Origin of the sequence: Thermopolyspora flexuosa (assembly GCF_006716785.1) — a bacterium.
Lineage (GTDB): Bacteria > Actinomycetota > Actinomycetes > Streptosporangiales > Streptosporangiaceae > Thermopolyspora > Thermopolyspora flexuosa.
The window spans coordinates 626,590-684,260 of record NZ_VFPQ01000001.1; the positions used below are offsets into that span (position 1 = coordinate 626,590).

50 protein-coding genes (1 of these 50 running past the window's edge) are annotated in these 57,671 nt (G+C 71.0%); 24 read left to right on the plus strand and 26 right to left on the minus strand.

What is annotated here, in order from left to right; translation table 11 throughout:
• Positions 1-26 precede the first annotated feature (26 nt).
• The 4 genes from FHX40_RS02790 to FHX40_RS02805 all read right to left on the minus strand — a co-directional run bounded on the left by FHX40_RS02790 (position 27) and on the right by FHX40_RS02805 (position 3,096).
• Entirely contained in the window at positions 27-554 is a 528-nt protein-coding gene (locus FHX40_RS02790) for a CGNR zinc finger domain-containing protein (RefSeq protein WP_142258151.1), read from the minus strand.
• A gap of 117 nt (positions 555-671) precedes the next feature.
• The gene (locus tag FHX40_RS02795) at positions 672-1,451 is read right to left on the minus strand and encodes an amino acid ABC transporter ATP-binding protein (protein WP_142258152.1); all 780 of its coding nucleotides are present in this window, start codon (positions 1,449-1,451) and stop codon (positions 672-674) included.
• Positions 1,448-2,248 (minus strand): amino acid ABC transporter permease, encoded by an 801-nt coding sequence (locus FHX40_RS02800; protein WP_142258153.1) that lies wholly within the window; start codon positions 2,246-2,248, stop codon positions 1,448-1,450. Before FHX40_RS02800 ends, FHX40_RS02795 begins: the two co-directional genes overlap by 4 nt.
• On the minus strand, positions 2,245-3,096 hold the full coding sequence (locus FHX40_RS02805) for an ABC transporter substrate-binding protein (protein ID WP_142258154.1): 852 nt from the start codon (positions 3,094-3,096) through the stop codon (positions 2,245-2,247). Before FHX40_RS02805 ends, FHX40_RS02800 begins: the two co-directional genes overlap by 4 nt.
• Before the next feature lie 282 nt (positions 3,097-3,378).
• Between FHX40_RS02805 and FHX40_RS02810 the strand changes: the two genes are divergently transcribed.
• On the plus strand, positions 3,379-4,536 hold the full coding sequence (locus FHX40_RS02810; RefSeq protein ID WP_142258155.1) for an NAD(P)-dependent malic enzyme: 1,158 nt from the start codon (positions 3,379-3,381) through the stop codon (positions 4,534-4,536).
• A gap of 243 nt (positions 4,537-4,779) precedes the next feature.
• Here the strand turns inward: FHX40_RS02810 and FHX40_RS02815 are convergent, their stop codons facing one another.
• The 4 genes from FHX40_RS02815 to FHX40_RS02830 all read right to left on the minus strand — a co-directional run bounded on the left by FHX40_RS02815 (position 4,780) and on the right by FHX40_RS02830 (position 12,388).
• Positions 4,780-6,336, minus strand: coding sequence for a trypsin-like serine peptidase (locus FHX40_RS02815; protein ID WP_229789194.1), 1,557 nt, complete (start codon positions 6,334-6,336; stop codon positions 4,780-4,782).
• A 605-nt stretch (positions 6,337-6,941) separates the two neighbouring features.
• A complete protein-coding gene (locus FHX40_RS02820; protein ID WP_142258156.1) occupies positions 6,942-8,081 on the minus strand; it encodes a trypsin-like serine peptidase in 1,140 nt (379 codons plus the stop codon).
• Between the two features lie 317 nt (positions 8,082-8,398).
• Entirely contained in the window at positions 8,399-9,955 is a 1,557-nt protein-coding gene (locus tag FHX40_RS02825) for a trypsin-like serine peptidase (RefSeq protein ID WP_229789194.1), read from the minus strand.
• 939 nt (positions 9,956-10,894) lie between these two features.
• Complete coding sequence (locus FHX40_RS02830; RefSeq protein WP_229789148.1) at positions 10,895-12,388, minus strand: trypsin-like serine peptidase; 1,494 nt, start codon at positions 12,386-12,388, stop codon at positions 10,895-10,897.
• 456 nt (positions 12,389-12,844) lie between these two features.
• On the opposite strand from FHX40_RS02830, the gene FHX40_RS02835 reads away from it, so the two are divergent.
• Positions 12,845-13,759, plus strand: a complete 915-nt coding sequence (locus FHX40_RS02835; protein ID WP_142258158.1) for a hypothetical protein — start codon at positions 12,845-12,847, stop codon at positions 13,757-13,759.
• A 9-nt stretch (positions 13,760-13,768) separates the two neighbouring features.
• Positions 13,769-14,734 (plus strand): zinc-binding dehydrogenase, encoded by a 966-nt coding sequence (locus FHX40_RS02840; protein ID WP_142258159.1) that lies wholly within the window; start codon positions 13,769-13,771, stop codon positions 14,732-14,734.
• 39 nt (positions 14,735-14,773) lie between these two features.
• Here the strand turns inward: FHX40_RS02840 and FHX40_RS02845 are convergent, their stop codons facing one another.
• From FHX40_RS02845 to FHX40_RS02860, 4 genes are all read right to left on the minus strand, one after another.
• Positions 14,774-15,550 carry a PadR family transcriptional regulator gene (locus FHX40_RS02845; RefSeq protein WP_142258160.1) on the minus strand — a complete coding sequence of 259 codons (777 nt, stop codon included), beginning with the start codon at positions 15,548-15,550 and terminating at the stop codon, positions 14,774-14,776.
• Positions 15,547-16,359, minus strand: coding sequence for a DUF4097 family beta strand repeat-containing protein (locus FHX40_RS02850; protein WP_142258161.1), 813 nt, complete (start codon positions 16,357-16,359; stop codon positions 15,547-15,549). The genes FHX40_RS02845 and FHX40_RS02850 overlap by 4 nt, the downstream gene beginning before the upstream one ends.
• 74 nt (positions 16,360-16,433) lie before the next feature.
• Entirely contained in the window at positions 16,434-16,628 is a 195-nt protein-coding gene (locus FHX40_RS02855) for a DUF6104 family protein (protein WP_142258162.1), read from the minus strand.
• Between the two features lie 120 nt (positions 16,629-16,748).
• The gene (locus tag FHX40_RS02860; protein WP_142258163.1) at positions 16,749-20,423 is read right to left on the minus strand and encodes a multifunctional oxoglutarate decarboxylase/oxoglutarate dehydrogenase thiamine pyrophosphate-binding subunit/dihydrolipoyllysine-residue succinyltransferase subunit; all 3,675 of its coding nucleotides are present in this window, start codon (positions 20,421-20,423) and stop codon (positions 16,749-16,751) included.
• Between the two features lie 586 nt (positions 20,424-21,009).
• On the opposite strand from FHX40_RS02860, the gene FHX40_RS02865 reads away from it, so the two are divergent.
• The 8 genes from FHX40_RS02865 to FHX40_RS02900 all read left to right on the plus strand — a co-directional run bounded on the left by FHX40_RS02865 (position 21,010) and on the right by FHX40_RS02900 (position 30,686).
• A complete protein-coding gene (locus FHX40_RS02865) occupies positions 21,010-22,194 on the plus strand; it encodes an MBL fold metallo-hydrolase (protein WP_142258164.1) in 1,185 nt (394 codons plus the stop codon).
• Positions 22,195-22,350: 156 nt separating this feature from the next.
• Positions 22,351-23,244, plus strand: a complete 894-nt coding sequence (locus FHX40_RS02870; protein WP_142258165.1) for an SDR family oxidoreductase — start codon at positions 22,351-22,353, stop codon at positions 23,242-23,244.
• 291 nt (positions 23,245-23,535) lie between these two features.
• Positions 23,536-24,759 (plus strand): ROK family transcriptional regulator, encoded by a 1,224-nt coding sequence (locus tag FHX40_RS02875; RefSeq protein WP_142258166.1) that lies wholly within the window; start codon positions 23,536-23,538, stop codon positions 24,757-24,759.
• A gap of 20 nt (positions 24,760-24,779) precedes the next feature.
• Entirely contained in the window at positions 24,780-26,333 is a 1,554-nt protein-coding gene (locus tag FHX40_RS02880) for a sugar ABC transporter ATP-binding protein (RefSeq protein ID WP_142258167.1), read from the plus strand.
• Entirely contained in the window at positions 26,326-27,333 is a 1,008-nt protein-coding gene (locus FHX40_RS02885; RefSeq protein WP_142258168.1) for an ABC transporter permease, read from the plus strand. The genes FHX40_RS02880 and FHX40_RS02885 overlap by 8 nt, the downstream gene beginning before the upstream one ends.
• Positions 27,334-27,366: 33 nt before the next feature.
• Positions 27,367-28,437 carry an ABC transporter substrate-binding protein gene (locus FHX40_RS02890; protein ID WP_142258169.1) on the plus strand — a complete coding sequence of 357 codons (1,071 nt, stop codon included), beginning with the start codon at positions 27,367-27,369 and terminating at the stop codon, positions 28,435-28,437.
• Between the two features lie 18 nt (positions 28,438-28,455).
• Positions 28,456-29,679 (plus strand): Gfo/Idh/MocA family protein, encoded by a 1,224-nt coding sequence (locus FHX40_RS02895; protein ID WP_229789149.1) that lies wholly within the window; start codon positions 28,456-28,458, stop codon positions 29,677-29,679.
• The gene (locus FHX40_RS02900) at positions 29,676-30,686 is read left to right on the plus strand and encodes a sugar phosphate isomerase/epimerase family protein (protein ID WP_142258170.1); all 1,011 of its coding nucleotides are present in this window, start codon (positions 29,676-29,678) and stop codon (positions 30,684-30,686) included. Before FHX40_RS02895 ends, FHX40_RS02900 begins: the two co-directional genes overlap by 4 nt.
• Before the next feature lie 298 nt (positions 30,687-30,984).
• On the opposite strand, the gene FHX40_RS25390 is transcribed toward FHX40_RS02900, so the two are convergent.
• The 5 genes from FHX40_RS25390 to FHX40_RS02915 form a co-directional block, all read right to left on the minus strand.
• Entirely contained in the window at positions 30,985-31,461 is a 477-nt protein-coding gene (locus FHX40_RS25390; RefSeq protein ID WP_189136288.1) for a deaminase, read from the minus strand.
• An 11-nt stretch (positions 31,462-31,472) separates the two neighbouring features.
• On the minus strand, positions 31,473-32,141 hold the full coding sequence (locus FHX40_RS25395) for a RibD family protein (RefSeq protein ID WP_229789150.1): 669 nt from the start codon (positions 32,139-32,141) through the stop codon (positions 31,473-31,475).
• Between the two features lie 51 nt (positions 32,142-32,192).
• Complete coding sequence (locus FHX40_RS24885) at positions 32,193-32,531, minus strand: STAS domain-containing protein (RefSeq protein WP_170198687.1); 339 nt, start codon at positions 32,529-32,531, stop codon at positions 32,193-32,195.
• Between the two features lie 128 nt (positions 32,532-32,659).
• On the minus strand, positions 32,660-32,890 hold the full coding sequence (locus FHX40_RS24890; RefSeq protein ID WP_268241056.1) for a ferredoxin: 231 nt from the start codon (positions 32,888-32,890) through the stop codon (positions 32,660-32,662).
• Positions 32,891-32,897: 7 nt separating this feature from the next.
• Positions 32,898-33,365 carry a pyridoxamine 5'-phosphate oxidase family protein gene (locus FHX40_RS02915; protein WP_142258172.1) on the minus strand — a complete coding sequence of 156 codons (468 nt, stop codon included), beginning with the start codon at positions 33,363-33,365 and terminating at the stop codon, positions 32,898-32,900.
• Between the two features lie 72 nt (positions 33,366-33,437).
• Here FHX40_RS02915 and FHX40_RS02920 point away from each other — a divergent pair, with 72 nt between their 5' ends.
• Positions 33,438-34,100, plus strand: coding sequence for a class I SAM-dependent methyltransferase (locus FHX40_RS02920; protein ID WP_170198689.1), 663 nt, complete (start codon positions 33,438-33,440; stop codon positions 34,098-34,100).
• A 25-nt stretch (positions 34,101-34,125) separates the two neighbouring features.
• Here FHX40_RS02920 and FHX40_RS02925 read toward each other — a convergent pair whose 3' ends face one another.
• The 5 genes from FHX40_RS02925 to FHX40_RS02945 all read right to left on the minus strand — a co-directional run bounded on the left by FHX40_RS02925 (position 34,126) and on the right by FHX40_RS02945 (position 38,679).
• On the minus strand, positions 34,126-34,377 hold the full coding sequence (locus FHX40_RS02925) for a DUF397 domain-containing protein (RefSeq protein WP_142258173.1): 252 nt from the start codon (positions 34,375-34,377) through the stop codon (positions 34,126-34,128).
• Between the two features lie 255 nt (positions 34,378-34,632).
• Complete coding sequence (locus tag FHX40_RS02930; protein ID WP_142258174.1) at positions 34,633-35,211, minus strand: helix-turn-helix domain-containing protein; 579 nt, start codon at positions 35,209-35,211, stop codon at positions 34,633-34,635.
• Between the two features lie 364 nt (positions 35,212-35,575).
• Positions 35,576-36,667, minus strand: a complete 1,092-nt coding sequence (locus FHX40_RS02935; RefSeq protein WP_229789151.1) for a prenyltransferase/squalene oxidase repeat-containing protein — start codon at positions 36,665-36,667, stop codon at positions 35,576-35,578.
• Positions 36,664-37,377 carry a class I SAM-dependent methyltransferase gene (locus tag FHX40_RS02940; protein ID WP_142258175.1) on the minus strand — a complete coding sequence of 238 codons (714 nt, stop codon included), beginning with the start codon at positions 37,375-37,377 and terminating at the stop codon, positions 36,664-36,666. Before FHX40_RS02940 ends, FHX40_RS02935 begins: the two co-directional genes overlap by 4 nt.
• Positions 37,378-38,679, minus strand: coding sequence for a glycosyltransferase family 4 protein (locus tag FHX40_RS02945; protein ID WP_229789152.1), 1,302 nt, complete (start codon positions 38,677-38,679; stop codon positions 37,378-37,380).
• Between the two features lie 273 nt (positions 38,680-38,952).
• Here FHX40_RS02945 and FHX40_RS02950 point away from each other — a divergent pair, with 273 nt between their 5' ends.
• Positions 38,953-39,978: a GDP-mannose 4,6-dehydratase gene (locus FHX40_RS02950; RefSeq protein WP_142258177.1), complete on the plus strand. Its 1,026-nt coding sequence runs from the start codon at positions 38,953-38,955 to the stop codon at positions 39,976-39,978.
• Between the two features lie 9 nt (positions 39,979-39,987).
• Here FHX40_RS02950 and FHX40_RS02955 read toward each other — a convergent pair whose 3' ends face one another.
• Both FHX40_RS02955 and FHX40_RS02960 read right to left on the minus strand, forming a co-directional pair.
• Positions 39,988-40,431 carry a hypothetical protein gene (locus FHX40_RS02955; protein WP_142258178.1) on the minus strand — a complete coding sequence of 148 codons (444 nt, stop codon included), beginning with the start codon at positions 40,429-40,431 and terminating at the stop codon, positions 39,988-39,990.
• 164 nt (positions 40,432-40,595) lie between these two features.
• Entirely contained in the window at positions 40,596-41,828 is a 1,233-nt protein-coding gene (locus tag FHX40_RS02960; protein ID WP_142258179.1) for a cytochrome P450, read from the minus strand.
• A gap of 612 nt (positions 41,829-42,440) precedes the next feature.
• Here FHX40_RS02960 and FHX40_RS02965 point away from each other — a divergent pair.
• Positions 42,441-43,397, plus strand: coding sequence for an SGNH/GDSL hydrolase family protein (locus FHX40_RS02965; protein ID WP_142258180.1), 957 nt, complete (start codon positions 42,441-42,443; stop codon positions 43,395-43,397).
• 69 nt (positions 43,398-43,466) lie between these two features.
• On the opposite strand, the gene FHX40_RS02970 is transcribed toward FHX40_RS02965, so the two are convergent.
• Complete coding sequence (locus tag FHX40_RS02970; protein ID WP_142258181.1) at positions 43,467-44,081, minus strand: TetR family transcriptional regulator; 615 nt, start codon at positions 44,079-44,081, stop codon at positions 43,467-43,469.
• 915 nt (positions 44,082-44,996) lie between these two features.
• Here FHX40_RS02970 and FHX40_RS02975 point away from each other — a divergent pair.
• The 8 genes from FHX40_RS02975 (at position 44,997) to FHX40_RS03010 (ending at position 54,457) form a co-directional block, all read left to right on the plus strand.
• Positions 44,997-45,782: an SDR family NAD(P)-dependent oxidoreductase gene (locus FHX40_RS02975; protein WP_142258182.1), complete on the plus strand. Its 786-nt coding sequence runs from the start codon at positions 44,997-44,999 to the stop codon at positions 45,780-45,782.
• Positions 45,783-45,798: 16 nt separating this feature from the next.
• The gene (locus tag FHX40_RS02980) at positions 45,799-46,986 is read left to right on the plus strand and encodes an MFS transporter (RefSeq protein ID WP_170198690.1); all 1,188 of its coding nucleotides are present in this window, start codon (positions 45,799-45,801) and stop codon (positions 46,984-46,986) included.
• Positions 46,987-47,099: 113 nt separating this feature from the next.
• Positions 47,100-48,770, plus strand: coding sequence for an FAD-binding oxidoreductase (locus FHX40_RS02985; protein WP_170198940.1), 1,671 nt, complete (start codon positions 47,100-47,102; stop codon positions 48,768-48,770).
• 94 nt (positions 48,771-48,864) lie between these two features.
• Positions 48,865-50,046 (plus strand): non-hydrolyzing UDP-N-acetylglucosamine 2-epimerase, encoded by a 1,182-nt coding sequence (gene wecB, locus FHX40_RS02990; RefSeq protein ID WP_142258184.1) that lies wholly within the window; start codon positions 48,865-48,867, stop codon positions 50,044-50,046.
• A 33-nt stretch (positions 50,047-50,079) separates the two neighbouring features.
• Entirely contained in the window at positions 50,080-50,847 is a 768-nt protein-coding gene (locus tag FHX40_RS02995; RefSeq protein WP_142258185.1) for a hypothetical protein, read from the plus strand.
• Positions 50,848-50,865: 18 nt separating this feature from the next.
• Positions 50,866-52,119, plus strand: a complete 1,254-nt coding sequence (locus FHX40_RS03000; RefSeq protein WP_142258186.1) for an FG-GAP repeat domain-containing protein — start codon at positions 50,866-50,868, stop codon at positions 52,117-52,119.
• Positions 52,120-52,257: 138 nt separating this feature from the next.
• The gene (locus tag FHX40_RS03005) at positions 52,258-53,208 is read left to right on the plus strand and encodes a helix-turn-helix domain-containing protein (RefSeq protein ID WP_189136289.1); all 951 of its coding nucleotides are present in this window, start codon (positions 52,258-52,260) and stop codon (positions 53,206-53,208) included.
• 46 nt (positions 53,209-53,254) lie between these two features.
• The gene (locus tag FHX40_RS03010; protein WP_142258188.1) at positions 53,255-54,457 is read left to right on the plus strand and encodes an IS701 family transposase; all 1,203 of its coding nucleotides are present in this window, start codon (positions 53,255-53,257) and stop codon (positions 54,455-54,457) included.
• Between the two features lie 136 nt (positions 54,458-54,593).
• On the opposite strand, the gene FHX40_RS03015 is transcribed toward FHX40_RS03010, so the two are convergent.
• Positions 54,594-56,057 carry an RNA polymerase sigma factor gene (locus tag FHX40_RS03015; RefSeq protein ID WP_142258189.1) on the minus strand — a complete coding sequence of 488 codons (1,464 nt, stop codon included), beginning with the start codon at positions 56,055-56,057 and terminating at the stop codon, positions 54,594-54,596.
• Positions 56,058-56,281: 224 nt separating this feature from the next.
• Here FHX40_RS03015 and FHX40_RS03020 point away from each other — a divergent pair, with 224 nt between their 5' ends.
• Entirely contained in the window at positions 56,282-57,388 is a 1,107-nt protein-coding gene (locus tag FHX40_RS03020; protein WP_142258190.1) for an ABC transporter ATP-binding protein, read from the plus strand.
• Positions 57,385-57,671: the beginning of an ABC transporter permease gene (locus FHX40_RS03025; protein ID WP_306465722.1), read on the plus strand. 391 nt of this gene lie beyond the right edge of the window; the window shows 287 of its 678 coding nt (coding positions 1-287); the start codon lies at positions 57,385-57,387; the stop codon falls past the right edge of the window. The genes FHX40_RS03020 and FHX40_RS03025 overlap by 4 nt, the downstream gene beginning before the upstream one ends.

Consider the following 57,671-nt stretch of genomic DNA (forward strand, 5'->3'; position numbering starts at 1 on the left):
GTGCCGCCGGCGATTGCCCAGGGGCCTCAGGATCCCCCGCGCCGCCGGGCGCGGAACCTGGCCACGTTCGCCCGGCTCGCGCAGCGCTTGGAGCAGTAGCGGCGCGAGCGGTTGGAGGAGACGTCGAGGTACGCGCGGCGGCACGGCGCGGCCTGGCACAGGCCCAGCCGGTCGAGGCCGAGGCGGGTGACCAGCGTGGCGAGGCCCATCACCGCGCACACCGCGTACTGGTCGTAGACCCGCCCGGCCCCGGTGAGGTGCATGTGCCAGCCCTTGTCGTCGTGCCGGACGATCTGCGGGTGCGCCGGGTGCCGGATGAGCAGCAGGTTGAGCCGCTCCACGGCGTCCTCCTCGTCGCCCTTCGCCACGGCCTCGAACACGGCGGTGAGCTCCTCGCGCAGCTCGCGCATGGCGTCGAGATCACCCCTGGTGATGCGAGCGGCCTGCAGGCCGCGCCCGGTCTCGCCGAGCAGAGTGCGCAGCCCGTCGAGGTTGCTGAGGTCCTCGTGGTTGACCAGCTTCACGGCAAGGTCGGCGTATGAGCTCAAGTCCACCTGTGCGATCCGTAGCGTAGGGAGGGGGCGCGTGGCGAACGGCACCCGAGAGATGACCGTTTCTTGAGTATCACACGACCGCGCGCCCTGATCATCCCGCCGGGGCGGATGATCCGATCACCCCTCCGGATGGAGCACCCGGCGCAGGAAGGTGCGGGTCCGCTCCTGCCGGGGCGCCCCGATCACCTGCTCGGGCGGGCCGTCCTCGACGATCACCCCGCCGTCCATGAACACCACCCGGTCGGCCACCTCCCGGGCGAAGCCCATCTCGTGGGTGACCACGAGCATCGTCATGCCGTCCTCGGCGAGCTTGCGCATCACCGTGAGCACGTCGCCGACGAGCTCGGGGTCGAGGGCCGAGGTGGGCTCGTCGAAGAGCATGAGCGCGGGGTCCATGGCCAGCGCCCGGGCGATCGCCACCCGCTGCTGCTGCCCGCCGGAGAGCTGGCTCGGGTAGGAGTTCGCCCGGTCGGCGAGCCCGACCCGTTCCAGGTTCTCGATGGCGATCCGCTCGGCCTCGCGTTTGCCGCGCCGCAGCACCCGCTGCTGCGCGATCGTGACGTTGCGCAGCACGGTGAGGTGCGGGAACAGGTTGAACTGCTGGAACACCATGCCGATGCGGCGCCGGGCCGCGTCGATGTCCACGTCCGGGTCGGTGAGCTCGACGCCGTCCACGAACACCTGGCCCGCGGTGGGCTGCTCCAGCAGGTTGACGCAGCGCAGCAGGGTGGACTTGCCCGACCCGGACGGGCCGATGACGCAGACCACCTGCCCCGGCTCCACGGTGAAGTCGATGCCCTTGAGCACCTCGAGGTCGCCGAACGACTTGTGCAGCCCGCGGATCTCGACGGCGTGCCCGGCGGTGCCGCTCGGTGCCGTGCTCGGTGCGGCGCTCATTGCCCCTTCCCCTGGCGTGCTTCCAGCCGCCGGGCGAGATACCCGAGCGGAATGGTGATCAACAGGTAGGTTGCGCCCGCCATGATGATCGGTGTCGGGTTCGCCGTGGCGGAGGCGAGGTCGTTGCCGAACTTGGCGAGCTCCACCTGGGTCGAGGTCACCCCGAGGATGAACACGAGCGAGGAGTCCTTGAACAGCAGGACGAGCTCGTTGGTGAGCGGCGGGACCACGATCCGCACGGCCTGCGGGATCACGATGGAGACCATCGCCCGGCTGTGGCTCATGCCGAGCGAGCGCGCGGCCTCCATCTGCCCCTTCGGCACCGCCTGCAGCCCGGCCCGGAAGGTCTCGGCCATGTAGGCGGCCGAGACCAGGGCGAGCGCGAGCGCGACGCTGCCGTACACCCCGCCGGGGAGGGCGAACCCGGGGAAGGCGATCGGCAGGCCGGTGCCGATCAGCAGGAAGATCACCAGGGCCGGCAGTCCGCGGAAGACCTCGACGTAGAGCCGGGCGATCCAGCGGTACGGCGCGACCGAGGAGAGCCGCATGAGCGCGAGCGGCAGCCCGAGCGCGAAGCCGAGCGCGTACCCGGTCACCGTGTAGATGACCGTGTTCACCAGCGCCACGGTGAACAGCTCGGGCAGCCCCTGCTCGGCCACCTCGAGGTTGAAGAACGACCGCTGGATCGACGGCCAGTCCGCGATGAGAACGAGTATCACCACGACGGCGATCAGCACGGCGTACTGGACGCCGCGGCTGATCCGCTGTCGCCGCCGCGGACTCAGGCGTGCGGTCATGACGAGGCGGGCTGGGGCTCGGTGCCGAACCACTTCTTGTAGATCTCGTTGTACGTGCCGTCCTGCTTGGCGGCCTCGATCGTCTCGTTGACCACCTGGAGCAGGGCGGTGTTGCCCTTCTTCAGGCCGATGCCGTACTGCTCACCGGTGTCGAGGCTGGCGGCGAGCTCGAACTTCTCGGCGACGTCCGGCTTCTTCAGCCAGGTGAGCACCACCGGCAGGTCCTGCACGATCACGTCGACCTGCCCGGCCTGCAGGGCGAACAGCTCCTTGGGGGAGTCGGGGTACTCCACCGGGTCGAAGCCCTTCGACTTGACGTAGTCGAGGCCGGTGGTGGAGGCCTGGGCGCCGAGCTTGAGGCCCTTGGCCTTGACGTCCTCGAGCGAGGTGATGCCGCTGCCCTTCTTCGCGAGCAGCGCCTGGGTGGCGTCGAAGTACGGCACCGAGAAGTCGATGTTCTGCTTGCGCTCCTCGGTGATCGTCATGCCCGCGGCGGCGACGTCGCACCGGCCGGCGTTGAGCGCGGCGCCGCTCTTGATCGCGGCGAAGTCGATGTCGAGGATCTCCTGGGTGACCCCGAGCTTCTTCGCCACGAGGTCCACGATGTCCACGTCGAAGCCCACGACCTTGCCGTCCTGGTTGAACTGGAACGGCTCGTAGGGGACGTTGGTGCACGTCGTCAGCTTGCCCGGGTTGACGAGGGTTACTCCGCCGGAGGACGACTGCGCGGTCGCGCCGGTGTTGCCGGCGTCGCCCGAGTCCCCGCCGCAGGCGGAGAGGCCGGTGACGGCGGCCAACGCGGTCACGGTGAGCGCGAGTACGCCTCGGCGGGGGAATGGGAAGGGCATCGCGGCCTCCTGAACAGCCGATTAACTCATTAGAACGCGGTTATTGTGATATTCGGTGCATAACGGACGGGCTACGTCGACGCGCCAACCCGGACACCGTCCGAGGTCACGCCGTGTGGCACAATCAAGCGACGGGTGACCCCCGTGCCCCTTGATGAGAGACGACCGTCCTCGGCAGGGGCTCCGGCGGCTACCGAAGCCGGATCTTCCGCCTTCCGCGGCGTCTACCGAGAAAGCTGTCCCGATCAGAGTTGTGGGGTCACTGTGACGCCTTCTTTGCAAATGCTCGACTCCGATCCCGCTTTCGCCCTGCACCGTGGGGGGAAACTCGAGGTGCGGGCAACCGTCGAGGTCCGCGACACCGACGATCTCGCGCTCGCCTACACCCCCGGGGTGGCCCGGGTGTGCAGCGCGATCGCGGATGAGTCGGCGCTGGTCAACGACTATACGTGGGTTTCCGGAGTGGTGGCGGTGGTGTCGGACGGCACCGCCGTGCTCGGGCTCGGTGACATCGGCCCCGCGGCGGCGATGCCCGTGATGGAGGGCAAGGCGCTGCTGTTCAAGCAGTTCGCCGACGTCAACGCGGTGCCGATCTGCCTCGACTGCACCGATGTCGACGAGATCGTGGAGACCGTGGTGCGCCTCGCGCCGAGCTTCGGCGGCATCAACCTCGAGGACATCAGCGCGCCGCGGTGCTTCGAGATCGAGGACCGGCTGCGGGCACGCCTCGACATCCCGGTCTTCCACGACGACCAGCACGGCACCGCGATCGTGGCGCTCGCCGCCCTGCTCAACGCGGCGAAGGTGGTGGGCCGTCCCATCGGCGAGATGCGCGCCGTGGTGGCGGGCGCCGGCGCGTCCGGCGTGGCGGTGAGCCGGTTCCTGCTCACCGCCGGCATCGGGGACATCGCGGTCGCCGACAGCAAGGGCCTGCTGTACGAGGGCCGGGAGGGCATGAACCCGGTCAAGGCCGCGCTCGCCCGCGACACGAACCGGGCGGGCTACAAGGGCTCCATCGAGGAGGCGCTCGCCGGGGCCGACGTGTTCATCGGCCTGTCGGGCTCCACGGTGAGCGAGGAGGCGATCGCGAGCATGGGGCGCGACGCGATCGTGTTCGCCCTGTCCAACCCGACGCCGGAGGTGCACCCGGACGTGGCGCGCAGGTACGCCCGGGTGGTGGCGACCGGCCGGTCGGACTTCCCGAACCAGATCAACAACGTGCTCGCCTTCCCGGGCGTGTTCCGCGGCGCCATCGACGTGCGCGCGTCGGACATCACCGAGAACATGAAGGTGGCCGCCGCGCACGCGCTCGCGGACGTCGTCGGCGATCTCGTGTCCGAGGACTACGTGATCCCGAGCCCGTTCGACCGCCGGGTCGCGCCCGCGGTCGCCGCCGCCGTCGCCGAACAGGCGCGCAAGGACGGCGTCGCCCGCCGATAGGGCCCGCGACCGGCACCGGCCGGCGGGTGGTGAGGCGAAAACATACGCGTTTTTGAACGGATCCGTGCCCCCCGTGCAGGACCTGCACGGGGGGCACACGCGTCTTCGCGGCCGAAAACGCCGTCGTGGATTGAGTGAATCGTCGGTAAACGGCGCAAGGCCCGGCCGGGAAGGCCGGGCCTTGCTGAAGCTGGGGCTGGGTCAGAGGTTTGGACCCCCTGAACCCGGGCGGTTCCTCAGGAACTACTTCTTGAGGAGCTCGCCGTTCTTGCCAACGATGCTGCCGGACCAGGTGTTGGCGGCGGCGTCGTAGATCGCCTTGGTCTCACCGTCGAAGTACGGCGAGGCCACGAAGTCGATCCGGCCGTTGCCGTCGCTGTCGCCGAACCAGCTGATGACACCGTTGACGTAGCCGACGCGCTTGGCGCTGCTGTACTGCCAGATCAGCGGACCACCGTCGGCACCGGCGGTCATCGCGGACTTCAGACCGATGGACTCCTCGGCCTTCAGCTTGGTGTTGATCGCGGTGTAGGTCTTGCCGTACGACCACTTCATGGTCACACCGGTGTACGGCTTGTTGCCGTCCGGGTGCTCGGCGCCCGGGTAACCGAAGGCGAACACCGTGGTGCCGCGCTTCTGGTTCCAGGCGAAGCCCTGGGCACCGACGTTCTTGGCCAGCGGGCCGACGTCCTTGACCTTGCCCACGTAGAAGTGGTCGAGGTAGAACTTGATGCTCTTGGTGGGCTTGATCCACTGGACGACGAAGTACTGGATGTGCCAGTAGTTGCCCCGCTTGTCCTGGATCACCTGGCCCAGGACCTTGCCGGCGGCCTTGTCCTTGAGCAGCTGCTCGTACTGGGCCTTGGTCAGCGGGGTCCACTTCGGCGGGAAGACCTTGGTGCCGTTGGCCGGCTTGACGCCCTTCTTCGGGTCCGGGGCGTTCTTCCACTGCTCCGCGGTGACCTCGACCTCGGACTTGACGGCACCCTTGTACTCGGGGCCGACGACCTCGGAGCCCTCGCTCCGCTCAGCGCGCACCGGGGCGAGCGGGCCGTACTTGTCGAGGATCGACTTGTACTGCTTGAAGTCGATCTCGACGGACTCGACCCACTTGTCACCGGTCCACTTGTCGTACTCCTCCTTGGAGACCTCCTCCTTGGGGAGGATCTGGATGCCGTTGTAGACGGTGACGAAGGCGTAGTCCTTGTCGTAGTCCTCGAAGACCGCGAAGTCGTAGTGGGTCCAGGCCTGCTTACCGACGTAGATGCCCCACGGCGCCTTGCCCTTGTAGTAGCCGGGGACGAAGACCCACTTGTCGAAGACGTTCTTGCCGTCGAAGACGTTGTGGGCGGCGGTCACCACGAGGTTGCCGTACTTGGAGTGGATGGCGCTACCGGACGCCCACCACTTGTTGCCCTTGGAGTCAACCCAGAAGACCTTACCGACGGTCTTCGGCAGGTTGACGTTCTTCACCTTGGTAGCGGTGACCTTGCCGAAGCCGGTCGGGTTGGTCACGCCCGGCTTGCTGTCGGCCGAAGGCCCGCCCTTGACCTGCAGCTTCTCGCCGTTGATCTTGTAGTCGTACTTGTACTCGCGAGCCTGCTTCAGCGCGGCGGCGTTCTCGTCAAGCCAGAACTGCGCCACGGAGTAGGCGTCGGAGGTGGTCTTGGCGAGCATCTCGCTGCTCTTGATCGGAGCAGCGGAGGCGGCGGAGGTGGTGACCAGGGAGGCGCCCAGAACCGCGGACGCGGCAACGGCCCCACCCAGCGGGAGGACCAGACGCTTCACTCGGGTGTTCAAGGAAACTCCTTGGGCTGTCGTGGAACGCATCCTGCGTCCCATGCGTCAGTAAAGGGATGGCATGGAAGATACAGGCGAGATCTTGTGGGTCGGTAGCGGTTTCGGCGACCAAAGTTGATCTCCGTTCGCCGTGACCGTTCCGTGACCTTAGGGGTTGCGGGATCGCCGTCTGGAGCCGGGTCGCATTCCCGCAGATCACTGGCGTAACAGGCGTTCCAGGGCGGGCTGGTGCGGATCGGGCGTGTCCGGTTCCCGATTCCTTTGGTGTGATGTAAATCACACGAGCTGGATGGCACCAAACCACACCCTCCACACGTCAAAAGGGCCACACATACCGGCCGACGCCGGCTACAGCGGCTCTGCGCGCGCCTGTGCGTCCTCCAGGCGCGTCGGAACGGCCTCCAGCGAGTGATCTTCCACGCGGGGCCCGAAGGGCGTTCTGAAGCCCGCTGGGCGCCTCATCCGCATCGCCCTCGCCGTCCGGGCCGCCGCCACCTGTACGCGAACGGCGACGCCTCCGACCCGGTGGCCGGGGGCGTCGCCGTTGGTGGGATGGGCCGATCCGTTCCGGTCGACGTGCCGGCTAGGACCAGGCGCTCGGCGGATCAGCCCGTACGCTGCGTGGTGGCGATCTTGTAGATGACGTAGGTGGACTTGGTGAAGCTCGGCGACGAGATGTGGTCGTAGCGCCGGTCCGCGTTCCGGTCCCAGGTGCGGCTGTTCACGCCGTTGAGGTAGCCGTTGCCGGTGGTGCTGTTGTAGCGGACCAGCCAGGGCCCGCCGCTCGCCCCCGCGGTGAACATGCACGGGAACGCCAGGCCGCGGTTGAGCAGGAGGTTGGGGGCGGTGACCCGGATCCGGGTGCGCGTCACGCACCAGCGCATCGAGGTGCCGTCGAAGGGACGGGTGCCGTCCGGCTGCTCGCCGGCGGGGTAGCCGAACGCGTGGGTGACCACGTTCCGCGGCTGGTCCCACAGGAAACCCTGCCCGCCGACGTTGTCCTCGAGCCGCCCCACGTCCACCCGCCGATAGACGGGGTTGCCCTTCGCGTCCCGCTTCGGGTTGCCCTTGGCGTCCTTCTCCGGCTCCCAGGTGAAGCCGCGGTGCACGGTGACGAAGGCGTAGTCGTAGTCCCAGTCGACCAGGCCGGCGAAGTTGTCGTGCAGGTTGAGGGTGTGGCCGACGTAGATGCCCCACTCGGTCCGGCCGTCCGAGGTGTAACCGGGGATGAAGATCCAGTCCTCGACCGGCTTCATCTGCTGGACGTCGTACGCGCAGTGCGCGGCGGTGGCCACGAGGTTGCGGTTCGGCGAGTGCACGGCCGTGGCCGAGCAGAAGTAGTGCCGATTCCCGATGCGGAAGAAGACCTTGCCGACGCTGGTGGGCAGTCCGTTCTTCACCTGCGCGCGGCCGCGCGTGGGCTGCACCGTGGTCGGCCGCCCGGTGTCCGCAGAGGTCGACGTCGTGGTGCCCGTGGGGCTGGGACTCGTCTGGGGGGCCCTCCGCGCCGGCGTGGCATAGCTGGAGGCCGCCTTGAGCCGGTCCGGGGTCCAGTAGTCCATCACCCGCCGCACGTCCGCGTCCCGCTGCGCCAGCGGCACCGTCATGACCCAGTCGGGCACGGGGGCGCTTCGGGTGCCGGGAACGACGGCCGCGGGGGCCGGCGTGGCGGTGAGCACCGCGGCGACCGTCGCGGCCAGCATGCCGGCAAGCGTGGCGGCGAGCCGCTTCGCTCGGGGGGACATGCGAGGTCCTTCCGGTACGACGGGGACGACGGGACGGGGACGCGGGGGGTAAAGCGAATTTTTCCAGATCAACTAGGTCAGAACCGGACGTTGACCAACATGGGGCTGCCTCGTTATTTGACCATCCCGGCTGTGAGGTCCGGGTAAAGAGACGGGCGAGGCGGGGAACCGCGCCGTCGGCAGGTTCGGTACCGGCGGAGTGTGTCGAAAGGAACGTCCGTAAACGGCGCAAGGCCCGGCCTGGAAGGCCGGGCCTTGCTGAAGCTGGGGCTGGGTCAGAGGTTTGGACCCCCTGAACCCGGGCGGTTCCTCAGGAACTACTTCTTGAGGAGCTCGCCGTTCTTGCCAACGATGCTGCCGGACCAGGTGTTGGCGGCGGCGTCGTAGATCGCCTTGGTCTCACCGTCGAAGTACGGCGAGGCCACGAAGTCGATCCGGCCGTTGCCGTCGCTGTCGCCGAACCAGCTGATGACACCGTTGACGTAGCCGACGCGCTTGGCGCTGCTGTACTGCCAGATCAGCGGACCACCGTCGGCACCGGCGGTCATCGCGGACTTCAGACCGATGGACTCCTCGGCCTTCAGCTTGGTGTTGATCGCGGTGTAGGTCTTGCCGTACGACCACTTCATGGTCACACCGGTGTACGGCTTGTTGCCGTCCGGGTGCTCGGCGCCCGGGTAACCGAAGGCGAACACCGTGGTGCCGCGCTTCTGGTTCCAGGCGAAGCCCTGGGCACCGACGTTCTTGGCCAGCGGGCCGACGTCCTTGACCTTGCCCACGTAGAAGTGGTCGAGGTAGAACTTGATGCTCTTGGTGGGCTTGATCCACTGGACGACGAAGTACTGGATGTGCCAGTAGTTGCCCCGCTTGTCCTGGATCACCTGGCCCAGGACCTTGCCGGCGGCCTTGTCCTTGAGCAGCTGCTCGTACTGGGCCTTGGTCAGCGGGGTCCACTTCGGCGGGAAGACCTTGGTGCCGTTGGCCGGCTTGACGCCCTTCTTCGGGTCCGGGGCGTTCTTCCACTGCTCCGCGGTGACCTCGACCTCGGACTTGACGGCACCCTTGTACTCGGGGCCGACGACCTCGGAGCCCTCGCTCCGCTCAGCGCGCACCGGGGCGAGCGGGCCGTACTTGTCGAGGATCGACTTGTACTGCTTGAAGTCGATCTCGACGGACTCGACCCACTTGTCACCGGTCCACTTGTCGTACTCCTCCTTGGAGACCTCCTCCTTGGGGAGGATCTGGATGCCGTTGTAGACGGTGACGAAGGCGTAGTCCTTGTCGTAGTCCTCGAAGACCGCGAAGTCGTAGTGGGTCCAGGCCTGCTTACCGACGTAGATGCCCCACGGCGCCTTGCCCTTGTAGTAGCCGGGGACGAAGACCCACTTGTCGAAGACGTTCTTGCCGTCGAAGACGTTGTGGGCGGCGGTCACCACGAGGTTGCCGTACTTGGAGTGGATGGCGCTACCGGACGCCCACCACTTGTTGCCCTTGGAGTCAACCCAGAAGACCTTACCGACGGTCTTCGGCAGGTTGACGTTCTTCACCTTGGTAGCGGTGACCTTGCCGAAGCCGGTCGGGTTGGTCACGCCCGGCTTGCTGTCGGCCGAAGGCCCGCCCTTGACCTGCAGCTTCTCGCCGTTGATCTTGTAGTCGTACTTGTACTCGCGAGCCTGCTTCAGCGCGGCGGCGTTCTCGTCAAGCCAGAACTGCGCCACGGAGTAGGCGTCGGAGGTGGTCTTGGCGAGCATCTCGCTGCTCTTGATCGGAGCAGCGGAGGCGGCGGAGGTGGTGACCAGGGAGGCGCCCAGAACCGCGGACGCGGCAACGGCCCCACCCAGCGGGAGGACCAGACGCTTCACTCGGGTGTTCAAGGAAACTCCTTGGGCTGTCGTGGAACGCATCCTGCGTCCCATGCGTCAGTAAAGGGATGGCATGGAAGATACAGGCGAGATCTTGTGGGTCGGTAGCGGTTTCGGCGACCAAAGTTGATCTCCGTTCGCCGTGACCGTTCCGTGACCTTAGGGGTTGCGGGATCGCCGTCTGGAGCCGGGTCGCATTCCCGCAGATCACTGGCGTAACAGGCGTTCCAGGGCGGGCTGGTGCGGATCGGGCGTGTCCGGTTCCCGATTCCTTTGGTGTGATGTAAATCACACGAGCTGGATGGCACCAAACCACACCCTCCACACGTCAAAAGGGCCAACACAAAGCCGTGAGGCATGATCATCCCTCGCGCGGCCGCGTACGCCGCTGTAGGCCCCGCAGACGCCTTCAGGCCGCGTGGCCGGTGATCTTGTCCCGAGACGGGGGTCCGACGCGTCCTGGGGCCTGCTGGAGGCCTCGCGCGCAAAACCGCCCACCGGAACAACCGCCGGCCGCACAACGGAACCCGGCTTCCCACCCCTCTCGGCCGTGAAGCGAACAGAGCCCGGCACGCGGCCGGGCCCGCTGCCGGGGCGGAGGACCGCCGGCGGGTCGACTCCGCGGCGACGGCCTTCCGCCGGGCGGGGCCGGCCCGGGAATGGGGTCGAGGTCGATCGCCTGGACCCTGACCTTGCGACCATGACGCGAGCCGGGGAACGTGCGCCGCGCGGAACCCTTGGCGGACGGCGCAGGGTTGAGGCCCCCTGCGTCGGCGCCGTGCTCCTCGCCTGCTCCCGGCCCGCGCCTTCCGGCGGCGGCCCGGGCCGCCGGCGAACCCCGCGCACACATCCCGCGCCCCTCGGGAACCGGTGCCGCCACGACAAACGAACAGGGCCCGGTCCGGGGGACCGGGCCCTGTTGCGGGCGAGGGTGCTGTACGTCTGCCGTGACTACTTCAGGACTTCGCCGTTCTTGCCGACGATGCTGCCGGACCAGGTCTTGGCCGCGGCGTCGTAGATGGCCTTGGTCTCACCGTCGAAGTACGGCGAGGCGATGAAGTCGATCCGGCCGTTGTTGTCGGCGTCGCCGAACCAGCTGATGACGCCGTTGACGTAGCCGACGCGCTTGGTGCTGCTGTACTGCCAGATCAGCGGACCACCGTCGGCGCCCTTGGTCATGGCCGACTTCAGACCGATCGACTCCTCGGCCTTCAGCTTCGGGTTCACGGCGGTGTAGGTCTTGCCGTACGACCACTTCGGGGTCAGGCCGGTGAAGCCGGTGCTGCCGTTGGGGTGCGGGGCGGCCGGGTAGCCGAAGGCGAACACCGTGGTGCCGCGCTTCTGGTTCCAGGCGAAGCCCTGGGCGCCGACGTTCTTGGCCAGCGGGCCGACGTCCTTGACCTTGCCGATGTAGAAGTGGTCGAGGTAGTACTTGACGTTCTTGGTGGGCTTGACCCACTGGACGACGAAGTACTGGATCAGGAGGTAGTTGCCGCGGCGGTCCCGGGTCAGCTTGCCGAGCACCTTGCCGGCGGCCTTGTCCTTGAGCAGCTGCTCGTACTGGGCCTTGGTGAGGTGCGTGATCTTCGGCGGCAGCACCTTGGAGCCGTTGGGCGCCTTACGGCCGCGCGGGAAGGGAGCGTCCTTCCACTGCTGCTCGGTGACCTCGATCTGGGACTTCTCGGCACCCGGGTAGTTCGGGCCGACGGCCTCCTCGCCCTTGATCCGCTCACGCCACACCGGGGCGAGCGGGCCGTACTTGTCGAGGATCTGCCGGTACTCCTTGCGGGTGATCTCCTTGGACTCGACCCACTTGTCACCGGTCCACTTGTCGTACTCCTCCTTGGAGACCTCCTGCTTCGGGAGGAGCTGGAAGCCGTTGTAGACGGTGACGAAGGCGTAGTCCTTGTCGTAGTCCTCGAAGACCGTGAAGTCGTAGTGGGTGAAGGCCTGCTTGCCGACGTAGATGCCCCACGGCGCCTTGCCCTTGTAGTAGCCGGGGACGAAGACCCACTTGTCGAAGACGTTCTTGCCGTCGAAGACGTTGTGGGCGGCGGTCACCACGAGGTTGCCGTACTTGGAGTGGATGGCGCTACCGGACGCCCACCACTTGTTGCCCTTGGAGTCAACCCAGAAGACCTTACCGACGGTCCGCGGCAGGTTGACGTTCTTCACCTTGGTGGCCGTCACCTTGCCGGCGCCGGTCGGGTTGGTCACGCCGGGCTTGCCGTCGGCCGACGGCCCGCCCTTGACCTGCAGCTTCTCGCTGCTGCCGACGTAGTACTCGTACTTGTACTCCTTGGCCGCCTTCAGGGCCGCGGCGTTCGAGTCGAGCCAGAACTGCGCCACCGAGTACGCCTGGGCCGGAGTCTTGGCCAGGTACTCACTGGACCGCACCGGAGCGGCGGACGCGGTGGAGGTGGTGACCAGAGAGGTGCCCAGCACGGCGGAGGCGGCAATGGCCCCACCCAGCGGAAGAACAAGACGCTTGACTCGAGTGTTCAAGGGAAGCTCCTCGGGACGTCGTGCAGTGCAACGCATCGGGTGTCCCACGCGTCAGTCGAGAGACAGTCAGGAACATACGCGGTGATCTTGGGTTGTCACAGCGTTTCGTCAAGGAAGAGTCGATCGTCGCCGCGTGTGACACTTCTGTGACCTCTGTGGCCGACGGCGTCAGATGTTGATTTGTGCGGACATCGCCGCAGGTCGCCCCCGGGTTTGCGGAAGGTTCGGGACGTGCCGGGTCAGGTTCGCTGTCAGAACCCAGCATGTCATCATGTGAGGTAAATCACATTGGCCACACGGCACCGATTTGGCCCCATCCGCGTCTAAGAGCCTTGCCTCGCGCCGTCCCGTGGGGTTGAACTGAAGGCGACACCCCCGCGCAGGTAGGGGAAGCACGTGACCCGCCTCGACATCGTTGAGCACGGCCAGGGACGACGGCGCCGCCTCTCCGTCGTGGTCGCGGCCGGCCTGCTCGCGCTGTTCCTCTTCGTCCTGCTCTCCGGCCGCGGCGACCCGGCGCTGCCGCCCGCCCCGACGGCCGAGCCCACCGGGCCGCGCGTCGTCATCCTCGACCCGACCCCCGCCGCGACCAACGCGGTGTTCCCCAAGGAGAAGGGGAGCGGGAAGCGGAGGACGATCGACGTGACCTTCCCCGACGGCGCGCGGGCCAGGCTCACCTATCCCGCCGACCTGCGCCTCGCCGAACTCGGCGTACGCCCGCGCATCGGCGCACGGCTGCCGGCCGACGACGGATCCCTGCAGCCCCGGATGCTCGTCGCCCCTTACCGGGGCGAGGCCGAGGTCGCGCGCAACGGGCCGATGATCCGCCGCCTCGCCGACAACGTCACGCTGTGGCCCAAGCCGGAGGGCGCGCCCGCCGCCGGCGAGGTGCTGCTGTTCGCGTTCGGCCCGTGGCGGCTCACGCTCACCGACACGAGCTACGGGCTCACCTTCGAGCAACGCCGTACCTGGGCGCGCAACCTGCGCGGCAGGGTGACCAAGGACGGCTTCCTCGTGCTGTCCGCCCGGCGGCCGCTCACGCTCGCCCGGCCGGGCGAGGTGTACGCCGAGGTCCCGTACGGCCCGCAGCTCTGGCTCGGCGGCGACCGCGACCGGCTGATCGTGCTCATCCCCACGCCGGACTGCCCCAGCCGTGCGGTCGATCCGCCGGCCATCAGGTCGGTCACGAACGCCACGGGCGCCGGCTGCCGCGGCGACGTGTACCTGGCCGTCGTCGGCGACCAGGAGTTCGTGGATCGCGTGCTTAAGGAGGTACGGGTCCGCTACGAGGCGCGATCGGCCACTGGGTAGGGTTCCGGCATGTTCGCCGTAACCGCAAGCGCCACCGACCCGAACGACCCGCTGCGCGGGCTCACGCTCGGGGAGCGGCCCGAGCCGAAGGTCCCCGACGGCTGGACCACCGTGACCGTACGGGCCGCGGCGCTCAACCACCATGACCTGTGGACTCTCCGAGGCGTCGGGATCAGCCAGGACCGGCTGCCCATCATCCTCGGCTGCGACGCCGCGGGCGTCGACGAGGACGGCAACGAGGTGATCGTGCACGCGGTGATCGGCACGCCGGTGCACGGGGACGAGACCCTCGACCCCAAGCGCTCGCTGCTGTCCGAGGTGTACGACGGCACGTTCGCCGAGCGGGTGGCGGTGCCGCGCCGCAACCTCGTGCCCAAGCCCGCCGGACTGAGCTTCGAGCACGCCGCGTGCCTGCCCACGGCCTGGCTCACCGCGTACCGCATGCTGTTCGAGAAGTCCGGTCTGGAGCCGGGCTCCACCGTGCTCGTGCAGGGCGCGGGCGGCGGCGTCGCGACCGCGCTGATCATGCTCGGCCGGGCCGCGGGCTACCGGGTGTGGGCGACGAGCCGGTCGGAGGAGAAGCGCGCCCGGGCGCTCGAGCTCGGCGCCGACCAGGTCTTCGAGCCCGGGGCGCGGCTGCCCGAGCGGGTGGACGCGGTGATGGAGACGGTCGGCCAGGCGACCTGGGCGCACTCGCTCAAGTCGCTGCGGCCCGGCGGCCGCATCGTGGTGTGCGGCGCCACGAGCGGCGCGGTGCCCCCGGCCGACCTCAACCGGGTCTTCTTCCTCCAGCTGTCCGTGGTGGGCAGCACCATGGGCACCCGCGAGCAGCTGGAACGGCTCGCGCGGTTCCTCGAGCAGACCGGCGTGCGGCCGGTGATCGACCGGACGCTGCCGCTCGACCGGGCCCGCGAGGGCTTCGAGGCGATGCAGCGGGGCGACATCTTCGGCAAGATCGTGTTCACGCTGCAGTGACCGGCGTGCGCGGACGCGGACTCCGGGAGGACCCCGCGGTCACCCCCGGAGCGCCTCCCGGATCCGCTCCGCCACGTCGTCGAGGGCCTCGCGGCAGTAGGTGAGCGTGTTCTCGTCCAGCTCCGCCTGGGCGGCCTCGTGCCGGATCCGCGCGACGAAGTCGGCGAGCATGCGGCCCAGCTCGGCGTCGTACTCGGCCCGGCGGTCGTCCCGGGACTCACGGGTCCCGCCCGCGCCGGTGCCGCCGAAGCCGCTCCAGAACTGGTCCCAGATCCGCAGCCACTCCCGGGCCCACTGCTCGCCCTCGTCCAGCAGCTCCTGGGGCGGCCGGCCCCACGCCACCGTGATCGGGAACAGCCGCCGCGGCCCGCGCCGCTCCTCCGCGCGCGGCTCCGACCGGCCGGCCGTACGGCCCGCCGCCTCGCCGCGCCGCATGTCGCGGGCCACCCGGGTGAGCTCGTCGCGCAGCGCCCGCACGGTCTCCCGGACGTCCTCCTTCACCTCGCGGGCGATGTCGCGCACCGAGTCGGCGATCTCCTGCTCCAGCTCGGCGAGCTCGTCGAGCCGGGCGTTCAGCTCCGCCCGCCCCTTGTCGGTGATGGTGAACACCTTCTTGCCGTCCCGCACCTCGTGCGTGACGAGGCCCTCCTCCTCGAGCCGGGCGAGCCGCGGGTAGATCGTGCCGGGGGAGGGGGAGTACACCCCGAGGAACCGGTCCTGCAGCAGCCGGATCACCTCGTACCCGTGCCGCGGGCTCTCCTCCAGCAGCTTGAGCAGGTACAGCCGAAGCCGCCCGTGGCGAAACACCGGACTCATGACTCCTCCCCTCCCGGGCGCGGCTCCCCGCGCAGCAGTGTGACGTCCCCCGACACGGTGGTGACCTCGACCGAGGCCATGCCGCCACCGAGCCGTCCGCTGACCGACCGGGCGCCGGGGTGCCCGTCGCAGCGGAGGTTGCCGAAGCCGGTGGTGATGCTGCCGATGCTGGAGCGCAGCACCACGTCGGTGTCGACGTCGGCGGGCAGCCGTACCACGACCGGGCCGGAGATGCTGGTGACCGTGACGTGCCCGGTGGGCGTGAGCACGAGGTCGGCGGTGATCCGGGCGGAGACCGTGTCCGCCCGCAGCCGCCGCGGGGTTCCGGCGGCGACGGTGAGCTCGCCGGCCACGCTGGTGAACGATAAGTCCCCGGCGAGCGCCCGGCTCTCCACCGTGCCGGACACGGTCTCGGTGCTGATCTCGCCGCTCACGCCGTCGAGCACGATGTCGCCGCTCACGCTCCGCACGCTGGTCCGGTTCTCGAACCCGGCGAGCACCGCGGAGGCGGAGACCACGCCCACCTGGACCGGGCAGTCCCGCGGCGCGGTGAGGGTGAGCGTCGCGCTGCGCCGGTCCGGGCGCAGCCAGCCGAGCACCCCTTTCAGGGTCGGGTCGCCGTGGCCGACGGAGAGCCGTCCGTCGTCGTGGGTCACGGTGAGCGGCGCCGGGCCGATCTCGCTCACCTCGAGCATCGGAGGTCCGTCGCTCGCCAGCACGGCGAGCCGCCCCGCCACGATGCGCACGGTGAGCTCGGTGACGGGGCCGAACGTGAGCCGATCCGGTCGCTCGATCGTCCAGCGTTGCATGACGGGCCCTCCGTCTCGACATTTCCGATAGACACGATATATCGCGTCTACCCGAAGTCAAGACATATCGCGTCTTACGCGTCGTCGTCGAGCCCGTCCTCCTCGTCGTCGAACCGGGCGAGCCAGGTGGCGAACCGGTCGATGGGGGTCTCGAACTCGGGGTTGAGGTCGACGAACTCGCGCAGCCGCTCGGCGAGCCAGGAGATCGCGATCTCCTCGTCGCCGCGCCGCTCCACGAGCTCCTCGATGCCGCGGTCGGTGAAGTACATCGCAGTGTCCTCCTGCGTACACGGAAGTCCCCCACACCGGGCCGCGCGGGCCCGGGTGTGGGGGACCGGATCGTCGTCTTCGGTCCGGACGGCCCCGCGAGGGGACCGCCGGCGGGAGGGTCAGGCGCCGAAGACCTTCTTCAGCAGCTCCTCCTGCTCCTCCTCGTGCTTGGCGTGCGAGCCGGTCGCCGGCGACGGGTTCGGGTCCCGGGAGACCCGGCGGATCGGCCGCCCGCCCAGCAGGTCGGGGATCTCGGCGAGCTTGAGCGTCAGGTACGGCCACGGGCCCATGTTGACCGGCTCCTCCTGCGCCCAGATGAGCTGGACGTCACGGCCGTACCGGTCGAGCTCGGCGGTGAGCTCCTGCCGCGGCCACGGGTAGAGCCGCTCCAGCCGGACGAGCGCCACGTCGTTCCGGCCGAGCTTCTCCCGCCGCGCCAGCAGGTCGTAGTAGATCTTGCCGGAGCACAGCACCACGGTGCGCACGCCCGCCGGGTCGACCTTGGTGTCGCCGAGCACCGGGCGGAACGAGCCGCCGGTGAAGTCGCGGACCGGGGAGGTCGCGCCCTTGTGCCGCAGCAGCGACTTCGGCGTGAACACGATGAGCGGGCGCCGCCGGTTCGACAGCACCTGCCACCGCAGCAGGTGGAAGTACTGCGCCGAGGTCGTCGGCTGGGCGACCGTCATGTTGTCCCGGGCGCACAGCTGCAGGAACCGCTCGATGCGGGCCGAGGAGTGGTCCGGGCCCTGGCCCTCGTAGCCGTGCGGCAGCAGCAGCACCACCGAGGAGCGCTGGCCCCACTTCTCCTCGCCGGAGCAGACGAACTCGTCGATGATCGACTGGGCGCCGTTGGCGAAGTCACCGAACTGCGCCTCCCAGCAGACGAGCGCGTCCGGGCGCACGGTGCTGTAGCCGTACTCGAAGCCCATCGCGGCGAACTCGCTGAGCAGCGAGTCGTACACGTAGAACTTCGTGGTGCCGTGGTTGAACGCCTTGAGCGGGGTGTGCTCCTCGCCGGTGAGCCGGTCGACGAGCACGGCGTGCCGCTGGCCGAAGGTGCCGCGCCGGGAGTCCTGGCCGACGAGCCGCACCGGGTGGCCGTCGATGAGCAGCGAGCCGAAGGCGATCGTCTCGCCCATCGCCCAGTCGATCGCGTCCTCCTCGACCATCTGGGCGCGGCGCTGCAGCAGCGGCACGAGCCGCGGGTGCGGCGTGAAGCCCTCGGGGAGGTTGATCTGGGTGTCGACGACCCGCTTGATCGCCTCCTCGGTGGTGGCGGTCGGGGTGTCCTCGTGCCGCCACGGCACCAGGTCCTCGGCCGGCGGCTTGAGCACCGCGCCGGGCTCCGGCGGGCGCTTGGCCGCCTCGCGGACCTCGGTGAACGCGCGCTCGAGCTTCTCCTGGTAGTCCCGCAGCGCCTGCTCGGCCTCCTCGACCGTGATGTCGCCGCGGCCGATCAGCGCCTCGGTGTAGAGCTTCCGCACCGACCGCTTGGCGTCGATCAGGTCGTACATGAGCGGCTGGGTGAAGCTCGGGTTGTCGGCCTCGTTGTGGCCGCGGCGGCGGTAGCAGACGAGGTCGATGACCACGTCCTTGCGGAACGCCTGGCGGTACTCGAACGCGAGCCGGCCCACCCGGACCACGGCCTCGGGGTCGTCGCCGTTCACGTGGAAGATCGGCGCCTGGATCATCCGGGCCACGTCGGTGGCGTACACCGACGAGCGGGACGAGGCGGGCGAGGTGGTGAAGCCGACCTGGTTGTTGACGACCACGTGCACCGTGCCGCCGGTGCGGTAGCCGCGCAGCTGCGACAGGTGGAGGGTCTCGGCGACCACGCCCTGGCCGGCGAACGCGGCGTCGCCGTGCACCAGGATCGGCAGCACGGTGAAGCCCTCCTCGCCGCGCTCGAGCAGGTCCTGCTTGGCGCGGACCACGCCCTCGAGCACCGGGTCGACGGCCTCCAGGTGCGACGGGTTCGCCACCACCGACGTCTTGATCTTGGAGCCGTCGTACGCGACGAAGTCGCCGGTCGCGCCGAGGTGGTACTTGACGTCACCGGAGCCGTGCGCGCTGCGCGGGTCGAGGTTGCCCTCGAACTCGGCGAAGATCTGCGCGTACGACTTGCCGACGATGTTGGCGAGCACGTTGAGCCGGCCGCGGTGGGCCATGCCGATGACGACCTCGTCGAGGCCCTCCTGCGCGGCCGAGGTGATCACCGAGTCGAGCAGCGGGATGAGCGACTCGCCGCCCTCGAGCGAGAACCGCTTCTGGCCGACGAACTTGGTCTGCAGGAAGGTCTCGAACGCCTCGGCGTTGTTGAGCCGGCGCAGGATGTTGAGCTGCTCCTCCCGGCTCGGCTTCTGGTGCGGCCGCTCGACGCGCTCCTGGATCCAGGCCCGCTCCTCGGGCTCCTGGATGTGCATGTACTCGATGCCGATCGTGCGGACGTAGGAGTCCCGCAGCACGCCGAGGATGTCGCGCAGCTTCATCAGCGGCTTGCCGCCGAAGCCGCCGGTGGGGAACTCGCGCTCCAGGTCCCACAGCGTCAGGCCGTGCGACTGGATGTCGAGGTCGGGGTGCTTGCGCTGGCGGTAGTCGAGCGGGTCGGTGTCCGCCATGAGGTGGCCGCGCACCCGGTAGGCGTGGATGAGCTCGAGCACCCGGGCCGACTTGGTCACCTCGTCGTCGTGGCTGACCGAGATGTCGCGGACCCAGCGCACCGGCTCGTACGGGATGCGCAGCGCCTCGAAGATCTTGTCGTAGAACGCGTCCTCGCCGAGCAGGAGCTGGTGGATCTTGCGGAGGAACTCGCCCGACTGCGCGCCCTGGATGATGCGGTGGTCGTAGGTCGAGGTGAGCGTCATGATCTTGCTCACCGCGAGGCGGGCGAGGGTCTCGTCCGAGGCGCCCTGGTACTCGGCCGGGTACTCCATCGCGCCGACGCCGATGATCGTGCCCTGGCCCTGCATGAGCCGCGGCACCGAGTGCACCGTGCCGATCGTCCCGGGGTTGGTGAGGGTGATCGTGGTGTCGGCGAAGTCCTCGACGGCGAGCTTGCCGGCCCGGGCCTTGCGCACGATCTCCTCGTACGCGGTCCAGAACTCCCGGAAGTTCATCGTCTCGGCCCGCTTGATCGAGGGCACGAGGAGCTGCCGGCTGCCGTCGGGCTTCTTGATGTCGATGGCGAGGCCGAGGTTGACGTGCTGCGGCTTGACGAGCGTGGGCTTGCCGTCGATCTCGGCGTAGGAGTAGTTCATCTCCGGCATCGCCTTGACCGCCTGGACCACGGCGTAGCCGATGATGTGCGTGAACGACACCTTGCCGCCACGCCCGCGGGCCAGGTGGTTGTTGATGACGATCCGGTTGTCGATGAGCAGCTTCGCCGGGATCGCCCGCACGCTCGTGGCGGTCGGTACGGCGAGGCTCGCCTCCATGTTCGCCGCCGTGCGGGCGGCCGCGCCGCGCAGCCGCTCCTCCTCCGCGCCCTGGGGCACGGGGGCGGCCTTCGCCGCCTTCTTGGGGGCGGGCGCCGCCTTGGCCGGGGCGGGGGCCGCCGGTGCGGCCGGAGCGGATTCCGCGGGTGCCGGCGCGGTGGCCGTGGCGCCCTCGGCGCCGTTGCTCGCCTGAGTGGCCGGGGCGCGCTTGGCGCCGCCGTCGTAATCAGCGAAGAAGTTCCACCATGCGCGGTCCACCGACTCGGGATCTTCTAGGTACTTCTGGTACAGCTCATCGACAAGCCACTCGTTCTGCCCAAAGCTGGCCAGCGGGTTTGTCCGCGACGACTCAGACGACACGGCGGAAATCGCCCTCTTCCGCAGATCGGCGTTGGATTGGAAGACCTGTCCAAGGCTACTCGCCCCGCCAGGGGGCGTGTGCCCAACAACTGGATCGCGTGGTCGGCACGTTACGGGTCCGGTGACTCATCCGGTGCGCATCCGGCGGCTCCTTGGGTGCGCGGCGTCCCGGCGGCGGCGCTCCGCCGAGGGGCGAGGTGCTGGGCATGTCCTCGAACCGATCCTCTCAGTGCGCGCGCGGTTGGTCACCACTCGGCGCCCTGACCCGCCGGTTAGGCCCTGGTTTCCGCGCGGCCAGGCCGGTCTCGCCCGGCGGGGACGTCTAGGGCACCGCTTATCCCGAACGTGCCCATATTGAATCATATGTGTTACTAACGGTCGTTCCGTCGCATGGAACGCTCACGGGTCGGCCCGTCCGCCGTCGTGCGGCCTGCGGCGGGCGGCCGGGCCGGCGGGCCGGGTTCCCGATCGCGCCCCGGCCGCGTGCCGTCCGTGTATGCCGGGCCGTACCGGGCTTCCGGCGACCCCCACTAGAACGCAATTCGATTTATGTGCGCACAATCGTGGGGGTCGAAGGGAGTTTGGGATGGTACGGGATTCAGCGGTGAGCGCCGCCGGTTCTGCCGCGGCGGACGCGGCGTCCGGGGGCACGCCGGCCGCCGCGGGTGACGTTTCGGGTGCCCCGGCGCGGACGGTCACGCCGGCCGACGAGCGCCAGCGCGCCGCCTGGCGGAACGGCGAGCTGCCCCGCGTCGAGCGGGTACGGCCCGGCCTCTGGTCGATCCCCGTGCCGATCCCGATCAACTCGCTCCGGTACGTGCTCGTCTACGCGCTCGAGCTGACGAGCGGCGTGGCGATCATCGACGCCGGGTGGGACAGCGACGAGGCCTTCACCGCGCTGCGCGACGGGCTCGGCCAGGCCGGGTTCGACATCTCCGACGTGCGCGCCGTGCTCGTCACCCACGTCCACCCCGACCACTACGGCCTCGCCGGGCGGGTGCGCGAGCACTCGGGGGCGTGGATCGGGGTGCACCCGGCGGACGCGAACCTCGTCCACGACCGCCTGTTCGACCTCGGCGACGACCCCGAGGCGCGGGTCCGGGAGCTGATCCGGCGCGACCGGGAGCTGCTCGAGCGGTGCGGGGCTCCGCAGGAGGTGATCACCGAGGCGGTGAACCTCGCCTCGCTGGCCCGCCGGTTCGCCGCCCCGGCCCGCCCGGACGTGCTCATCGAGGACGGCGACCGGCCGGTGCTGCCGGGCTGGGACCTGCGCGCGGTGTGGACGCCCGGCCACTCGCCCGGCCACCTGTGCTTCGTCTCCGAGCGGCGCCGCATCCTCATCACCGGCGACCACGTGCTGCCGCGGATCACCCCGATCGTGTCGGTGCACCCCCAGTCGTCCCCGAACCCGCTCGCCGACTACCTCGACTCGCTCGCCACGATCCGCGCGGTCGGCGTCGAGGCGGGCGTGACCGAGGTGCTGCCCGCGCACGAGTACCGGTTCCTGGAGCTGACCGCGCGGGTCGACCACCTCATGGCCCACCACGAGGAGCGGCTCGCCGAGATCGAGGCGGCGGTCGCCGCGGCGGGCGGCGCCTCCTGCTGGGAGCTGGCGAGCCGGCTCACCTGGTCCCGGCCCTGGGAATCGATTCCGCAGTTCATGCGCAGGATGGCGAACAACGAGACGCTCGCCCACCTGGTCTGGCTGGAGTCCCGCGGCCGGGTCCGCCGGGTGCCGGGTACACCCGACCTGTGGTACCCGGCCGACTGAGCCCGCGGGCCCGCGGCCGGGCGTGCCGGGCCGTACCCGGGCGGCACGATGAAACGTGTTCTCGGCCCGATGGTTACCGCCGGGTAGCGGCGACCGGTGCGGGCCCGGCTATCGTGTGGACATCAACCGAACCTTGTTCTCCTGAAAGGCGCACACATGTCGGAGCTTCGGTTTGATGGGAAGGTCGCCGTCGTCACCGGCGCCGGAAACGGGCTCGGCCGGTCGCACGCGCTCCTGCTCGCCGAGCGTGGCGCGAAGGTCGTCGTGAACGACCTCGGCGGCGCGCTCGACGGCACCGGCGCCTCCTCCGGCCCCGCTGCCGAGGTCGTAGAGACGATCAAGAAGAACGGCGGCGAGGCCGTCGCGAGCACCGACAACGTCGCCACCCCGGAGGGCGCCCAGGCGATCATCCAGACCGCCCTCGACGCGTTCGGCCGGGTGGACATCCTCGTCAACAACGCCGGCATCCTGCGCGACCGGTCGTTCGGCAAGATGACGGTCGAGGAGTTCGACGCCGTGCTCGCCGTGCACGTGCGCGGCTCGTTCCTCGTCACCCGCGCCGCCTTCCCGCACATGAAGGAGCAGGCGTACGGCCGGATCATCAACACCAGCTCGCCGGCCGGCCTGTTCGGCAACTTCGGCCAGACGAACTACTCCACGGCGAAGATGGGCCTGGTCGGCTTCACCAAGACCCTCGCGATCGAGGGCGCCCGCGCCAACATCAAGGTGAACGCGATCGCCCCGGTCGCGTGGACCCGGATGACCCAGTCGATCCTCCCGGCCGAGTTCGAGCAGAAGTTCTCCGTCGACCGGATCAGCCCGCTGGTGGCCTACCTCGCCCACGAGAGCTGCGAGACCACCGGCGAGGTGTTCTCCGTCGGCGGCGGCCGGGTGGCCCGCGTGTTCGTCGCCGAGGGCCCGGGCTGGCGCACCGACGAGATCAGCCCCGAGGCGATCCGCGACAACTGGGAGGCGATCATGGCCGAGCAGCCGTACCTCACCACCGAGCTCGGCAAGCAGGCCCAGGCGTCCATGGAGAAGATGCTCTGACGCATCCCGTGAGCCCCTGATCCCCAGGTTTCCGTGCGGCACCCGCGGCACTCACCGCGGGTGCCGTTCGCGTCTCCGGGCCCGGCCGTGCCGTAGCGCACCGCCCTCGGGTACGGCGCGGCCGGGCCGATCTTTGTTCGATCATCGGCGTAAGTCGCCGTGTCGCGGGGCATGGCCCGGCGCAAGTCGGTCGAATCGGACCAGGCTGCGCCGCCTCATGAGGGGACTTCGTTCGATGATCGGCAAAAATAGGTATTGATTCCGGCGAAAGTCGGCTTTATGGTCTCGGGCATGGCCACCCCGACGGGCGACGAGCGGGCCGTACCCGGCTCTCCTGCCGACGTGCTCACCCTCATCGGCGCGGGCAGCGCGACCACCCGCGCCGACCTGGCGCGCGTCACCGGGCTCGCCCGCTCCACCATCTCCCAGCGGGTGGACCAGCTCATCGAGAGCAGGCTGGTGAGCGAGACCGAGGACGGCGAGTCCACCGGCGGCCGCCCGCCGCGGCGGCTGCGGCTGCGCACCGCGGACAACGTCGTCGCCGGGGTGGACCTCGGCGCCACCCACTGCCGGATCTCGCTGATGGACATCAGCGGGCGCACCCTCGCCACCCACGAGGACCCGCTGCTCATCGCCGAGGGCCCGGAGACCGTGCTCGCGCACGTGGACCGGCGCATCCGCGGCCTGCTCACCGACGCGCGGCTCACCCCCGAGGCGCTCAAGGCGATCGGCATCGGCGTGCCCGGCCCGGTCGAGTTCGCCACCGGCCGCCCCAACAACCCGCCGATCATGCCCGGGTGGAACGCGTACCCGATCCCCGACTACTTCGCCGAGCGGTACAACGCGCTGGTCAAGGTCGACAACGACGTGAACGTGATGGCGCTCGGCGAGCACCGCTCGGCGTTCCCGGACACCGACTACCTGCTGTTCGTCAAGGTCGGCACCGGCATCGGCTGCGGCATCATCGCCCAGGGCCGGCTGCACCGCGGCGCCCAGGGCAGCGCCGGCGACATCGGCCACATCCGGGTGAGCGGCCACGACGAGGCCGGGTGCCGGTGCGGCAACAGCGCGTGCCTTGAAGCCGTGGCGGGCGGCGGCGCGCTCGCCCGCAGGCTCACCGAGCTCGGCTTCCCCGCCGAGTCGGGCTCGGACGTGGTCGCCCTGGTCCAGGCGGGCAACACCCAGGCGCTGCGCCTCGTCCGCGAGGCCGGACGGCTCATCGGCGAGGTGCTGGCGAGCCTGGTCAACTTCTTCAACCCCGAGGTGATCGTGATCGGCGGCGTGCTCGCCAAGGTGCACGACCACCTGCTCGCGGGCATCCGGGAGACCATCTACCGGCGCTCCCTGCCGCTCGCCACCCACCACCTCGCGATCGTCCCGACCCGGACCGGCGCGGACGCCGCCGCGACCGGCGCCGGAATCCTCGCCATCGAACACTTCCTCGCCCCGGACAACATCAACCGGATCGTCACCGAGACCGAGTCCTCCCGGACGCCCACCTCCACCGGAGGCTGAACACCCCCCTGGAGGCGCCCATGCCTTCACCCGCCCCTCTGCTGCGCATGCGGGGGATCGTCAAGCACTTCCCCGGCGTGCGCGCCCTCGACGGGGTCGACCTCGACGTGCACGCGGGGGAGGTGCACTGCCTGCTCGGCCAGAACGGCGCGGGCAAGTCCACCCTGATCAAGGTCCTCTCCGGCGCCCACCAGCCCGACGCGGGCGAGGTGCTCCTCGACGGCCGCCCGGTACGGCTCGCCAACCCGACGGCCGCGATGCGGGCCGGCATCGCCACCATCTACCAGGAGCTCGACCTGGTGGACGGGCTGAGCGTGGCGGAGAACATCTTCCTCGGCCACGAGCACGCCGCCCTCGGCTTCGTCCGCCGCCGCGAGGCGAACCGGGCCGCGGCCGGCCTGCTCGCCCGGCTCGGCCACCCCGAGATCCACCCGGCCACCGAGGTGGGCCGGCTCTCCCCGGCCCGCAAGCAGGTGGTGAGCATGGCGCGGGCGCTCTCCCACAACGCCCGGCTGATCATCATGGACGAGCCGTCCGCCGCGCTCGCCCACGACGAGGTGGCGAACCTGTTCCGCGTCATCCGCGAGCTCACCGCCCAGAACGTCGCGGTCGTCTACATCTCCCACCGGCTGGAGGAGATCCGCGAGATCGGCGACCGGGTCACCGTGCTCAAGGACGGCCGCACGGTCGCGGTCGGCCTGCCCGCCCGGGAGACCCCGACCGCCGAGATCGTCTCGCTGATGACCGGCCGCGACGTCGAGTACGTCTTCCCGCCCCGGCCCGCCCCGGCCGACCGCCCCGAGGTGCTCCGCGTCGAGGGCCTCACCCTGCCGGGCAGGTTCACCGACATCTCGTTCACCGTCGGCGCGGGCGAGATCGTCGGCCTCGCCGGCCTGGTCGGCTCCGGCCGCTCGGAGATCATCGAGACGATCTACGGCGCCCGCCGCCCGAGCGCGGGCCGCGTGCTCCTCGACGGCAGACCGGTACGGCCCGGCAGCACCCGCCACGCCGTACGGCTCGGCATGGGCCTCGCCCCCGAGGAGCGCAAGGCGCAGGCCCTGCTGCTCGAGGAGCCGGTCGCCCGCAACATCACCCTCGCCGGGCTCTCCCGGTATGCCCGGTTCGGCTGGCTCGACCGGCGCGCCGAGCTCGCCGAGGCGAACCGGCTCGCCGAGGTGCTCGACATCCGGCCCCGGGACGTGCGCCGCCCGGTCAAGACGCTCTCCGGCGGCAACCAGCAGAAGGCGGTGCTCGCCCGCTGGCTCACCGAGCGCGGCGCCGCCGACGGCGCGGGCGGGCTGCGGCTGCTCCTGCTCGACGAGCCCACCCGCGGCGTGGACGTCGGCGCCCGCGCCGAGCTGTACGCGGTGATCCGCGACCTCGCCGACCGCGGCATCGGGGTGCTGCTGGTGTCCAGCGAGGTGCCCGAGGTGCTCGGCCTCGCCGACCGGGTCCTGGTGATCCGCGAGGGCCGCCTCGTGCACGAGGCCCCCGCGGCCGAGCTCGACGAGCACCGCGTCCTCGACCTGGTGATGGTCGCCCCGCACGGCACGAAGGAGGGCTCCGGTGACTGAGACCAAGGCCCGCACCACCGCCCGAGCGCTGCCCGGCACCGCCCGGCTCCGCCTCGGACGGGTCGGCGAGACCCGGCACCTCGGGCTGATCGTCGCGCTCGCGCTGCTCGCCGTGGTGGGGCTGATCACCCGCCCGGAGAACTTCGCCACCTCGGACAACCTGGTGAGCATCCTCGCCCTCGCGTCCACCATCGGCGTGATCACCGTCGGCATGACGTTCGTGATCATCGGTGGCGGCATCGACCTGTCGGTGGGCGCGGTGATGGCGCTCGCCTCGGTGTGGGCGACCACGCTCGCCACCCAGTCGTACGGGCCGTGGGTGATGGCGCTGTGCGCGATCCTCGTCGGCACCGGCGCGGGCCTGGTCAACGGCATCCTCATCGCGTACGGCCGGCTCGTGCCGTTCATCGCCACGCTCGCCATGCTGGTGGCGGCGCGCGGCCTCGCCCAGCGCATCTCCGACCGCAAGACCCAGCTCATCCGGCCGGAGAACGACGCGATCGTGGAGCTGTCCACCACCCGGGTGCTCGGGCTGCCGCTGCTCGTCTACATCTTCGCCCTCGTCGTCGTGGCCGGCTGGATCGTGCTCAACCGCACCACGTTCGGCCGCCGCACCTTCGCGGTCGGCGGCAACCCGGAGGCGGCCCGGCTCGCCGGCATCGACGTGCGGCGGCACACCATGCTGCTGTACGCGATCTCCGGCTTCTGCTGCGGCGTCGCCGCGATCCTCATCATGGCCCGGACCACCACCGGGTCGAGCACCCACGGTGACCTCTACGAGCTCGACGCGATCGCCGCCGTGATCATCGGCGGCACCCTGCTCACCGGCGGCCGCGGCTCGATCGTCGGCTCGATCCTCGGCCTGCTGATCTTCACCGTCATCACCAACCTGTTCATCCTCAACGGCCTCAACACCAGCGACCAGCTCATCGCGAAGGGCCTGATCATCGTCGCCGCCGTGTTGCTCCAGCGGCGCGGCCTGGTCGGGCGACGCACCTAGACGCGATCACCCCCCAACCCAAGGAGAACCACCATGTCTCGACAGGACGCTCGCCTCGCTCGCCGTGGCTTCCTGTTCGGCGGGGCCGTCGTCGGCGCCGGTGCCCTCGTCACCGCGTGCACGAGCAACGAGCCACCGGCCGCGCAGCAGAGCGCGGCCCCCTCCCAGGCCCCGGCCGCCGCCACCGACAACGACCGGCCGGGCCGCGAGGTGAAGATCGGCTTCTCCGCGCCCGCGGCCGACCACGGGTGGATCGCGGCGATCGCGAAGAACGCCGAGGAGGCGGCGAAGCGGTACTCCGACGTCACCTTCGTCCCGGTCGAGCCGACCAACGACATCAACCAGCAGATCTCCGCGGTCGAGTCGCTCATCCAGCAGAAGGTGGACGTGCTCGTGCTGCTGCCGAACGACGGCGAGCAGCTCAACCAGGTCGCCCGCCGGGCGATGGACGCGGGCATCCCGGTGGTGAACCTCGACCGGATCTTCCCCGACAAGCTCTCCTACCGGACCTGGATCGGGGGCGACAACTACGGCATGGGCGTCGCCGCCGGGCACTACATCGGCCGGAAGCTCAAGGAGAAGGGCGTCACCGACCCGGTGATCCTGGAGATCCAGGGCATCGCCACGCTGCCGCTCACCCAGGAACGCTCCAAGGGCTTCGAGGACGCGCTCCGCACGTACGGCTACCGCGTCACCGCCCGCCAGGACGCCCAGTTCACCGTGGAGTCCGGCACCGAGGTGGCGACCAACCTGCTGCAGGCGCACAAGAAGATCGACGCGATCTGGAACCACGACGACGACCAGGGCGTCGGCGTGCTCGCCGCGATCAAGGAGGCGGGCCGCAACGAGTTCTTCATGGTCGGCGGCGCCGGCTCGGCGAACGCGATGCGGGAGATCCAGTCCGGCACCAGCGTGCTGGAGTGCACCGTCACCTACAGCCCGACCATGGCCGGCTCGGCGGTGAAGCTCGCCCGGCTCATCGCGCAGGGCAGGGGTATGAGCGACCTGGTGGAGCAGCAGGTGCCCCAGTCGATCACGCTCGCCTCGGAAACGATCACCAAGGACAACGTCGAGCAGTACCTGCCGCTCGGCTTCGAATCCTAAAGTCAGGGGGCAACGCACGTGACAAGCAACAGCGCCACCGGCGGTGGCCCGGGCGCGATCCCGGCGATCGGGGTCGGCATGGTCGGTTACGCGTTCATGGGCCGGGCGCACTCGCACGCCTGGCGGAACGTGACCGCGTTCTTCGACCCGCCGCTCCGGCCGGTGCTCGCCGCGCTCGCCGGCCGGTCGAAGGAACGCGCCGAGGCCGCCGCCGCGAGCCTGGGCTGGGCCGCCGTGGAGACCGACTGGCGTGACCTGGTCGCCCGCGACGACGTCCAGATCGTCGACATCTGCACGCCCGGCGACTCGCACGCCGAGATCGCCATCGCCGCGCTCGAGGCGGGCAAGCACGTGCTGTGCGAGAAGCCGCTCGCCAACACCGTGGCGGAGGCCGCGGCGATGGCGGAGGCGGCCGAGCGGGCGGCGGCGCGCGGGGTGCGCAGCATGGTCGCCTTCAACTACCGGCGGGTCCCGGCGATCGCGCTCGCCCGCAGGCTCGTCGCCGAGGGCCGCCTCGGCGAGCTGCGGCACGTGCGCGCCCAGTACCTGCAGGACTGGATCGTCGACCCGGAGTTCCCGCTGGTGTGGCGGCTGCAGAAGGACAAGGCGGGCTCCGGCGCGCTCGGCGACATCGGCGCGCACATCATCGACACCGCGCAGTACATCACCGGCCGGCTCATCACCGGCGTCTCCGCGATCACCGAGACGTTCGTGACCGAACGCCCGCTCGCCGAGGAGTCGGCCGGGCTGTCCGCCGCCGCGGGCACCGCCGCCAAGGGCCGGGTGACCGTGGACGACGCCGCGCTGTTCATCGGCCGCATGGAGGGCGGGGTGCTCGCCTCGTTCGAGGCCACCCGGTTCGCCACCGGCCGCAAGAACGGCCTGCGCATCGAGATCAACGGCTCGCTCGGCAGCCTCGCCTTCGACTTCGAGGCGATGAACGAGCTGTGGTTCTACGACAACACCCAACCCGGGGCCGAGGCCGGGTTCCGGCGCATCCTCGTCACCGAGCCCGACCATCCGTACGCGGGGGCCTGGTGGCCGCCGGGACACGGCCTCGGGTACGACCACACCTTCACCCACGAGGTGAAGGACTTCCTGGAGGCGATCGCCGCCGGGACCGACCCCGCGCCGTCGTTCGCCGACGGCCTGCGGGTGCAGAAGGTGCTCGCCGCCGTCGAGCGCAGCGCCGCCGACGGCAGCCGCTGGACCAGCGTCGAGGAGATCGAGGAGGACGCATGAGCACCCGGCCCGTGACCCTGTTCACCGGACAGTGGGCGGACCTGCCGTTCGAGGAGGTGTGCCGGCTCGCCGCCGAGTGGGGCTATGACGGCCTCGAGATCGCCTGCTGGGGCGACCACTTCGAGGTGGACAAGGCCCTGGAGGACGACTCGTACGTCGCCCGCAAGCGCGAGGTCCTGGAGAAGTACAACCTCGGCGTCTGGACGATCTCCAACCACCTCGTCGGTCAGGCGGTCTGCGACCACCCGATCGACGAGCGGCACAAGGGCATCCTGCCCGCCCGGATCTGGGGCGACGGCGACCCGGAGGGGGTACGGCAGCGCGCCGCCGAGGAGATGAAGAACACCGCCCGCGCGGCGGCGAAGCTCGGCGTCAAGACCGTGGTCGGCTTCACCGGCTCGTCGATCTGGCACACCGTGGCGATGTTCCCGCCGGTGCCGCCCGCGATGATCGAGGCCGGGTACCGGGACTTCGCCGACCGGTGGCACCCGATCATCGACGTGTTCGACGAGGTAGGGGTGCGGTTCGCGCTCGAGGTGCACCCGAGCGAGATCGCCTACGACTACCACACCACGGTGCGCACGCTGGAGGCGATCGGCCGCCGCCCGGGGTTCGGGCTCAACTGGGACCCGTCGCACATGGTGTGGCAGCAGGTGGACCCGGTCGGGTTCATCCTCGACTTCGCCGACCGCATCTACCACGTGGACTGCAAGGACGCCAAGGTGCGGGTCGGTGACGGGCGGCGCGGCCGGCTCTCCTCCCACCTGCCGTGGGCGGACCCGCGCCGCGGCTGGGACTTCGTCTCCACCGGGCGCGGCGACGTGCCGTGGGAGGACTGCTTCCGGGCGCTCAACGCGATCGGGTACGACGGCCCGATCTCGATCGAGTGGGAGGACGCGGGCATGGACCGCCTGCAGGGCGCGCCCGAGGCGCTCGAGTACATCCGCCGCCTCAACGCGATCACCCCGCCCGCCGCGTCCTTCGACGCCGCCTTCGCCTCCGAGTGACGCCCCGCCGCCACGGGCGCCGGTCGTCCGCCGCGAGGCGCGGCGCGCGGCCCCACCCGCCACGAACCCACCCGCCACCAGGCCCGTGCTCGCCGCCGACACACCCCCCTCCCCCGCCAACCCGGCACGGCGGCGAGCACCCTCGGCTCCACCGCCTCCGCCGAGGAGGCCACGCTCCTGTGGCGCCCTCCCCGGGAGGCGGTGCCAGGCCGGCCGGCGCAGGTCAGGGGCGGGGACCTGCGCCGGCCACCCCGCCCGCGGCCCGGTATGCGAGCGGGTGGTACGGCCGGCCGCGGGCTCAGCCGTCCGAGGATCGGCCGAGCAGGTGGGCGTTGGGCTCGCGGGCGCGGCCGGCGAGGTCGGCGATCTCGACGAGGGTGATCCCGGCGGCCGCCAGCCGGGCCGCGCCGGTGGCCTCGACGAACACCGACGGCTCCCGCCAGGCGTACACCACGCGGCGGATGCCCGCCGCGATGATCAGCTCGGCGCAGGTGCGCGGCCGGGACCTGCGCCGCCCGCACGGCTCGAGGCTGCTGTAGATCGTGGCCGTGGCGAGCCGCGGGTCGGCCGGGTCGAGCTTGGCGAGCGCGGCCTCCTCGGCGTGCACGTGCGGGTCGGTCTCCCGGGAGTACCCGCGGGCCAGCTCCTCGCCGTCGGCGGACACGATCACCGCGCCGACCGAGAACGCGGTCTGCGAGGGCGGGCAGAGCCGGGCGAGGTCGCAGGCGATCGCCAGCCAGTGGCGGTCCCGGTTCGGCTCGTCGTTGCCGGTCATGGCGGGCCGCCTCACCGGAGCCGGTAGCGCAGCAGCGCCACGTCGCCGATCTTGACCACCTCGGTGAGGTTGAGCCGCCCCTTGGGCAGGTCGCCGCCGGACACGAACCGGGGCGCGGCGGGGTCGCCGACGAACAGCGGGGCGACCACGAGCTGCAGCTCGTCGGCGAGCCGTTCGGACAGGAACCGGGTGTGCAGGCCGCCGCCGCCCTCGACCATGAGCCGCCGGATGCCGCGCCGCCCCAGGTCGTCGAGGACGAGCCGGAGGTCGACCGTGTCCCCGGGCCCGCCGGTGTGGATCACCGTCGCCCGGTCCTTCAGCAGCCCGGCGAGCGGGACGGCGGCCGAGGCGGACGCGTACACGAGCTTCTCGCCGTCCCCGGCGGTGAAGAACGCGCACTCCGGGTCGAGGTCACCGCGCGCGGTGACGGTCACCTTGACCGGGTCGGGCGGCAGCCCGCGCGCCACCCGCCGGTGGCGGCGCTCCGGCGAGCGGATCAGCAGCCGGGGGTTGTCCCGGCGCACCGTGCCCGCCCCCACCATGATCGCGTCACAGGAGGCGCGGACCTCGTCCACCCGGTCGAAGTCCTCGGCGTTCGACAGCAGCAGCCGCTCCGGGCCGTTGTCGTCGATGTGGCCGTCGATGGACATCGCGCAGCTCAGCAGCACGTACGGCCGCACGCACCCTCACTTTCCCTCGGGCGCCCTGCCGGGCACCGGCGTCGGCGGTCCTCAGTCGCCGAGGTCGGCGTCGGCGAACAGCACCTGCTCGACGCTGTCGTGCACCTCGAACTCGTCCTGCACCCCGCTGACCCGGAGCAGCATCGCCATGCGCTCGCTCACGCCGGAGAGCACGAGGCGCCGCCCGCTCATCCGCATGATCTTCAGCGCGAACAGCAGCGCCCGGATTCCCGCCGCGTCGCAGAAGGTGACCCCGGAAAGGTCGATGATCACGAGGGGAGTGGAGCTGCGCGCCCACACGTCGGCGATGCACTCGCGGATGCGCGGGGCCACGAAGGTGTCGATCTCTCCGCTGAGATACAGGACCGTGCAATCGGCCTGCGGCTCCACCTGACCTCCAGTCTTCGGATAACGGACGCGGCATATCGCCGGAGTCGAGCGTTCCAGATCTCGGGTGCCGAATGCCACTCGATTAGCCCGTGGGCGGGCGGCGGCCGCCCGCCCGGCCGGGCCCTCGGTCACTCCTCGATGGTGAGCGCGGCCTTCGGGCAGGACCGCACCGCGTGACGCACCTTGTCGCGCAGCTCGGCGGGCGGCTCGGGCATGAGGATGTGCAGCCGCTCGTCGTCGTCGAGCTCGAACACCTCCGGCGCGAGGCCCACGCACACGCCGTTCGCCTCGCACACCAGTGCGTCGACCGTCAGCTTCATCGTGTACTCCTCGTACGGTACGGCTCGCCGTTGAACCACCTGAACGCTACCCCGCGGACGGCCCGTGCGGCTTGCGATGATCCCAACTGGTCACCCGGGTCGGGTGGACGGCGAAGGCGACCCGTTTGCGGGCGGTGTGCTCGATCGCCTCGCGCGGCGGCGCGGCGCCCCCGGCCCCGGCCATGCGCCCGGCCACGGCGAGCCCGACCGCCAGCACCCGCTCCGGGTCGGTGATCCGCTCGGCCGTGCCGTACAGCATGACCCCGCGCAGCTCGTGGTACGCCTCGCCGGCCTCGACCAGGCAGGTGACGCGCGGGTCGCGCTCGAGGTTGCGGGCCTTCTGCGACTTGGCGTAGGTCCAGAAGCAGATCCGCCCGTCGAGCAGGGCGTAGAACATCGGGACCAGGTGCGGCGTGCCGTCCCGGTTGACCGTGGCGAGCTGGAGCTTGTGCGACTCGGCGAGGAACGCCGCCACCTCGTCCTCGGTCATCGCGATCCGCGCGCGCTGGTGCATGCGACGAGTAGAACATAGTTCTGGTGGGCGGGGCAAGGCCCCACACGAATAGTGTTCTGCCCGGGAGGGACGATGATCGATCACACGGACGCCGCACCGCCGCGGATGCCCGCCGACCTGCTCGCCGCGGCCGAGCAGGCCAAGGGCTTCATGCCCACCGCCGAGGGCCTCGCGCTGTTCGAGACCGCCTGCCGGTACGGCCCGCTCGGCCCGATCTGCGAGATCGGCAGCTACTGCGGCAAGTCCGCCATCTACCTCGGCGCCGCCGCCCGGCTCGTCGGCACGGTGGTGTTCACCGTCGACCACCACCGCGGCTCGGAGGAGATCCAGCCCGGCTGGGAGTACCACGACCCCGAGCTGATGGACCCGCGGTTCGGCCGCATGGACTCCCTGCCGTTCTTCCGGCAGACGATCGCCGCCGCCGGCCTCGAGGACGAGGTGATCGCCATCGTCGGCCGCTCCGAGGTCGTCTCCCGGTACTGGAACACCCCGCTCGCCATGCTCTTCATCGACGGCGGCCACTCCGAGGAGCCGGTCACCCTCGACTACGAGGGCTGGGCCCCGCACGTCATGCCCGGCGGCGCCCTCGTCTTCCACGACATCTATCCCGACCCGGCCGACGGCGGGCAGGCGCCGTACCGCGTCTACCTCCGCGCCCTCGAGTCCGGCGAATTCCACGAGGTCCGCGCCGAGGGCTCACTCCGCGTGCTCGAGCGAAAGCGCGAATCGCGGTGACCGGGAGTGCGCCGCGAATTACGATTTACACGGCCCCCGATCGGACGGCGTCGAGGAAAGACCGCCAGGCGTCGGGCGTAAACGCCAATACCGGCCCGTCCGGATTCTTGCTGTCCCGTACGGCGACGACGCCCGGCCCGTTTCCCGCCTCGACACAGTTACCCATGGCATTGCTGTGGGTACTCTTTCGCCACACGGCGACTTCTACGCGGTGACCTTCGGCGTTGCTGTGGCTGCTTTTCCGCCAAGGAGAGGCGGCCGGGGGAGTGGAGCGCACGACAGATTCTCCTCAGGATTGTCACAGGCCCCCTGGTGGAGGCCGAAGTAACCTCGAACGAGAACGCCATCTCGCGAGGCCGCCCGACGAGCCGCCTATTCGCGAATAATTCTCGTTGACCCCAGTATGAGGCGTGCAGCCGCGATGTCCAGATCGTATGCGGTGCACAATCAATAACTCCGACCAGTGAAACCTGACTTGCCATTTTCGAGGCGAAGTCTCTCGCCATGGCCGGGCGACGGCGGGATGACCTTCTCAGGCGATGGTGGCCTGCCGCCGTCCGCCGCGGAACGGCCTCGTACGGGTGGTCCACCGGCGACCGGCGTCACCAGGCCGGACGCGCCGCGGAGGGCCCCCCTTCCTTGACGCCGGACGAATCATGACCGCCCGCGGTGTGGACGTGACGATCAGTTCCCTGATGAGCGCCGGGAGCATCGTGCCCGGCTCGACGTGGCGGGCGGCCTGTCGCAGCCGTGTCGCCTCCTCGGTCGCGGTCCGCAGGTCGGGCAGAGGGCGCGGTGGCACGTCGAGTTCCGGCGGTATGTCCCAGTGGGTGAGGGCTTGGCGGATCTCGGGGATCGTCGCGTGGATCCGGTCGGTGGTGGCGGTCCGACCCCGATACGGCTGACCGGTCAGGTCGGTCACGTCCACGTTCAGCGCCCGCGCCACGGCGCCGACGAAGGACGGGGTCGCGGGCTTGTGTCCGCTTTCGACCTGCGCGACCAGACTCTTGGAGCACGGCACCCGCTCGGCGAGGGCGCGCTGTGTCAGACCACGCGGTTTCCGTGCGCGGGCAATACGGCGCCCGATCGTCTCGTGGGCCTGCCCGGTCATGTCGGCGTCGTCCAGCCCTCCACCTCTTTTTGAAGGACCCGCGGACACTCCTCAGACTTGTCCTGCCGGGCTGACCATGTCCAGGGCTCGCGTTCGGTACCCGGGCCGCGACGTCGGGACCCGGTGACACCGCGCGCCTTTGCGGAATGCCTTCCCCGGAAGATTACAGAGCGCGTTCGCCGTATGACTCTTGTATGAAGGAAAAGGTCTCCGTATTCCTCCATGGCGCGCGGTCTTGACCGTGGTCTGGCCGAACACGGCCGGGAGCGGGGAGGGGCGACCGACCCGCTCCCGGCCCTGCGTCAGGGCGTGGCGTACCCGGGGCGGGGACTCCGCCCGGTCACGGTCGGCGATGCGGACCCGGTCAGGACAGGCGCGCGGGCTGGTGGCCGGCGGGTTCGCAGCCGCAGGAGGTGGTGGGGAGGGCGCGGGTGGGGATGTCGCGGAAGATGCCCGCGGCGGGGGTGGCGTTGGCGAGGGCGTCGGCGGCGAGGATGACGGCGGCGGCGGTGTAGGCGGAGCGTTCGTGGGGGAAGTGGGCGCGGTTGGCGAACTGCCAGCCGGTCCAGTACGAGCCGTCCTCGTGGCGCAGGTGCTGCATGTCGGCGAAGACGCGCAGGGCGCGGGTGCGGTCGCCGAGGGCGTCGAGGGCGAGCACGAGCTCGCACGACTCGGCCCCGGTGACCCAGGGCTGGTCGGAGACGCAGCGCACGCCGAGGCCGGGCACGACGAACACGTCCCAGTCGCGCTCCAGCCGGGCCATGCCCTCGGCCCCGCGTACGGCGCCGCCGAGCACGGGGTAGTACCAGTCCATCGAGAAGCGGCTCTTGTCGGCGAACGCCTCCGGGTGCGTGGCGATCACGTGGCCGAGCCGGTCGGCGGCGAGCTCCCAGTCCGGGCGGGGGTCGCCGAGGCGCTCGGCGAGCGCCGCGCCGCAGCGCAGGCCCTGGTGGATCGAGGAGCAGCCGGTGAGCAGCGCGTAGTCGGCCGGGCGGCCGCTCGCCGTACGCTCCCAGACGATCTCGCCGCGCGGGGTCTGCAGGTCGACGACGAAGTCGAGCGCCCGGGTCACCACGGGCCACATCGCCCGGGCGAAGTCCTCGTCGCCGGTGACGAGCAGCTCGTGCCACACGCCGACCGCGACGTACGCGGCGTGGTTGCTCTCCCCGCCGTGCTCCACGGCCTCGCCGCGCACGAGCTTCATCGGCCAGGAGCCGTCCTCGCGCTGGTGCCGTACCAGCCACTCGTAGCCCTTGCGGGCGGGCTCGGTGAGCCCGGCGACGGTGAGCGCCATGAGGCACTCGACGTGGTTCCAGGCGTCCACGTGCCCGTCGGGCCAGGGGATGCCGCCGTCCTGCTCCTGCATCGCGGCGATGCTCTCGGCGGTCTGCACGACCTGCGCGGCGTCGAGCACGCCGGGCACCGCGGGCACGCGCGGCGAGGCGGGCGCGGTCATGCGGGCTTCCGCGCGTACACGACCACGCTCTTGCCGATCAGCGGGTTGAGCAGCCGCTCGGCGATCCGGGTCACGGCCGGGCGCTTCATGATGTCCCAGACGAGCAGGTCGTGGTACCGCTTGGCGAGCGGGTGGTCGTTGTTGTTCACCCCCACCGCGCACTTGATCCACCAGTACGGCGAGTGCAGCCCGTGGGCGTGGTGGTGCGGGCCCACGCGCAGCCCGGCGGCCTTGAGCTTCGCCTTCAGCTCGGCGAGCGTGTAGATCCGGATGTGCCCGCCGGGGGCGGTGTGGTACTCCTCCGACAGCGCCCAGCAGATGCGCTCGGGCAGGAAGCTCGGCACGGTGACGGCGAGGAACCCGCCCGGCTTGAGCACCCGGACGATCTCCGCGATCGCCTGGGTGTCGTGCGGGATGTGCTCGAGCACCTCGGCGGCGATCACGTGGTCGAAGCTCGCGTCCGGGAACGGCATGGCGAGCGCGTCGCCGCTCACCGTGGTGCCGGTCGCCCCGTCGGGGATCTCGCCCGCCTTGCTCATCGCGGCGAACATCGCGGCCACGCCCTCGAGCTCCTTGAGGTCCTGGTCGAAGGCGACCACGTCGGCGCCGCGGCGCAGCACCTCGAACGCGTGCCGGCCGCCGCCGCAGCCCAGGTCGAGGACCCGGTCGCCGGGCCGTACCGGAAGCCGGGAGAAGTCGACGGTGAGCACCTACGCCGCTCCCTTCCGGGCGGTGCGGGCGGCGCGGGCGGCGATCGCCTCGCGGTACGCCTCGACGGTGCGCTTGGCCACCACGCGCCAGGTGAACCGCTCCTGCACCCGGTCGTAGCCGGCGCGGCCGACCTTCTCCCGCAGCTCGGGGGAGTCGTGCAGGCGGCGCAGCGCGGCGGCGAGCTCCTCGGCGTCGCCGGGCGTGACGAGGATCGCGGCGTCGCCGACCACCTCGGGCAGCGCCCCGGTACGGCTCGCGATCAGCGGCGTGCCGCACGCCATGTGCTCGACGGCCGGGAGCGAGAAGCCCTCGTACAGCGACGGCACCACGGAGATCTCCGAGGTGGCGATGAGCTCGCCGAGCTCGTCGTCGCTGATGCCGTGCACGAACCGCACCCGGTCGCCGAGGGCGAGCTCCTGGACGAGCCTCTCGGTCGGCCCGCCCGGGGTGGGGCGGCTCACCACGGTGAGGTTGACGTCCCGCTCGGTGGCGAGCTTGGCGACCGCGTGCAGCAGCGTGGCCACGCCCTTCATCGGGGAGTCGGCGCTCGCCACGGCCACGATCGAGCCCGGTCGCTTCGGCAGGTGCGGCCGGGGGTGGAAGTAGCGGGTGTCCACCCCGAGCGGGATGAGCCGCATGTTGCGCTGCGGCACGTTGAAGTCGCGGTGGATGTCGGCGAGGCTCGACTCGCTCACCGTGAGGATCGGGTTGAGCCGGGCCGCCACGTAGGCCTGCATGCGGACGAACCCGTACCAGCGGCGCAGCGAGTACCGCTTCCAGCCCTCGGCGTTCTGCAGCTCGATGCGGCGGTCCACGCTGATCGGGTGGTGGATGGTGCCGACCACCGGGAACAGCCGCTGGATGCCGAGGATGCCGTACCCGAGGGTCTGGTTGTCCTGCACCACGTCGAAGTCGCCGGCCCGCCGCTTCAGCTCACGGTAGGCCCGCAGGCTGAAGGTGAGCGGCTCGGGGAAGCCGGCCGTCCACATCGTGGCGACCTCGAGCACGTCGATCCAGTCCCGGTACTCGTGGAGCTTGGGGGTGCGAAAGGGGTCCTCGTCCCGGTACAGGTCGAGGCTCGGCACCTGGTTGAGGATCACGCCCTCGTCGAGCTCCGGGTACGGCTGGCCGGAGAAGACCTCCACGTGGTGGCCCAGGGCGACGAGCTCGCGGCTGAGGTGGCGCAGGTAGACGCCCTGCCCGCCGCACGTCGGCTTACTGCGGTAGGACAGCAGGGCGACCCGTAGTGGCTCCCCCTCCGTCGGCTCGGCGTCGGTGCGGTCAAGGCCGCGCTCCTTCAAGGGCCACCCCTTTCGTCCGGACTGTGGTAAGTCGCGGGACATATACCCGAAGATGACCTTAACGCGCCCCTATTACCCTTCGGTAGCGGAACGCGGACTGAGCGGCCACCCTACTAGAACCATGTTCGGTGTAACAAGTTCCAGTGCAGGACCCGGATCCGCGCCCCCTCCGAGAGCGTGACATGGGGGTCGTCGCGGTACATTCCAGATCCATAGGCGATAATCCGGGCGCCTGTCGGACGGGGGCCGTACCCGAAGAGCAAGGAGAACCTGTTGGCCAGGCGTGCGCTGATCACCGGCATCACCGGTCAGGACGGCTCCTATCTCGCCGAGCACCTGCTGAACGAGGGGTACGAGGTCTGGGGCCTGGTACGCGGGCAGTCGAACCCGCGGCTGTCCCGGCTCGGCTCACTCCTCAAGGAGGTGCGGCTCATCCGGGGTGACCTGCTCGATCAGGGCTCCCTGATCGCGGCCGTGGAGAAGGCCCAGCCGGACGAGGTCTACAACCTCGGCGCGATCTCGTTCGTGCCGATGTCGTGGGAGCAGGCCGAGCTGACCGCCGAGGTCACCGGCATGGGCGTGCTGCGCATGCTGGAGGCGATCCGGGTCTGCTCGGGCATCACCGCGTCCCGCGGGGCCACCACCGGCCAGATCCGCTTCTACCAGGCCTCGTCCTCGGAGATGTTCGGCCAGGTGCGGGAGACGCCGCAGACCGAACGCACCCCGTTCCATCCCCGCTCGCCGTACGGCGTGGCGAAGGCCTACGGGCACTTCCTCACGCAGAACTACCGCGAGTCGTACGGGATGTTCGCGGTCTCCGGCATCCTGTTCAACCACGAGTCACCGCGGCGCGGCGCCGAGTTCGTCACCCGCAAGGTCTCCCTCGGGGTCGCCCGGATCAAGCTCGGCATGGCCAAGGAGCTCCGGCTCGGCAACCTCGAGGCGCGGCGGGACTGGGGGTTCGCGGGCGACTACGTCCGGGCGATGCACATGATGCTGCAGCGGGACACGCCCGAGGACTACGTGATCGGCACCGGCCGTACCCACTCGGTGCGCGAGCTGGTGAGCACCGCGTTCGCGGCGGCGGGGCTGCCGTGGGAGCCGTACGTGGTCTCCGACGAGTCACTGCACCGCCCGGCCGAGGTCGACCTGCTCTGCGCGGACCCGAAGAAGGCGCGGACCCAGCTCGGCTGGGAGCCGTCGGTCACGTTCGAGGAGCTCATCCAGATGATGGTCGAGTCCGACCTGCGCCTGCTGTCGAACGGCGAGGACCCGCACCAGCACTCCTCCTGGCCCTGACCGGCCCCGTCACGCCCCGCCGTCGACGCGGCGGCCGCGCAGCAGGCGCCACATCAGCCACGCCAGGAACAGGCTGGCGAGGGGCGTCAGGAGGAAGAAGGCCTGGGCGAGCCAGTCGGGCACCGGCAGCCACACCGCGAGCGCGATGAGCGGCACGGAGATCGGCATGGCGACGACCCAGGCGAGGAACGCCGTCGGGGCGTTCCACAGGCCGCCGGTGACCTCGGGCGGGAGATGGGGCGCGGCGATCTCGACCAGGGTCACCAGGACGACGATCGCGGCGTACCCGGCGGCGACGAGGAACGCCAGGCGGCCCCTGCGGTACGGGCGGTGGACGCGTTCGATCCGGCGCGCCACGGCCGTGGCCGCGGCCCGGCCGGCGGCGACCGCCTGCCGGACCTGTGCCCGGACCGGGCGGGAGTCCGGTGCGGTCGGCGGGTTGCCCTGCGTCATGATTCCCCCTCTGGACTCGAGCGCTTCCATAGGGTTTGACGCCGGAACCGCGCAGGTTGTTGGGCGTGCGAGGGATCCGCGGCCGGACACGTTTCCGGCCGCGGGCGACCCGCCGTCGCCGCCCGGCCCGGGCGGTGGTCGTACCGCCGCGCCGGGCGGACGCGTCAGACCGCGACGGGCAGGTTCTTGATCCCGTTGATGAAGTACGAGCGCAGGCGGCGCGGCTCGCCGGCCTGGCGGATCGTGGGCACGCGGCGGGCGAGGGTCTCCAGCAGCACGCGGAGCTCCAGCTTCGCCAGGTGGCTGCCGAGGCAGAAGTGCGCGCCACCGCCGCCGAAGCCGAGGTGCGGGTTCGGATCGCGGGTGATGTCGAAGGTGAACGGGTCGGTGAAGACGTCCTCGTCCCGGTTGGCCGAGCCGTAGAACACCACGACCTTGTCGCCCTCGCGGATCCTCTGTCCGCCGATCTCGGTGTCCTGGGTCGCGGTACGGCGGAACAGGTTGACCGGGGAGACCCAGCGGATGATCTCGTCGGCCGCACGCCCGGCGAGCGACGGGTCGGCGGTGAGCCGGGCCCACTGCTCGGGGTGCTGGAAGAAGGCGAGCATGCCGCCGGTGGCCGCGTTGCGGGTGGTCTCGGTGCCCGCGACGAACAGCAGCATGACGAACGAGCCGAACTCGACGTCGCTGAGCGTGTCGCCGTTCTCGTCGGGCTGGAGCAGCTTGGTGACGATGTCCTCCCGCGGGTTCCTGCGGCGCTCCTCGCCGAGCCGGACGGCGTACTCGATCACCTTGAGGGACGGCCACTTGTCGTCGTCCGCCGGGGGCGCGTAGTCCGGGTCGTTCGCCCCGATCATCTGGTTGGACAGGTCGTAGAGCCAGGGGCGGTCCTCCTCCGGCACGCCGAGCAGCTCGCAGATCACGTACAGCGGGAGCGGGGCGGCGATGTCCTCGACGAAGTCGATCTCCGGCTTCTCCAGCGCCTTGTCGAGCAGCTCGTCGCAGAGCTCACGGATGCGGCCCTCCAGCGGCGCGATCGCCCGCGGGGTGAAGCCGCGGTTGACGAGCGCGCGGCGGCGGGTGTGCTCCGGCGGGTCCTGGTTGAGCATGATGTGCCGCTGCAGCTCGATCACGTCGTCGGGCAGCTCCTCGAACATCGACAGCCGCCGGTACGAGGAGAACAGCTCCGGGTGCCGGGAGACGTGCACCACGTCGGCGTGCCTGGTCACCGCCCAGAAGCCCGGCCAGCCCAGCTCGTCGTCGCCGTGGTGCCAATAAACCGGCGCGTTCGCCCGCAGCCAGGTGAACTGTTCGTGCGGCATGCCATGCGCCGCGTAGTAATCCGGGTCGACCAGGTCGATACGGACATCGAGGTCGGTCGGGCGGGATATGGTCATGCGTGAACCTTCCGCGTCCTGGGTTTGAACAAACGCTCGGCCGGGGACCCGGCTGGAACGTGTTCTATTACGTGTCGCCGGTTCCGTCAAGAAAGTTGCTCGATTGTCCCGGTGCGTCTTCTGTGGCTGATGCCCGGTTTTAGGCGCTTAATTCTCTGGTCCAGAGTACTTCTTTCCGCCGGGCGCGATCCGGGGCCTGTGCGGCCCGCGCCGGCGTGCGCGCATGCCCTGTGACGTAGGGGATCCGGGGGCGAACGGTCCGTGGCGGGCCATGCCGCGCGACGCTGCCGCCCGGAGGGCATGCGAACGCACCCCGGGTCATACGGCGACGCGTCGGGGTAATGGCGTATGAAAACCGCGGAAACGCCTTGATAGGTGTCCGGGCGCGCGGGTCAGGCTCAGTGTGAGCGCCTATTCGCCACCTGTCAACAGGTGATATTTCCGGAGATTTACAGGCTGATGAAGTGGCTGGTCGCGGTCTACACCAATGAAATGGTTGACAGTGTTACCCGCTGGTAGTAACGATTCTTGCAGCCTCTTTTCTCATTCTCTTCGATTGGCCCGGCCGGCTGACTCGGCCCCGGCCGCCGGGCGTATTTCCGGAGGATCGCCATGCCCCAGCGCCCCACCGCCTCGCACTCGGTCCGTCACTCGCCGTCACCGCGCCGCTCCCGGCGGTTCACCCGGAGGCTCGCCGCGCTCGCCGCCTGCGCCCTGGGCGTCACGCTCGCCCTCCCCGGTACGGCGTACGCCGGGTCGGCCGCCCACGCGTCCGGGTTCGCCGGCCGGTACGTCGCGCTCGGCGACTCGTATGTGGCCGGTCCGGGCATCCCGAAGCTGCGGATCGAGTCCGGCCTGTGCGCCCGGTCCACGAACAACTACCCGTCGAAGATCGCCGCGGAGCTCAGGCCCAGCGCGTTCACCGACATGTCGTGCTCGGGCGCGGAGACCAAGCACATGACCCAGTGGCAGCACCTCAACCCGCCGCAGTTCTCCGCGCTCCGCCCGGACACCCGCCTGGTGACGTTCACCATCGGCGGCAACGACTCCGGGTTCATCGAGATCCTCACCACCTGCGCGGTCGTCGGGGTGCTCAACCCCGGCGGCGCGCCCTGCGAGAAGAAGTACAACCTGGGCGGTTCGGACACCATCGACCGCCGCATCGACGAGACGATGCCGAAGATCGCCGAGGTGATCCGCGGCATCCGCGAGCGGGCCCCGCAGGCGGCCGTGTTCGCCGTCGGCTACCCCGCGGTCCTCCCGGACAGCAAGGACTCCTGCGTCACCAACATCCCGCTCGCCCGCGGCGACGTGCCGTACCTCGCCGGGAAGATCCGGCGGTTCAACGAGCGCCTCGCCGCGGTCGCCGCCGAGAACGGCGCGATCTACGTCGACACCTACACGCCGAGCGTCGGCCGGGACGGCTGTCAGGCGGCGGACGTGCGGTGGATCGAGGGGATCGAGGACGTGCGCGGCGCGATCCCCGTGCACCCGAACGCCCGAGGCATGGCCGGCATCGCCGAGGTGGTGCTCGCCGCGATCCGCGCGGTCAACCTCGCGGGCGTCTGACCAGGTCCGCGCGGTGTAACACGTTCCAGCTTGACACCCCGGGTGAGGGCGCGGGCGGCCGCCCGGCCGCTACAGGCCCGCGAACAGGCGATCGGCGGCGAGCTCGATGTGCCGGGTCATCTGTTCGTAGGTGCGCCGCCCGCGCAGCATCTCCAGCAGCTCCATCACCCAGGCGGCGGTGAGGGCGCCCGCGAGGGCGAGCCGGTCCTCGGTGATCTCCTGCTGGGGGAGGCCGGCGGCGACGCGCAGCAGCAGCGTGCTCACCCGGTCGGCGAACGGGGTGCTCACCTCGGTGATGATCAGCGAGCGGATGAGCGCGTCGGCGAGCTCCGGCTCGCGCATGAGGCCGCGGGCGGCGCGCATGAGCACGTCCGCGGCCTTCCCGGCGGCGGTGGGGGCGCTGGGCGGGCGGCGCTCGATGCTGCGCTCCAGCATGTCGAGCTCCTCGCTCACCACCGCCACGACCAGGTCCATCTTCGACGGGAAGTAGCGGTAGAGCGTGCCGAGGGCGACCCCGGCGCGCTCGGCGACGGTGCGCATCTGCATCGCCTCGATGCCGCCCCGGGAGGCGAGCGCGGCGGCGGCCTGGACGATGCGCCTGCGCCGCTGGAGCTGGCTTCGGGTCCGCACACCGCTCGGCGGCTCCGCCGCGGGGCGGGACGACGACCGTTCCCCGTCGGTCATTTCGTTCGCCGCCTCCGGCGCGGTCAAAGCGTCGAGAGGGGCGCGCGACCTACGCATGAGAACACGTTACTTGATTTTTCACCCATCGAGTCGGGTTACCGGCCGGTCACAAACGCGCCCTGCTCAACCTGGTTCGCGGCGCACTCCCCGCATGGTGGAAGGTTCACGGCCGGAAACTTTCATGGAACACGTTCTACTTTGCTGCCGTCCGAAAATCCCGCCGGGTGCGGCGTATCGGACCCGCCTCGATCGTACGGCTCGCGCCGCACCGCGCGGCGGGCCGGGGAGGGGACCCAAAAGGCGGCCGCAGACCGCCCTGCGGCGCGACGCCCGGCGGTCATGGGCGGCCATGGACCCGCACGCCGCCATCTCAGGGCGTACACCGGCGCCCGGTGAGGCGTCGGGCGGTCCCGGTGTACCGGGGTACGGCATGGCGAAGAGGCATGTCGTCGCCGTTGCGGCGACCCCCGGTGCGTGGTCACAGGCCGGCCGGTCGGCCGAGCCGTACGCGGGCGGAGGAACGGCACTGTCCGGGCGCGCACACGACTCCGCGGCCTTCCCCGTCGTCGGTGAGCGCGGCAGCCCCCTCAACGGCCACGACATTGCGAACGATTGAATGACGATCCGAGAACGGGTAAGTAATTTCAGAAATCATGGCGACAAGGCCTTAACGCAAACGTAATCATCGCGGGCGGCAAGGGCCGCCCGGGCGCGCTCCGCCGGGCGGCACGGTGCGGCCCGGCACGTTTTTAAGAGGTCTGCGCGCGCCCGGAAGCCGGCGGCACGCCGATACCCTCGAATCATTCGCCGGGACCCGGGTCCACCGCCGTGGAAACGTCTTAAGTGCGCAAGTGAATCGATCCGCGCAGGCGGCCGATGGGTAACCTCCTCCGTGTCGGCAATTGGAGGGGGCATATGGATCTCAAAATTGACAACAAGGTCTTTGTCGTCACCGGCGCCTCGGCCGGCATCGGAGAGGCCACCACCCGGTTTCTCGCCGAGGAGGGCGCCCGGGTCGTCGGCGTGGCCCGCAATCCGAAGTCCATTGACGGGGTGCACGAGAACATCACGGCCGTCGCCGAGGATCTGCGCGACCCGGACGCGCCGCAGCGCGTGGTCGAGGTCGCCCTCGAGCGGTACCGCCGGCTGGACGGACTGGTCAACAACGTCGGCGCGCTGCAGTCCCGCACCGGTTTCCTCGACGCGACCGACGCCGACTGGAAGGCGACGTTCGATCTCAACCTGCATTCGCTGGTGCGGATGACCCGGGCGGTGCTCCCCGTGCTGCTGGAGCGCGGATCCGGCAGCCTGGTGCACATCGCCAGCGAGGCGGCCCGGTTCCCCGACCCGGCGCTGGTGGACTACGCGGCCTCCAAGGCGGCGCTGCTGTCGATGTCGAAGAGCCTCGCCGCGGAGTTCGGCCCGCGCGGCATCCGGTCCAACGTGGTCTCCCCCGGCCCCACGCGCACCGCGCTGTTCGACGCCCCGGGCGGCTTCGCCGAGCAGCTCGCCGAGCGGTACGGCACGACCCCGGACGAGGCGGTCGACCACTTCATCCGCGAGGTACGGCGGCTGCCCAGCGGCCGGATCGGCCACCCGGACGACGTCGCCCGCGTCATCGCCTACCTGCTCTCGCCGCTCGCGGGGCAGGTGACCGGCGCCGAGTGGGCGGTCGACGGCGGCGCGCTGCGCCAGCTCTGACCGGCCGGGGGACGACGTGCCACTGGCGCTGTTGGCCCTGGCCCTCGGGGCGTTCGGCATCGGCACCACCGAGTTCGTCATCGTCGGGCTGCTGCCCGACGTGGCCGCCGACCTGTCGGTGTCGATCCCGCAGGCCGGGCTGCTCGTCACCGGCTACGCGCTGAGCGTGGTGATCGGGGCCCCGCTGATGACCATCGCGGGGAACCGCATCCCGCGGCGCGGCATGCTGCTGCTCCTCATGGGCTTCTTCGTCGCGGGCAACCTGCTGTGCGCGATCGCGCCCGACTACGGCACGCTGCTCGCCGGGCGCGTGGTCGCCGCGATCTGCCACGGCGCGTTCTTCGGCATCGGCTCGGTGGTGGCCGCCCGCGTGGTCGATCCGAGCCGGGAGGCCCGCGCGGTCGCGCTCATGTTCATGGGGCTCACCCTGGCGAACGTGCTCGGCGTGCCGCTCGGCACGCTGCTCGGCCAGCAGTTCGGCTGGCGCGCCACCTTCTGGGTGGTGGCGGGCCTCGGCGTGGCCGGCCTGCTCGGCGTCCGGTTCCTCGTCCCGCCCCAGGAACGCGAGCCCGGGGCCGGCCTCGGCCGCGAGCTCGCCGCGTTCCGCGCCCCGGGCGTGTGGCTCGGCCTCGCCACCACCACGCTCGGGTTCGCCGGGGTGTTCGCCTCGTTCACCTACCTCGCGCCGATGATGACCGACCTGGCGGGCTTTCCGCCCGCCGCGGTCTCCTGGCTGCTCGTGTTGTTCGGCGCGGGCCTCTGCGTCGGCAACTACCTGGGCGGCAAGGCCGCCGACCGGGCGCTGATGCCCACGCTGTACGGCGTGCTCGGCGGCCTCACCGTCGTGCTGCTGCTGTTCACCGTCACCGTGCACACCCGCCTGGGCGCCGCCGTCACCGTCGCGGTGTTCGGCGCGGTCGCGTTCGCCACCGTGCCGCCCCTCCAGTTGCGTGTGCTGCGGCAGACCGGCGGCGCCCCGGCGCTCGCGTCGAGCGCCAACATCTCCGCGTTCAACCTGGGCAACGCCCTCGGCGCCTGGCTCAGCGGCCTCGCCATCGACCACGGCCTGGGCTACACCGCGCCGAACTGGATCGGCGCGCTGCTGACCGCCGCGGGACTCGGCATCGCGCTCGTCTCCGGCCTGCTCGACCGCCGCGCCCCCCGCGAGCGGCTCGTCACGGACCGCGCCGACGTCTCCGCCTGACGATCCCCGTCCTCCGCCCGCATTCCCCCGCGATCCCCACCCCTCTCGGCCTCACCCTGCCTTCGTCCGCGCCTCATCTCCGGTTTCCCCCTGTTCCGATCAGTGAGGTGGGCATGTCACCCCTGTCGCTGAACCGTCGTTCCCTGCTGCTCGGCGGCGCCGCCATGGGCGGCGGAGCCCTCGCCGCGACCGCCATGGCGCCGGCCGCCGCCACCGCCGCGCCCCCCGACCCCCGCGACGCGGGGGCGAAGATCACCCCCGACGACCCCCGCTACACGGCGCTGACCACGGGAAACAACCAGCGGTACGAGTCCGCGCCGGAGTACGTGAAGATGATCCGCTCCACCGCCGACGCGGAGCGCGCGCTGCGCGACGCCTACCGGGCGGGCAAGCGGGTCTCGGTGCGCAGCGGCGGCCACTGCTTCGCCGACTTCGTGTGCAACCCCGAGGTCGAGGTGATCCTCGACTTCTCCGAGATGACCCACGTCGGCTACGACCCCAAGATGCGGGCCTTCGTGGTGGAGCCCGGGGCCCGGCTGCTCAACGTCTACGAGGCCCTGTACAAGGGCTGGGGGGTGACGATCCCCGGCGGCATCTGCTACAGCGTCGGCGCCGGCGGGCACATCAGCGGCGGCGGGTACGGCCTGCTGTCCCGCGCCCACGGCCTCGTCGTCGACCACCTGTACGCGGTGGAGGTGGTCACCGTCGGCCCGCGCGGCCAGGTCAGGACGGTCGTGGCCACCCGGGAGCGCAACGACCCCAACCGCGACCTGTGGTGGGCGCACACCGGCGGCGGGGGCGGCAACTTCGGCCTGATCACCCGCTACTGGTTCCGCTCCCCGGACGCCCGCCGCGACCGGCCGGAGGACCTGCTCGTCAAACCCCCGGCCACGGTGCTGGTGAGCGCCGCCGACCTGCCCTGGAGCCAGTTCGACGAGCGCTCCTTCGCCCGGCTGCTGAAGAACTTCGGCGCCTGGCACGAGGCGAACAGCGCGCCGGACTCGCCGTACCGGCACCTGTCCAGCCTGTTCAACGTCAACTCCAAGGCGCACGGCGCGCTGAGCGTGTTCACCCAGGTGGACGCCACCGTGCCGAACGCCCGCCGGCTGCTCGACGACTACCTGGCCGCGCTGCTCGACGGCACCGGAATCAGCCCGCGGAACATGGCACGGCCCTCCGGCGAGCTGCCGCACCTGCCCGCGCTCGCCGCGCCGCGCGAGATGCCGTGGATGACCGCGACCCGGCTGGTCGGCACGAACAACCCGACGATCACCCACCCGGGCATGCGGGCCGCGCACAAGTCCGGCTACATGCGCCGGAACTTCTCCGACCGGCAGATCTCGGCGCTGTACCGCTACATGACCCGGGAGGACTTCACCAACCCGGACACCATGCTCGTGCTGTTCTCGTTCGGCGGCGCGGTCAACGCGGTGGACCCGGCCGCGACCGCGAACGCGCAGCGCTCCAGCGTGTTCAAGATGTGCTTCCAGACCTTCTGGCCGGACCGGAAGGACGACGCCTTCTACCTGGACTGGATCCGCGGCCTGTACGCGGACTTCTTCGCCGAGAGCAAGGGCGTCCCGCTCATCGGCGACCAGATGGACGGCTGCTACATCAATTACCCCGACAGCGACATGGCGGACCCGGCGTACAACCGCTCCGGAGTGCCCTGGTCGACGCTTTACTACAAGGACAACTATCCCCGCCTTCAGCAGGTCAAGCGGCGGTACGACCCGGAGAACTTCTTCCGGCACTCGCTTTCCGTCGAACCCGCCGGTTCCTGACCGATAAACCCTCCCGAGAATCGCGCCCGAACCGACGGGCGGCACCCTCACCCGAATTCCTGTCGGTGAATCTCGGACGAAGGGAAAACACATCGTGCGAACCGTTGCCGTGGTCATCGGGACCCGGCCCGAAGCCATCAAGATGGCGCCGATCGTGTGGGCGCTGAAACGGGACGCCCGGTTTCGTCCCGTGCTCATCTCCACCGGCCAGCACCGCGAGATGCTGGACGACACGCTCGCCGCCTTCGACCTGCGGGCCGACATCGACCTGCAGATCATGCGGCCGCGGCAGACCCTCACCCAGACCACGTACCGGGCGCTGCGCGAGCTCGAGGCGCCGATGACCGAGCTGCGCCCGGACGCGGTGCTGGTGCACGGCGACACCGCGACCACGGTGGCCGGCGCCATCTCCGGCTTCCACCACCACGTCCCGGTCATCCACGTCGAGGCGGGCCTGCGCAGCGGGTTCCTCTGCTCGCCCTTTCCGGAGGAGGGCAACCGCAGGCTGGTGGCGCAGATCTCCGCCCTGCACCTCGCCCCCACTCCGGGGAACAAGGCGAACCTGCTGCGCGAGGGCATCGCCGAGGAGTCGATCGCGGTCACCGGCAACACCGTGATCGACGCCCTCCGCTGGGCCTGCGGCAAGGCGGACGGGTACGGCGACCCCGCCCTGGCCGACCTCGACGAGGACCCGCGCCGGGTCATCCTCGCCTCCGCGCACCGCCGCGACGCCTGGCCGAACCTCCCGCAGATCGCCCAGGCGTTCGCCGACATCGCCGACGAGCCGGACGTGCGGGTGGTGGTGCCGCTGCACCGCAACCCGGCGGTGCGCGAGGCGATGCTGCCGAAGATCGGCGGCCACCCGAACATCACCGTGGTCGACCCGCTGCCGTACCTCAACTTCTGCCGGCTCATGATGCGGGCCGACATCGTGCTCTCCGACAGCAGCGGCGCCCAGGAGGAGGGCCCGGCGCTCGGCAAGCCCACCCTGGTGATCAGCAACGTCAGCGAGCGGTCCGAGGCGGTCGCCGCGGGCACGGCGCGCCTGGTGGGCACCGGCTACGACGGCATCGTCCGGGAGACCCTCCGCATCCTGCGGGACGAGCAGGCCTACCGAGAGATGGCGACCGTGGCCGAGGCCTACGGCGACGGCCGGGCAACCGAGCGCTGCCTCGCCGCGATCGCGCACTTCTTCGGGTACGGCCCGCCGCCCACGCCGTTCGGGGCCTCCGGCGGCGACGCCGTCGAGCTCGCGGCGACCACCCCGGCCGCGTGAGCGGTACGGCAGACGTGATCGAAAGGACCGGTCGTGAACCCCTCTCCCGATTCCACCTGCCGGCCGCTCGCCTTCTCCGGTGACCTGGTCGAGGCGTACCTGGTCACCGGCGCCAAGGAGTACGAGGTCGCCGAGGAGGCGATCGTGGTGAACCTCGGCACCTCGGACGTGGTCGTCAAGCAGCCGCCGGACAAGCCGCTGCGGGCGATGAGCTCGGCGATCCTGCGCGGCACCCGCGTCGAGCCCGCGGACGGGCTCGCGGTGCTGCGGGTCACCGACGCGGGCCGGGCGAACATCGCGGGCCTGGCGGCCGCGCCCGGCTGGCGGCTGCTCGGTGAGATCCTCGCGGGCGCCCCCGGTGACACCGGGGGCCGCCCCTTCCCGCCGGAGACGCCGCTGTGGCGCAGCGAGCAGGACACCGTCGGCCGGGTGCGGTTCGACCCGGGCCTGCTGCTGGATGGGCCGGGCGCCGCACGCGGCCCCCGGGAGTTCACCGTACGGCTCAACCTGTGGTTCGCCCCGGCCGGGACCGACTGCTTCATCCACCGGCGGCACGCGTTCGTCGAGCTGCACACCCAGGTGCACGGCGTCGGCGCGATGCAGAAGTTCACCGCGCAGGACCACGCCACGCGCTACCAGGACGTGCCGATGAGCCCCGGCGTCACCGCGCCCGCCGACATGTTCTGCTCCCTCGGCCCCGACGGGGAGTTCGTCTACCCCTGGCACCAGTACCGCGCCGTCACCGACTGCGTGTGGCTCGCGGTCGAGTACCACCCCGTTCCCGGTTCCCCCACGTCCTGACGCCACGGAGGTCACCCCATGGCACTGCCCGACATCCGCATCCCGAAGTTCGAGCCCGAGCTCGTCGCCGACCAGCTCCGCGACGGCTACTGGCTGGAGGCCACCGACCTCGACGGCGACGGCAGGCCCGACCTGTTCGGGTACGGCCTGCGGCTCGGCGAGATCTACTGGTACCAGAACAACCCCGAGTGGACCCGCCGCCTCGCCGCCGACGGGTTCCGCATGCCGGTCGGCGCGGACCACGCCGACATCACCGGCAACGGGGTCGCGGACATCATCGTCTGCCACGAGCTGTACGGCCCGATCGGCACGATCGTGGACCCGGACCCGGAGGGCGGGAAGATCTCCTGGCTGGAGAACCCCGGCAATCCGGACAAGGAGCCGTCGCGCTGGCGCCGGCACTACGTCGGCCGCGCGGTCGGCATGCACCGGCTGCGCGCCGGCCACTTCACCCGCCGGGACCGCCTGGAGATCATCGGCCTGCCGATCGTCGCCATGGCCGACGTGCACGCCGTACTGCCGGTGGTGCTGTTCACCCAGCCGGACGACGTGCGGGAGGCGGCCGAGTGGCCGATGACGGTCATCGACGACCGCAACTTCCGCATGATCCACGGCGCGGAGAAGAAGTCCGGGCTCATCCCCGGCTCCGACCTCGACTCCTTGCTGCTCGCCTCGGACGAGGGCGTGACCTGGCTCTACTACGACACCGAGCGGGGAGAGTGGATCCGCGAGCTCATCGGCGAGGGCGAGCGCACCCAGTTCACCAGGACCGGGTTCCGCGGCAGCGGCGACGTGCACGCGGGCCGGATCGGCGACGACCCCATGGCGTACGTCGCGGCGATCGAGCCGTTCCACGGCAACACCGTGGCCGTCTACCACAAGGCCGGCACCGGCCCGGACGGCCGGCGCACCTGGCGGCGCACCGTGCTCGACGTGTACGGGGACCCCAACGAGAACGGCGAGGGCCCCGGGCACCAGATCCTCTGCGCCGACTTCGACAACGACGGGGACGAGGAGTTCCTCGTCGCGCTGCGCGGCCCGTGGCCCTGGCAGGGGGTGTTCTACTACAAGGCGGTCGACCTGGACCGCGGCCTGTGGCTCAAGTGGCGGGTGGCCGACGAGTCGGTCGCGCGGATCGCGGCGGCGGACTTCGACGGCGACGGCCGCCTCGACTTCGCCACCATCGCGTATTCGGTCCAGAACTACTACGTGGCCGAGGACGCCAAGCTCATGGTCTACCGTAACCGGACCATTCCGCCGGACACCGCGTGACCTTCGGTTGCGGCCCATGGCAGCCATCGTCGTGCGCCGCCGGGCGGCGGACCAGATCCGCGCCCAGACCGGTGTCGGGAAGGGTAGTCATTTCATGACCAGGTTCCGGCTACCCCTGGGCCGCCGCCGGTGCGCATGATGAACGACGTGGACAGGGCGAAGGAGCTAGGCGATTTCCTGAAAAGCCGCCGCGCCAGGCTCAACCCGGCCGACGTCGGGCTCAAGGCGTACGGCACGCGCCGCCGCGTGACCGGGCTGCGCCGCGAGGAGCTGGCGATGCTCGCCGGGGTGAGCGTGACCCACTACACCCGCCTGGAGCAGGGCCGGGCGGCCGGCACCTCCGACGCGGTGCTCGACGCGCTCGCCCGCGCCCTGCGGCTCACCGAGGACGAGCGGCTGTACCTGCGGTACCTCGCTCGTCCTCCGGTGCCCGGGCGGCGCGCCGCGCCCCGGCCGCAGCACGCGAGCCCGTCGCTGCGGCGGCTGCTCGAGGCGATGGCCGACGTCCCCGCCCTGCTGCTCGACGTGCGCAACGACATCCTCGCGTGGAACCGGCTCGGGCACGCGCTGCTCGCCGGGCACCTCGATCCGGCCGCGCCGGACAGCCCGGCGACCCGCCCGAACCTCACCCGCATGCTCTTCCTCGACGAGCGGTTCCGCACGCTCTACCGGAACTGGGCCGAGGAGGCCACGCTCGCCGTCGCCTCGCTGCGGCTCGCGGCCGGCCGCCACCCCGACGACCGGCGGCTCGCCGAGCTGGTGGGGGAGCTGGCCGTACAGAGCGAGGAGTTCGCCGCGCGCTGGGCCCGGCACCCGGTGCGCACCTGCACCTCGGGCGTCAAACGCTTCCGCCACCCGGTCGTCGGGGACCTGGATCTCCACTTCGAGAACCTGCTCATCCCCGGCGATTCGGGGCAGCGGATCATGGCGTACTGCGCGGACGCGGGCTCGCCGTCCGAGGAGGCGCTGCGGCTGCTCGCGGTCTCCGCGCGGGAGTTCGGCCCGTCGCGGGACGCGCCGCCGCGCCCGCTGCCCGCGCAGGCTTCGCGGCAGGAGGGGGCCTGCGCCGCGGACCGGACGCGCGGATGACCCGCATCTGATCACTCACCAGGGGGGACCGACGAGCAAAGGGGGAATGTCCGTGTCGCTCGGCAGGACACCGGGCACGACGGCCCAGGTCGACGTGCACGCCGTGGACGGCCTCGCCGACGAGGTGTTCGCCTCGCTGCCCCGGGCCGACCAGCGGCGGTGGGCCCGCGTCTACCTGCGAGGGCTGCTGCTCACCCAGGGCAAGAAGTCGATGCGCCGGCTCGCCGAGGCGGCGGTCGGCTCGGCGTCCGCGTGGCACTCGCTGCAGCAGTTCGTCAACGCGAGCACCTGGAGCTGGGACGCGCCGCGCAGCGCGCTCGCCTCCTGGGTGGAGCGGCGGGCGAGCGTGCGCGCCTGGACGGTGCCGCAGATCGTGCTGCCGAAGCGGGGGGACCGGCTGGTCGGCGTACACCAGCGGTTCGACCCGCGCACCGGGCGCACCGTGAACTGCCAGGCGATCACCGCCCTGCTGCTGTCCTGCCCCGGGGCGAACTTCCCCGTGGACTGGCACATGCACCTGCCGCCGGAGTGGGTGAGCGACGAACGGGCCCGGCAGGAGGCGCGCATCCCGCCCACGGCGACCTCGGAGCCCGGCTGGCGGCTCGCCCTCGACCTGGTCAGGCGCGCGGTACGGCGGGCCGGGGAGCCGGGCGTGCCCGTGGTGGCCGACCTGAGCGACGCCGACGACCCGAGCGCGGCCGTGGCCGAGCTGGAGGCGCTCGGGCTCGACTTCGTGGCCGAGATCGACCCGCGGGTGCAGGTGATCGCGGACGAGTCGCCGCTGGCGCACCACCGGTCCGGCCGGTCCCGGAACGGCGCGGCGATCAGCGCGGCGCGCAGTCTGGAGGCGAACCGCCGGTGGAACACCCAGACCGCCACGATCATGGGGTGCGACGGCGGCTTCCGGCACACCCGCATCCTGTGGGCGCCGGTCCGGCTGCCCGCCGTGCTGCAGGGCTCGTACCGGCTGTTCGCGGTGGCGGACGAGGGCGTGGCCGGGCAGGGCCCGATCTGGCTGACCAACCTCACCGAGCGCCGGTGGGAGGAGCTGCTCGAGCTGGTCGTGCTGCAGGCCAGCGCCCGGGTGACGGTGGACTGCATGAACGAGCGGTTCCACTACCTCGGCTTCTCCGGCCGCTCCTACCCGGGGTGGCACCACCACATGACCCTGGTCTCCGCCGCGTACGCCTACTCGCGGCTGGGCGGGCCGGCCCTGGCCGTCGGCGCCTCCGTCTACCGGACCGCGTGATCGTCCACGGTCCCGCCGCCGGGCCGGCCGTACGGCACGGCGACGGCCGGGCGACGGAGGGGGCGACGGCATGACGCCGGTGCCCGCGCCTTCGGCCGCGGGCACCCGTCCGCCGGGCTGGGCCGGGAACGCCGGGCTACGGCGCCATCATCGGGATCGAGAAGAACACCGCGAGCGCGATCCCGAGCGCGAGCAGGAGGCCGCCGACCTCCCAGGCCCAGTCGAAGCGGTGCTCGCCGAACAGCCGCCGGCCGTTGCGGCGCCGCCGGCCACGGTGGGTCGGGCGCGGCCGTGCCGTACGCCGCCGGGTGTTCGCAGCGTCCTTGGCCACCGTGTCGTCCGTGGCCGGGGCGGCGGCGTCGCCCGGCTCGGCCGGGGCGTCGCCGGTCGTGGCGGGCGTGGCGTCCGCCGGTGCGGCGGTGCCGACCGCCGGGATCGGGCCGGTGGCGGCGTCCGCGTCCGGCCCGGCGGTCTCGGCGGCCGGGGCCGGGTCCGCGGGGGCGGGGTCGACGACCGGGGCCGCCGTGCCGTCGGCGGGCGCCCGGTCGAGGAGGTCGTCGATGACCGGCGCGGTGAGCGGGGCGGGCTCGGCGGCCCGGTCGGCGTCCGCCGTGGGAACGGTCGAAGGCGCCTCCGGCGGAGCCGCGGCGGCGTTCGCGGCACCCGCGGCCTCGGGCGCCTGCGGGCCCTCGTCCTGCGGCCTGCGGGACCGCGGCCGGAGGGTCATCGCCTCCATCGCGGCGAGGATGGCCCCCTGGAGGCGGGGGATCGGCTCGGTGGTCGCCTCGTGCCGGGACCGGCCGCGGCGGGACCGGCCCGGCCCGTCCTCACCGGCCTGCGGGCCGTCGGCCTTCCGCTCCGGAGGCACCACGGGGATGAGCGAGGTCGTGGTGGTCTGGTCCGGATCGGAGAGCGGTAACGGCCACGACGGCGCGGTGGGCCACAGCTGCTTCACCGGGAGCCGGGTCTTCGGCCGCGTCGCGTCCGCCGGGTCGAGCTGGGGGAGCAGCGCGAGCAGCCGCGCCCGCAGGTCGCCGGGCGGGCGCTGCCACGGCAGCCGGGCGAGCACGTCCTCGATCGGGGCCACCTCGACCGCGCCGTAGATCTCGGCGATGCGCTCGGGCACGTACTCGGCGTGCCGGGCGTGGTAGAGCGCGGTCTTGAGCGACTGGGTGAACCGGTTCCGCGCCGACATGATGAGCTGCCCGGCGGTGTCGATCGCGACGTCGAGCACCTGGGCGAGCTCGTCGGGGGCGAGCCGGCACACCGCCGACAGCAGCAGCACCTCGCGCTGGTGCGGCCGCAGGTCGCGGACGACCCGCTCGATCAGCGCGGTGGCCGGGTCGACCGCGAAGTCGACGAGCGGCGGGAAGTAGACCACGTCACGCCGGTTGATCTCCCGGCGGGCGAGGGCGTACAGCAGGGCGCGGCTCGGCCGCATCACCGGCACGCTGGTGAGCACCGCGAGCACCGCGTCCGCCGCGGTCTCCCGGTCACCGAGCTGGTCGAAACAGTACGCGAACAGTCCGGCCGCGTGCCGGTCGTACAGCTCGACCACCACGTCGCTGTGCGAGCGTTGACCGGAGAGTGGTTGCGACACTGCCGGTCCCCCTGTGCCTCGTGTGTCCACAGTGAAGAATCGCGCTCCTCGTCATGATGCCAAGTGCGGACCGGCCACCGCAGTAACCGATGCGCACTAGTTAGATTCTTCCCCCGTTGTTTAAACGGATCCCCAGCCGGGGTCGGCTGAACATCCGACGACAAACGGGAAGGAAAAATGACAACGGTTCCGCCTCGGTCATCCCGGTCGAACGAAGGAAAAGCGTGATCACTTTCGAAGGCGTCACGAAGCGCTATCCCGGCGGCACGGTGGCCGTCCGCGACCTCACGCTGGAGGTGCCGACCGGCGAGATCAGCGTCTTCGTCGGCCCGTCCGGCTGCGGCAAGACCACGTCGCTGCGCATGATCAACCGGATGATCGAGCCCACCGAGGGGCGCGTGCTGCTCGACGGGCGCGACGTCCGCGAGATCGACCCGCCCGCGCTGCGGCGCGGCATCGGGTACGTGATCCAGCACGGCGGCCTGTTCCCCCACCGGCGTGTGGTGGACAACATCGCCACGGTGCCGTACCTGCTCGGCTGGGACCGCAGGCGGGCGCGGCGGCGGGCCCGGGAGCTGATGGAGCGGGTCGGGCTCGACGACGAGCTCGCCGACCGGTACCCGTTCCAGCTCTCCGGCGGCCAGCAGCAGCGGGTCGGGGTGGCCCGCGCGCTCGCCGCCGACCCGCCGGTGCTGCTCATGGACGAGCCGTTCAGCGCGGTCGACCCGGTGGTGCGCGCCGGTCTGCAGGACGAGCTGCTGCGGCTGCAGGCCGAACTGCGCAAGACGATCGTGTTCGTCACCCACGACATCGACGAGGCGATCAAGCTCGGCGACCGGGTGGCGGTGCTGCGCGAGGGCGGCAGGCTCGCCCAGTACGCCACCCCGGCCGAGCTGCTCGCCGCGCCCGCCGACGACTTCGTGCGCGCCTTCCTCGGCCGCGACCGGGGCATCCGGCTGCTGTCGTTCCTGCCCGCCGCGGACCTGCCGCTGCGCCGTGACCTCGTGGTGGCGCAAGGGGACCCGGCCCCGGCGGGCGCCGACTGGGTGGTGGTCGTCGACGCCGACCGCCGCCCGCTCGGCTGGCGGGCCGCCGGGAACGGCCGGCTCGCCGGGTACGGCGCGTACCGGGCGGACCGCGACTCGCTGCGCGCCGCGCTCGACGCCGCGCTGCTCTCCCCGTGCGGGGCGGCGATCGCGCTCGACGAGGACGGCCGGGTGGCCGGGGTCGTCACCCGGGACGCCCTGGACGCCGCACTCGCCCGGGCCGCCGCCGACGCCCACCGCGATGCCGCGCCCGCCGCGGGCCGGTCCGGGGAGGGGGCGGGGTGAGGCCGGACGAGCCGCTGATCCGCTGGGACTGGATCGGCCGCAACCGGTCGATGATCTGGGAGCTGCTCGTCGACAACACCGTGATGGGCCTGCTGCCGGTGCTCTTCGGGCTGCTGCTCGCGCTGCCGATAGGGCTCGCCTGCTCCCGCTGGCGGGTCCTCTACCAGCCCGCGTCCGGCCTGCTCAACGTGGTCTACGCGCTGCCGTCGCTCGCCCTGTTCATCGTGCTCATCCCGGTCACCGGGCTCGCCGAGCGGGCCACCGTGATCATCCCGCTCACCTG

What these genes read in the sequence shown, in the direction of transcription:
- FHX40_RS02795 (WP_142258152.1), bottom strand. Translation starts at nt 1,451, where the DNA reads ATGAGCGCCGCACCGAGCACGGCACCGAGCGGCACCGCCGGGCACGCC.
- FHX40_RS02800 (WP_142258153.1), bottom strand. Translation starts at nt 2,248, where the DNA reads ATGACCGCACGCCTGAGTCCGCGGCGGCGACAGCGGATCAGCCGCGGC.
- FHX40_RS02805 (WP_142258154.1), bottom strand. Translation starts at nt 3,096, where the DNA reads ATGCCCTTCCCATTCCCCCGCCGAGGCGTACTCGCGCTCACCGTGACC.
- FHX40_RS02810 (WP_142258155.1), top strand. Translation starts at nt 3,379, where the DNA reads ATGCTCGACTCCGATCCCGCTTTCGCCCTGCACCGTGGGGGGAAACTC.
- FHX40_RS02820 (WP_142258156.1), bottom strand. Translation starts at nt 8,081, where the DNA reads ATGTCCCCCCGAGCGAAGCGGCTCGCCGCCACGCTTGCCGGCATGCTG.
- FHX40_RS02840 (WP_142258159.1), top strand. Translation starts at nt 13,769, where the DNA reads ATGTTCGCCGTAACCGCAAGCGCCACCGACCCGAACGACCCGCTGCGC.
- FHX40_RS02845 (WP_142258160.1), bottom strand. Translation starts at nt 15,550, where the DNA reads ATGAGTCCGGTGTTTCGCCACGGGCGGCTTCGGCTGTACCTGCTCAAG.
- FHX40_RS02850 (WP_142258161.1), bottom strand. Translation starts at nt 16,359, where the DNA reads ATGCAACGCTGGACGATCGAGCGACCGGATCGGCTCACGTTCGGCCCC.
- FHX40_RS02855 (WP_142258162.1), bottom strand. Translation starts at nt 16,628, where the DNA reads ATGTACTTCACCGACCGCGGCATCGAGGAGCTCGTGGAGCGGCGCGGC.
- FHX40_RS02865 (WP_142258164.1), top strand. Translation starts at nt 21,010, where the DNA reads ATGGTACGGGATTCAGCGGTGAGCGCCGCCGGTTCTGCCGCGGCGGAC.
- FHX40_RS02870 (WP_142258165.1), top strand. Translation starts at nt 22,351, where the DNA reads ATGTCGGAGCTTCGGTTTGATGGGAAGGTCGCCGTCGTCACCGGCGCC.
- FHX40_RS02875 (WP_142258166.1), top strand. Translation starts at nt 23,536, where the DNA reads ATGGCCACCCCGACGGGCGACGAGCGGGCCGTACCCGGCTCTCCTGCC.
- FHX40_RS02880 (WP_142258167.1), top strand. Translation starts at nt 24,780, where the DNA reads ATGCCTTCACCCGCCCCTCTGCTGCGCATGCGGGGGATCGTCAAGCAC.
- FHX40_RS02890 (WP_142258169.1), top strand. Translation starts at nt 27,367, where the DNA reads ATGTCTCGACAGGACGCTCGCCTCGCTCGCCGTGGCTTCCTGTTCGGC.
- FHX40_RS02900 (WP_142258170.1), top strand. Translation starts at nt 29,676, where the DNA reads ATGAGCACCCGGCCCGTGACCCTGTTCACCGGACAGTGGGCGGACCTG.
- FHX40_RS25390 (WP_189136288.1), bottom strand. Translation starts at nt 31,461, where the DNA reads ATGACCGGCAACGACGAGCCGAACCGGGACCGCCACTGGCTGGCGATC.
- FHX40_RS02915 (WP_142258172.1), bottom strand. Translation starts at nt 33,365, where the DNA reads ATGCACCAGCGCGCGCGGATCGCGATGACCGAGGACGAGGTGGCGGCG.
- FHX40_RS02920 (WP_170198689.1), top strand. Translation starts at nt 33,438, where the DNA reads ATGATCGATCACACGGACGCCGCACCGCCGCGGATGCCCGCCGACCTG.
- FHX40_RS02930 (WP_142258174.1), bottom strand. Translation starts at nt 35,211, where the DNA reads ATGACCGGGCAGGCCCACGAGACGATCGGGCGCCGTATTGCCCGCGCA.
- FHX40_RS02935 (WP_229789151.1), bottom strand. Translation starts at nt 36,667, where the DNA reads ATGACCGCGCCCGCCTCGCCGCGCGTGCCCGCGGTGCCCGGCGTGCTC.
- FHX40_RS02955 (WP_142258178.1), bottom strand. Translation starts at nt 40,431, where the DNA reads ATGACGCAGGGCAACCCGCCGACCGCACCGGACTCCCGCCCGGTCCGG.
- FHX40_RS02960 (WP_142258179.1), bottom strand. Translation starts at nt 41,828, where the DNA reads ATGACCATATCCCGCCCGACCGACCTCGATGTCCGTATCGACCTGGTC.
- FHX40_RS02965 (WP_142258180.1), top strand. Translation starts at nt 42,441, where the DNA reads ATGCCCCAGCGCCCCACCGCCTCGCACTCGGTCCGTCACTCGCCGTCA.
- FHX40_RS02970 (WP_142258181.1), bottom strand. Translation starts at nt 44,081, where the DNA reads ATGACCGACGGGGAACGGTCGTCGTCCCGCCCCGCGGCGGAGCCGCCG.
- FHX40_RS02975 (WP_142258182.1), top strand. Translation starts at nt 44,997, where the DNA reads ATGGATCTCAAAATTGACAACAAGGTCTTTGTCGTCACCGGCGCCTCG.
- FHX40_RS02985 (WP_170198940.1), top strand. Translation starts at nt 47,100, where the DNA reads ATGTCACCCCTGTCGCTGAACCGTCGTTCCCTGCTGCTCGGCGGCGCC.
- FHX40_RS03000 (WP_142258186.1), top strand. Translation starts at nt 50,866, where the DNA reads ATGGCACTGCCCGACATCCGCATCCCGAAGTTCGAGCCCGAGCTCGTC.
- FHX40_RS03005 (WP_189136289.1), top strand. Translation starts at nt 52,258, where the DNA reads ATGAACGACGTGGACAGGGCGAAGGAGCTAGGCGATTTCCTGAAAAGC.
- FHX40_RS03010 (WP_142258188.1), top strand. Translation starts at nt 53,255, where the DNA reads ATGTCCGTGTCGCTCGGCAGGACACCGGGCACGACGGCCCAGGTCGAC.